Annotated in this window: 51 protein-coding genes and 9 pseudogenes (2 of these 60 cut by a window edge); 28 read left to right on the forward strand and 32 right to left on the reverse strand. The window is 64.9% G+C overall.

Annotated features, from left to right (window positions below):
- The 3 genes in view from ACI7BZ_RS21220 to ACI7BZ_RS21230 are tightly spaced (at most 36 nt apart) and all read left to right on the forward strand, a layout consistent with a single transcriptional unit that may run on beyond the window.
- Window positions 1-846, forward strand: partial view of an SLAC1 anion channel family protein gene (locus ACI7BZ_RS21220; RefSeq protein WP_414119260.1) — the 3' portion only. It extends 174 nt beyond the left edge of the window; the window shows 846 of its 1,020 coding nt (coding positions 175-1,020); its start codon lies beyond the left edge, outside the window; its stop codon occupies window positions 844-846.
- Window positions 847-882: 36 nt separating this feature from the next.
- Window positions 883-2,688: a tetrathionate reductase family octaheme c-type cytochrome gene (locus ACI7BZ_RS21225; protein ID WP_414119261.1), complete on the forward strand. Its 1,806-nt coding sequence runs from the start codon at window positions 883-885 to the stop codon at window positions 2,686-2,688.
- The gene (locus tag ACI7BZ_RS21230) at window positions 2,681-3,334 is read left to right on the forward strand and encodes a cytochrome b/b6 domain-containing protein (protein WP_414119262.1); all 654 of its coding nucleotides are present in this window, start codon (window positions 2,681-2,683) and stop codon (window positions 3,332-3,334) included. Before ACI7BZ_RS21225 ends, ACI7BZ_RS21230 begins: the two co-directional genes overlap by 8 nt.
- A gap of 199 nt (window positions 3,335-3,533) precedes the next feature.
- On the opposite strand, the pseudogene ACI7BZ_RS21235 reads toward ACI7BZ_RS21230, so the two are convergent.
- Window positions 3,534-4,061: pseudogene (locus tag ACI7BZ_RS21235) on the reverse strand (type IIL restriction-modification enzyme MmeI); the annotation flags it as partial.
- Window positions 4,062-4,080: 19 nt separating this feature from the next.
- Window positions 4,081-4,275, reverse strand: coding sequence for a helix-turn-helix domain-containing protein (locus ACI7BZ_RS21240; protein WP_175095440.1), 195 nt, complete (start codon window positions 4,273-4,275; stop codon window positions 4,081-4,083).
- Between the two features lie 155 nt (window positions 4,276-4,430).
- On the opposite strand from ACI7BZ_RS21240, the gene ACI7BZ_RS21245 reads away from it, so the two are divergent.
- Both ACI7BZ_RS21245 and ACI7BZ_RS21250 read left to right on the forward strand, forming a co-directional pair.
- Complete coding sequence (locus ACI7BZ_RS21245) at window positions 4,431-5,267, forward strand: type IV toxin-antitoxin system AbiEi family antitoxin (protein WP_414119263.1); 837 nt, start codon at window positions 4,431-4,433, stop codon at window positions 5,265-5,267.
- Window positions 5,268-5,359: 92 nt separating this feature from the next.
- Complete coding sequence (locus ACI7BZ_RS21250) at window positions 5,360-6,124, forward strand: nucleotidyl transferase AbiEii/AbiGii toxin family protein (protein ID WP_414119264.1); 765 nt, start codon at window positions 5,360-5,362, stop codon at window positions 6,122-6,124.
- Here the strand turns inward: ACI7BZ_RS21250 and ACI7BZ_RS21255 are convergent.
- Both ACI7BZ_RS21255 and ACI7BZ_RS21260 read right to left on the reverse strand, forming a co-directional pair.
- A pseudogene (locus ACI7BZ_RS21255) lies at window positions 6,121-6,335 on the reverse strand (conjugal transfer protein TraD). The gene ACI7BZ_RS21250 and the pseudogene ACI7BZ_RS21255 overlap by 4 nt on opposite strands.
- Window position 6,336: 1 nt before the next feature.
- Window positions 6,337-6,663, reverse strand: coding sequence for a conjugal transfer protein TraD (locus ACI7BZ_RS21260; RefSeq protein ID WP_282640790.1), 327 nt, complete (start codon window positions 6,661-6,663; stop codon window positions 6,337-6,339).
- Between the two features lie 638 nt (window positions 6,664-7,301).
- On the opposite strand from ACI7BZ_RS21260, the gene ltrA reads away from it, so the two are divergent.
- The 3 genes from ltrA (at window position 7,302) to ACI7BZ_RS21275 (ending at window position 12,423) form a co-directional block, all read left to right on the forward strand.
- Entirely contained in the window at window positions 7,302-8,828 is a 1,527-nt protein-coding gene (gene ltrA, locus ACI7BZ_RS21265; protein WP_414119265.1) for a group II intron reverse transcriptase/maturase, read from the forward strand.
- 303 nt (window positions 8,829-9,131) lie between these two features.
- Entirely contained in the window at window positions 9,132-12,062 is a 2,931-nt protein-coding gene (traA, locus tag ACI7BZ_RS21270; protein ID WP_414119266.1) for a Ti-type conjugative transfer relaxase TraA, read from the forward strand.
- A 130-nt stretch (window positions 12,063-12,192) separates the two neighbouring features.
- Window positions 12,193-12,423, forward strand: a complete 231-nt coding sequence (locus ACI7BZ_RS21275; protein WP_282640787.1) for a helix-turn-helix transcriptional regulator — start codon at window positions 12,193-12,195, stop codon at window positions 12,421-12,423.
- Window position 12,424: 1 nt separating this feature from the next.
- On the opposite strand, the gene ACI7BZ_RS21280 is transcribed toward ACI7BZ_RS21275, so the two are convergent.
- Complete coding sequence (locus ACI7BZ_RS21280) at window positions 12,425-13,774, reverse strand: tyrosine-type recombinase/integrase (RefSeq protein WP_282640786.1); 1,350 nt, start codon at window positions 13,772-13,774, stop codon at window positions 12,425-12,427.
- A gap of 134 nt (window positions 13,775-13,908) precedes the next feature.
- On the opposite strand from ACI7BZ_RS21280, the gene ACI7BZ_RS21285 reads away from it, so the two are divergent.
- From ACI7BZ_RS21285 to ACI7BZ_RS21295, 3 genes are all read left to right on the forward strand, one after another.
- Complete coding sequence (locus ACI7BZ_RS21285; protein ID WP_414119319.1) at window positions 13,909-14,046, forward strand: multicopper oxidase domain-containing protein; 138 nt, start codon at window positions 13,909-13,911, stop codon at window positions 14,044-14,046.
- Between the two features lie 74 nt (window positions 14,047-14,120).
- Window positions 14,121-14,207 carry a hypothetical protein gene (locus ACI7BZ_RS21290; protein WP_414119320.1) on the forward strand — a complete coding sequence of 29 codons (87 nt, stop codon included), beginning with the start codon at window positions 14,121-14,123 and terminating at the stop codon, window positions 14,205-14,207.
- A gap of 61 nt (window positions 14,208-14,268) precedes the next feature.
- The gene (locus tag ACI7BZ_RS21295; RefSeq protein ID WP_414119321.1) at window positions 14,269-15,543 is read left to right on the forward strand and encodes an MFS transporter; all 1,275 of its coding nucleotides are present in this window, start codon (window positions 14,269-14,271) and stop codon (window positions 15,541-15,543) included.
- On the opposite strand, the gene ACI7BZ_RS21300 is transcribed toward ACI7BZ_RS21295, so the two are convergent.
- The 12 genes and pseudogenes from ACI7BZ_RS21300 to ACI7BZ_RS21355 form a co-directional block, all read right to left on the reverse strand.
- The gene (locus ACI7BZ_RS21300; protein WP_414119267.1) at window positions 15,540-16,589 is read right to left on the reverse strand and encodes a DMT family transporter; all 1,050 of its coding nucleotides are present in this window, start codon (window positions 16,587-16,589) and stop codon (window positions 15,540-15,542) included. The genes ACI7BZ_RS21295 and ACI7BZ_RS21300 overlap by 4 nt on opposite strands.
- Window positions 16,590-16,698: 109 nt before the next feature.
- On the reverse strand, window positions 16,699-16,821 hold the full coding sequence (locus ACI7BZ_RS21305; protein WP_414119268.1) for a hypothetical protein: 123 nt from the start codon (window positions 16,819-16,821) through the stop codon (window positions 16,699-16,701).
- Between the two features lie 7 nt (window positions 16,822-16,828).
- Window positions 16,829-19,207 carry a heavy metal translocating P-type ATPase gene (locus tag ACI7BZ_RS21310; RefSeq protein ID WP_282640784.1) on the reverse strand — a complete coding sequence of 793 codons (2,379 nt, stop codon included), beginning with the start codon at window positions 19,205-19,207 and terminating at the stop codon, window positions 16,829-16,831.
- Window positions 19,200-19,876, reverse strand: a pseudogene (locus ACI7BZ_RS21315) (methyltransferase family protein). The gene ACI7BZ_RS21310 and the pseudogene ACI7BZ_RS21315 overlap by 8 nt, the downstream one beginning before the upstream one ends.
- The gene (locus ACI7BZ_RS21320; RefSeq protein ID WP_282640782.1) at window positions 19,873-20,184 is read right to left on the reverse strand and encodes a DUF2933 domain-containing protein; all 312 of its coding nucleotides are present in this window, start codon (window positions 20,182-20,184) and stop codon (window positions 19,873-19,875) included. The pseudogene ACI7BZ_RS21315 and the gene ACI7BZ_RS21320 overlap by 4 nt, the downstream one beginning before the upstream one ends.
- A 122-nt stretch (window positions 20,185-20,306) precedes the next feature.
- The gene (locus tag ACI7BZ_RS21325; RefSeq protein WP_282889823.1) at window positions 20,307-20,855 is read right to left on the reverse strand and encodes a Spy/CpxP family protein refolding chaperone; all 549 of its coding nucleotides are present in this window, start codon (window positions 20,853-20,855) and stop codon (window positions 20,307-20,309) included.
- Window positions 20,856-21,232: 377 nt separating this feature from the next.
- The gene (locus ACI7BZ_RS21330) at window positions 21,233-21,589 is read right to left on the reverse strand and encodes a hypothetical protein (protein ID WP_414119270.1); all 357 of its coding nucleotides are present in this window, start codon (window positions 21,587-21,589) and stop codon (window positions 21,233-21,235) included.
- Between the two features lie 311 nt (window positions 21,590-21,900).
- Window positions 21,901-22,119 (reverse strand): GDCCVxC domain-containing (seleno)protein, encoded by a 219-nt coding sequence (locus ACI7BZ_RS21335; RefSeq protein WP_282640779.1) that lies wholly within the window; start codon window positions 22,117-22,119, stop codon window positions 21,901-21,903.
- 324 nt (window positions 22,120-22,443) lie between these two features.
- On the reverse strand, window positions 22,444-25,608 hold the full coding sequence (locus tag ACI7BZ_RS21340; RefSeq protein WP_282640778.1) for an efflux RND transporter permease subunit: 3,165 nt from the start codon (window positions 25,606-25,608) through the stop codon (window positions 22,444-22,446).
- The gene (locus ACI7BZ_RS21345; protein ID WP_349239421.1) at window positions 25,605-26,096 is read right to left on the reverse strand and encodes an efflux RND transporter periplasmic adaptor subunit; all 492 of its coding nucleotides are present in this window, start codon (window positions 26,094-26,096) and stop codon (window positions 25,605-25,607) included. Before ACI7BZ_RS21345 ends, ACI7BZ_RS21340 begins: the two co-directional genes overlap by 4 nt.
- 80 nt (window positions 26,097-26,176) lie before the next feature.
- On the reverse strand, window positions 26,177-27,037 hold the full coding sequence (locus ACI7BZ_RS21350; protein ID WP_282640777.1) for a tetratricopeptide repeat protein: 861 nt from the start codon (window positions 27,035-27,037) through the stop codon (window positions 26,177-26,179).
- Between the two features lie 214 nt (window positions 27,038-27,251).
- A protein-coding gene (locus ACI7BZ_RS21355) for an IS3 family transposase (protein ID WP_282889827.1) occupies window positions 27,252-28,423 on the reverse strand; the annotation gives its coding sequence in 2 pieces (ribosomal slippage) (window positions 27,252-28,159 and window positions 28,159-28,423; 1,173 coding nt in all).
- Between the two features lie 73 nt (window positions 28,424-28,496).
- On the opposite strand from ACI7BZ_RS21355, the gene ACI7BZ_RS21360 reads away from it, so the two are divergent.
- Window positions 28,497-28,700, forward strand: coding sequence for a hypothetical protein (locus tag ACI7BZ_RS21360; protein WP_282889828.1), 204 nt, complete (start codon window positions 28,497-28,499; stop codon window positions 28,698-28,700).
- 47 nt (window positions 28,701-28,747) lie between these two features.
- On the opposite strand, the gene istB is transcribed toward ACI7BZ_RS21360, so the two are convergent.
- From istB to ACI7BZ_RS21390, 6 genes and pseudogenes are all read right to left on the reverse strand, one after another.
- Window positions 28,748-29,542 (reverse strand): IS21-like element helper ATPase IstB, encoded by a 795-nt coding sequence (gene istB, locus ACI7BZ_RS21365; protein ID WP_282643066.1) that lies wholly within the window; start codon window positions 29,540-29,542, stop codon window positions 28,748-28,750.
- On the reverse strand, window positions 29,532-31,061 hold the full coding sequence (gene istA / locus ACI7BZ_RS21370; protein ID WP_414119322.1) for an IS21 family transposase: 1,530 nt from the start codon (window positions 31,059-31,061) through the stop codon (window positions 29,532-29,534). Before istA ends, istB begins: the two co-directional genes overlap by 11 nt.
- Before the next feature lie 589 nt (window positions 31,062-31,650).
- Window positions 31,651-31,932: pseudogene (locus tag ACI7BZ_RS21375) on the reverse strand (site-specific integrase); the annotation flags it as partial.
- Window positions 31,933-32,142: 210 nt separating this feature from the next.
- Window positions 32,143-32,424: a helix-turn-helix domain-containing protein gene (locus ACI7BZ_RS21380; RefSeq protein WP_282639180.1), complete on the reverse strand. Its 282-nt coding sequence runs from the start codon at window positions 32,422-32,424 to the stop codon at window positions 32,143-32,145.
- Between the two features lie 11 nt (window positions 32,425-32,435).
- Window positions 32,436-32,774: a type II toxin-antitoxin system RelE/ParE family toxin gene (locus tag ACI7BZ_RS21385; RefSeq protein ID WP_282639173.1), complete on the reverse strand. Its 339-nt coding sequence runs from the start codon at window positions 32,772-32,774 to the stop codon at window positions 32,436-32,438.
- Window positions 32,775-33,134: 360 nt separating this feature from the next.
- Complete coding sequence (locus tag ACI7BZ_RS21390; RefSeq protein ID WP_282639172.1) at window positions 33,135-33,512, reverse strand: ABC transporter permease subunit; 378 nt, start codon at window positions 33,510-33,512, stop codon at window positions 33,135-33,137.
- Here ACI7BZ_RS21390 and ACI7BZ_RS21395 point away from each other — a divergent pair.
- The 6 genes and pseudogenes from ACI7BZ_RS21395 to ACI7BZ_RS21420 all read left to right on the forward strand — a co-directional run.
- Window positions 33,495-34,241 (forward strand): annotated as a pseudogene (locus ACI7BZ_RS21395) (IS256 family transposase); the annotation flags it as partial. The gene ACI7BZ_RS21390 and the pseudogene ACI7BZ_RS21395 overlap by 18 nt on opposite strands.
- Before the next feature lie 372 nt (window positions 34,242-34,613).
- Entirely contained in the window at window positions 34,614-37,367 is a 2,754-nt protein-coding gene (locus tag ACI7BZ_RS21400; protein WP_414119271.1) for a cation-transporting P-type ATPase, read from the forward strand.
- A gap of 159 nt (window positions 37,368-37,526) precedes the next feature.
- Window positions 37,527-38,360, forward strand: coding sequence for a universal stress protein (locus ACI7BZ_RS21405; RefSeq protein WP_282639169.1), 834 nt, complete (start codon window positions 37,527-37,529; stop codon window positions 38,358-38,360).
- A 137-nt stretch (window positions 38,361-38,497) separates the two neighbouring features.
- Window positions 38,498-41,292 (forward strand): annotated as a pseudogene (locus ACI7BZ_RS21410) (monovalent cation/H+ antiporter subunit A).
- 3 nt (window positions 41,293-41,295) lie between these two features.
- Window positions 41,296-41,649 (forward strand): Na+/H+ antiporter subunit C, encoded by a 354-nt coding sequence (locus ACI7BZ_RS21415; RefSeq protein ID WP_282639168.1) that lies wholly within the window; start codon window positions 41,296-41,298, stop codon window positions 41,647-41,649.
- Window positions 41,646-42,560, forward strand: a pseudogene (locus ACI7BZ_RS21420) (proton-conducting transporter transmembrane domain-containing protein); the annotation flags it as partial. The gene ACI7BZ_RS21415 and the pseudogene ACI7BZ_RS21420, both read left to right, overlap by 4 nt.
- Here ACI7BZ_RS21420 and ACI7BZ_RS21425 read toward each other — a convergent pair.
- Together ACI7BZ_RS21425 and ACI7BZ_RS21430 are read right to left on the reverse strand one after the other, a co-directional pair.
- Window positions 42,547-42,930, reverse strand: a pseudogene (locus ACI7BZ_RS21425) (IS5 family transposase); the annotation flags it as partial. The pseudogenes ACI7BZ_RS21420 and ACI7BZ_RS21425 sit on opposite strands and share 14 nt — an antisense overlap.
- Window positions 42,931-43,044: 114 nt before the next feature.
- Window positions 43,045-43,209: pseudogene (locus ACI7BZ_RS21430) on the reverse strand (transposase); the annotation flags it as partial.
- 8 nt (window positions 43,210-43,217) lie between these two features.
- Between ACI7BZ_RS21430 and ACI7BZ_RS21435 the strand changes: the two are divergent.
- Both ACI7BZ_RS21435 and ACI7BZ_RS21440 read left to right on the forward strand, forming a co-directional pair.
- Complete coding sequence (locus ACI7BZ_RS21435; protein WP_282639167.1) at window positions 43,218-43,664, forward strand: hypothetical protein; 447 nt, start codon at window positions 43,218-43,220, stop codon at window positions 43,662-43,664.
- Between the two features lie 3 nt (window positions 43,665-43,667).
- Window positions 43,668-43,946 carry a hypothetical protein gene (locus tag ACI7BZ_RS21440; protein WP_414119272.1) on the forward strand — a complete coding sequence of 93 codons (279 nt, stop codon included), beginning with the start codon at window positions 43,668-43,670 and terminating at the stop codon, window positions 43,944-43,946.
- A 2-nt stretch (window positions 43,947-43,948) separates the two neighbouring features.
- Here the strand turns inward: ACI7BZ_RS21440 and ACI7BZ_RS21445 are convergent, their stop codons facing one another.
- Genes ACI7BZ_RS21445 through ACI7BZ_RS21455 form a run of 3 tightly spaced genes read right to left on the reverse strand, consistent with a single transcriptional unit; the run spans window position 43,949 to window position 46,387 of the window.
- Complete coding sequence (locus ACI7BZ_RS21445; protein WP_282639166.1) at window positions 43,949-44,743, reverse strand: hypothetical protein; 795 nt, start codon at window positions 44,741-44,743, stop codon at window positions 43,949-43,951.
- A gap of 7 nt (window positions 44,744-44,750) precedes the next feature.
- Complete coding sequence (scpB, locus tag ACI7BZ_RS21450; RefSeq protein WP_282639165.1) at window positions 44,751-45,434, reverse strand: SMC-Scp complex subunit ScpB; 684 nt, start codon at window positions 45,432-45,434, stop codon at window positions 44,751-44,753.
- Between the two features lie 2 nt (window positions 45,435-45,436).
- On the reverse strand, window positions 45,437-46,387 hold the full coding sequence (locus ACI7BZ_RS21455; RefSeq protein WP_282639164.1) for a DUF1403 family protein: 951 nt from the start codon (window positions 46,385-46,387) through the stop codon (window positions 45,437-45,439).
- A gap of 539 nt (window positions 46,388-46,926) precedes the next feature.
- Here ACI7BZ_RS21455 and ACI7BZ_RS21460 point away from each other — a divergent pair.
- Together ACI7BZ_RS21460 and ACI7BZ_RS21465 are read left to right on the forward strand one after the other, a co-directional pair.
- Window positions 46,927-47,859, forward strand: coding sequence for a recombinase family protein (locus tag ACI7BZ_RS21460; protein WP_282889838.1), 933 nt, complete (start codon window positions 46,927-46,929; stop codon window positions 47,857-47,859).
- A gap of 301 nt (window positions 47,860-48,160) precedes the next feature.
- A complete protein-coding gene (locus tag ACI7BZ_RS21465) occupies window positions 48,161-49,015 on the forward strand; it encodes an AcrVA2 family anti-CRISPR protein (RefSeq protein ID WP_414119273.1) in 855 nt (284 codons plus the stop codon).
- 356 nt (window positions 49,016-49,371) lie between these two features.
- On the opposite strand, the gene ACI7BZ_RS21470 is transcribed toward ACI7BZ_RS21465, so the two are convergent.
- Both ACI7BZ_RS21470 and ACI7BZ_RS21475 read right to left on the reverse strand, forming a co-directional pair.
- Entirely contained in the window at window positions 49,372-49,854 is a 483-nt protein-coding gene (locus tag ACI7BZ_RS21470) for an RES family NAD+ phosphorylase (protein WP_282889840.1), read from the reverse strand.
- The gene (locus tag ACI7BZ_RS21475) at window positions 49,851-50,282 is read right to left on the reverse strand and encodes an antitoxin Xre-like helix-turn-helix domain-containing protein (RefSeq protein ID WP_414119323.1); all 432 of its coding nucleotides are present in this window, start codon (window positions 50,280-50,282) and stop codon (window positions 49,851-49,853) included. Before ACI7BZ_RS21475 ends, ACI7BZ_RS21470 begins: the two co-directional genes overlap by 4 nt.
- Before the next feature lie 616 nt (window positions 50,283-50,898).
- On the opposite strand from ACI7BZ_RS21475, the gene ACI7BZ_RS21480 reads away from it, so the two are divergent.
- From ACI7BZ_RS21480 to ACI7BZ_RS21505, 6 genes are all read left to right on the forward strand, one after another.
- A complete protein-coding gene (locus tag ACI7BZ_RS21480; protein WP_282639163.1) occupies window positions 50,899-51,156 on the forward strand; it encodes a type II toxin-antitoxin system VapB family antitoxin in 258 nt (85 codons plus the stop codon).
- The gene (locus tag ACI7BZ_RS21485) at window positions 51,156-51,545 is read left to right on the forward strand and encodes a type II toxin-antitoxin system VapC family toxin (RefSeq protein WP_282639161.1); all 390 of its coding nucleotides are present in this window, start codon (window positions 51,156-51,158) and stop codon (window positions 51,543-51,545) included. The genes ACI7BZ_RS21480 and ACI7BZ_RS21485 overlap by 1 nt, the downstream gene beginning before the upstream one ends.
- Window positions 51,546-51,631: 86 nt before the next feature.
- Complete coding sequence (locus tag ACI7BZ_RS21490; protein WP_282639179.1) at window positions 51,632-51,829, forward strand: type II toxin-antitoxin system VapB family antitoxin; 198 nt, start codon at window positions 51,632-51,634, stop codon at window positions 51,827-51,829.
- Between the two features lie 168 nt (window positions 51,830-51,997).
- Window positions 51,998-52,252 carry a type II toxin-antitoxin system Phd/YefM family antitoxin gene (locus tag ACI7BZ_RS21495; RefSeq protein WP_282639160.1) on the forward strand — a complete coding sequence of 85 codons (255 nt, stop codon included), beginning with the start codon at window positions 51,998-52,000 and terminating at the stop codon, window positions 52,250-52,252.
- Window positions 52,252-52,656, forward strand: coding sequence for a type II toxin-antitoxin system VapC family toxin (locus ACI7BZ_RS21500; RefSeq protein WP_414119274.1), 405 nt, complete (start codon window positions 52,252-52,254; stop codon window positions 52,654-52,656). The genes ACI7BZ_RS21495 and ACI7BZ_RS21500 overlap by 1 nt, the downstream gene beginning before the upstream one ends.
- Window positions 52,656-53,741: a site-specific integrase gene (locus ACI7BZ_RS21505; RefSeq protein ID WP_282639157.1), complete on the forward strand. Its 1,086-nt coding sequence runs from the start codon at window positions 52,656-52,658 to the stop codon at window positions 53,739-53,741. The genes ACI7BZ_RS21500 and ACI7BZ_RS21505 overlap by 1 nt, the downstream gene beginning before the upstream one ends.
- 59 nt (window positions 53,742-53,800) lie before the next feature.
- Here the strand turns inward: ACI7BZ_RS21505 and repC are convergent, their stop codons facing one another.
- Together repC and repB are read right to left on the reverse strand one after the other, a co-directional pair.
- Entirely contained in the window at window positions 53,801-55,066 is a 1,266-nt protein-coding gene (gene repC / locus ACI7BZ_RS21510) for a plasmid replication protein RepC (protein WP_282639156.1), read from the reverse strand.
- 181 nt (window positions 55,067-55,247) lie between these two features.
- A protein-coding gene (gene repB, locus ACI7BZ_RS21515; RefSeq protein WP_282639155.1) for a plasmid partitioning protein RepB crosses the window boundary here: on the reverse strand, window positions 55,248-55,355 show its end. 900 nt of this gene lie beyond the right edge of the window; the window shows 108 of its 1,008 coding nt (coding positions 901-1,008); its start codon lies beyond the right edge, outside the window; it ends in the stop codon at window positions 55,248-55,250.

Genomic DNA, 55,355 nt, shown 5'->3' on the forward strand with positions numbered 1-55,355 from the left:
GCGCTGGTGTTCCTCACCCTGCTCGGCCTTTATGGGGCGAAGGTCGCGCTTCACCCCTCGCACGTGGTTGGTGAATACCGTCATCCGGTCAAGCTGCACTTCTTCCCGGCGGTTTCCATCAGCCTTCTGCTGCTGAGCATTCTCGCGCTCAACATGTGGCCGGCAATGGCGATGCCGCTGTTCGCCGTGGGTGCCAGCTTGCACTTGGTCCTGATGCTGCTGGTGCTGAACAGCTGGTTCAATCACGACCATTTCCAGACCGTCCATTTGAACCCCGCATGGTTCATCCCTGCGGTGGGCAACGTGCTGGTGCCATTGTCCGGCTTGGCGCTCGGCTATGTCGAGCTGTCCTGGTTCTTCTTCGCGATCGGGATCATGTTCTGGATCGTGCTGTTCACGATCATCATCAACCGGGTGCTTTTCCACAATCCTCTGCCCGAGCGCCTGGCGCCGACGCTTTTCATCCTGATCGCGCCGCCGGCTGTCGGCTTCCTCTCCTATGTGAGACTTGCCGGCAACGTCGATGCGGCGGCGCACATCCTCTATTATTTCGCCCTGTTCATGACGCTGTTTCTGATTACTCAAGTGCCGCGCCTGATGCGTGCCGCCTTTTTCTTGTCCTGGTGGGCTTATTCCTTCCCGCTTGCGGCGGTCACCATCGCCAGCCTCACCATGTACGAGAAGTTCGGCGGAACCGCGTTCTTCGTCATTTCGGCTGTCCTGCTTGGCATCGTCACCACCGTTGTGACTGCTCTTGTCGTCCGGACGCTGGTCGCCATTGGCCGGGGGAGATCTGCGTGCCCGAATAGGCCCGCCCGGGATCCTGGGCGGCTTGAAACACAATGAGCACCGCTCTCTTCAGGCGGGCAAGGGAGGAATAAGATGCACAAGGCAAGCATCTGCTTGTCACGGCTGATGGCGCTCGCGGCAGGTTTCGCCATGATCGCCGTCGGTCCGGTTTGGGCTGAGACGCCAGATCCAAAACCTCAGGCCCCGGTCACCGGGCAGGCACTCGCTGCCGAACAGGGCCCTGCCGCAGACAAGGCCGCCACCGCCGAAACGGCTGCTGCCGTCGGAGCGAATGCGCGCACGCGCGCCGGGGGCACCGCGGACCATTCCAAGTTCAAGATCCTTCAGCAGGATTTCAAGTCCGGCCCCGAGGTGACTGCGGCCTGTCTCACGTGCCACACCGAAGCTTCCAAGCAGGTGATGAGCTCGATCCATTGGACCTGGCGCTTCGACAATCCGAAGACCGGCCAGACGCTGGGCAAGAGCGAGGTGCTCAACTCCTTCTGCGGGAATGTCGCTGCCAACGAGCCGCGCTGCACGAGCTGCCACGCGGGCTATGGCTGGGAGAAGCTTTCCGATGGGCCGCCCAAGCAGGAAACGGCCGTGGATTGCCTTGCCTGCCACGCCATGCCTGGAACCTACGTCAAACTCGACAACAAGGCAGGTCATCCGCCGCTGGCCCCGCTGCCGCCCAAGGCCATGACCATCACCGGCGCCAATGCGACGCCCGTCGATCTGTCGAAGGCCGCCATGAGCGTCGCAATGCCCGGCCGCGAGAATTGCGGGCAATGCCACTTCTATGGCGGCGGCGGCGATAATGTGAAGCACGGCGACCTGTCCTCCGCGCTGGTCGCGCCGGACCGGTCGGTGGACGTTCACATGGCCAAGGACGGGCTCAACTTCACCTGCTCCGACTGCCACGTCTCCAAGGCGCACAACTGGCACGGCAGCCGCTTCGACGTGACCGCTGCCGACACGACCGGAACGGGCAAGCCCGGCGAGCGCCGCGACGTCGCCACCTGCCAGTCGTGTCACGGGACGCGCCCACACAAAGGCGCGACACTCGAGGCACTTAAGCTTAATGACCATACCGACCGCGTCGCCTGCCAGACCTGCCATATTCCAAGCTTCGCCAGAGGGGGTGTTGCCACCAAGACGAAGTGGGATTGGTCGACCGCCGGAAAGCTCAAGGATGGCAAGCCCTTCCATGAAGACGGCTTCGTCCAGAGCGACGGCAAGCACCTGCATACCTATCTTTCCACCAAAGGCGACTTCGCCTGGGGTGAGAATGTGACGCCGCAATATGCGTGGTTCGACGGTCAGGTGCGCTACACGAAGAGCGGGGATCAGATCGACCCCACCAAGCCGGTCGAGATCAACCGCATTTCCGGTGGCCCGGATGATCCCGATGCGCGCATCTGGCCATTCAAGGTCATGACCGGGCGCCAAGCCTATGACACCGAGCTTATGAAGCTGCTGCACAACCACGTCTATGGACCCGGCACGACGACGGCGCTCTGGACCAATTTCGACTGGGGAAAATCGCTCAAGGCGGCCATGGACTATGTGGGCGAGCCGTATTCGGGCAAGTTCGACTTCGTCGACACGCGCATGTACTGGCCGATAACCCATATGGTGGCGCCGAAGGATCAGGCCCTTGGGTGCGCCGATTGCCACCGCGAGAACGGGCGCCTCGCAGCGCTTGCCTCCACGGTCTACATGCCGGGCACGAATCCCAACAACCTCGTGGACTGGCTCGGCGCGGCCATGCTCGCAGCGGTGCTCCTGGGCATCGTCGGTCATGCGGGCCTGCGCGCCGTCACCGCCAGCGGTCGCCATGGTGACGGCCACGGCAACCCCTCGAACCCGAACGGCCAGGGAGGTAGCAGCCATGAGTGAGCGCCTGGTTCTGATCTATCCCCTGTTCGAGCGCTTCTGGCACTGGTCGCAGGCCGCTCTGATCTTCCTTCTCTTGTTCACGGGCTTTGCCATCCGTGGCCTGCACCATTTGATCGGCTTCCAGCAGGCGGTGACGCTGCACACCTTCGGCGCGCTCGCGCTGGTGGTGCTGTGGGTGTTCGCCATCTTCTGGCACCTCACCACCGGCACTTGGGTGCATTACGTGCCGACGACCGATGGGCTCTTCAAGGTCGCGCGCTTTTATGCCTGGGGCATCTTCAAGGGCGAGCATCACCCTTATCGCAAAGCCTATTGGCGCAAGCACAATCCCCTGCAGGCATTGTCCTATCTCGGGCTCAAGCTGGCGCTGTTTCCAGCCATCTGGATCTCGGGGATCGTCTACCTCACCTACGATCTATGGTCCTCGCGGCCCGGCGCGGCAACCGCACTGGAGGTGGTGGCGGGGCTGCATGTGCTGTCAGCCTTCGCCATCCTCGCTTTCATCGTGATCCATCTTTACCTGCTCACCGTCGGACATTCCTTCCGCGAGCATGTGACGCCGATGATTACGGGATACGACACGGTTGATCTGACCAAGGTCGAGGAGGATTATTTGGCCGCCGACGAGCCGAACCGGCTCCGGTAGATCTTCCAATCCAAATCCACTCGAATGAGGTCGCGTCACGCGGGGTCCTTCGAGCGGGGCGTGTGCGCGCCTTGCCGCGCACACGCCTTCCGACACACCCAAAAATAGGTCAAACAACGCGCTCCGCGCCGTTGATAATTTTCAATGAAGACGTAAGGGGCCGGAGATATTTTTAAAAAGGGTTATTTCTCGTCGAGCCGAAGTGGTTCATGTCGGGGCGGCGGCCGGCCGTGCCCCAGTCAGGGTTGTCCTTCAACAATTCCACGTAGAGCCTGTTCAGGCGCCCGGTCGCCCGAATGTCGAACGAGCTTTCACGGATTTGCTTGACCGTGGTGATGCCGGCCAGGGGCAGGAAGAAGCCGAAATGATTGGGGAAGTCGGCATAGGCGCAGGCGACCGTCTCGCCGGACTCCAACTCCTCGGTCTCGAAGCTGTCGCCATCGGTGGCGAGGATGAACCTCGCCTTGGCCTTCGCCGTGGCAGGGCTGGCCCGGAGCGCGGCAAGGGTCTGCGTCACCGAGCCGGGTGCGGCGACGGCGATGTGGATGTTTTTCCGTTGGAGAACGCCGCCGGGCAGATCGGATGCGTTGGTCGATCCGGCGCGCAGCCGCTTGATCGTGGTGTCCTTGTTCCCGAAGGCTTGCAGGAAGGCGAACGGGAACTCGCCGCCGTCGAACGGCAGCTCGGCAAGCGCCGATATGGCTTCCTCGATCTCGACGGCGTTCATACGTCCCCTGCACCGGCCTTCATGCCGGTCGTCCTTTCTGTTGCTCCTCGACCTTGCGCTTGATCCAGCTTGCGATTGCCTGCCGCTCGAAGCGCCACGACCCGCCGACCTTGAAGCCGGGAATCTCGCCCGCGAGGGCGAGCTTGTAGGCGGTCTTCTCATTGAGCTTGAGAAGCTCGGCCACCTCCCGGATCGTCAGTATTTCGTCGGCCATGCGCCCGCCGTGAGTCGCGCTCCATGAAGCATATAGAGGATCAGAGAAAATTCGAGAAGATAGTGGTGTCGCGATCCTCTCGGCAAATTACGGCTGGAACCGAAGCCGTCGCAGTATCATATTGAAAATTCCGCGCTAAGAGCGGATAATGAGATATGAACCGAGTCGAGCGATCAGCCTTATCCACCTACGCTTCCGGCCTGCTTGCTGCGGGCCGGGGAGTCTTTTCTGCGGATGAAGCGCAGAAGGACATCGGCATCAGCCGGGGCGCATTCCTCGACGCCGCCGAGCGATTGCAGCGACGCGGCCAGCTCATCCGGCCCCGGCGCGGCTTCTACGTGGTCGTACCGCCACAGCACGCCACGACGGGAGCGCCGCCGCCCGAGTGGTACATCGACGCCCTGATGCGCCACGAAAACCGGCCCTACTATGTGGGACTGCTGGCCGCGGCGGCGGCCCACGGCGCTTCCCATCAGGCCGTCATGGAGTTTCAGGTCGTCACGGACAAACTCCTGCCCGACATTGAGGCCGGACGGACGCGGATCGTCTTTTCCTACCGCAAGGACATGGCGGCGGTGGCGGCGGTGGCGGCGGGGATCGAGGATCGCAAGACGCAATCGGGCTATATGAAGCTGTCCTCGCCGGAACTCACGGCGCTCGATCTGGTGCGCTACCCGCAATCCGGCGCGGGCCTGGACAACATTGCGACGGTGCTTTCCGAGCTTGCCGAACGGCTGCAACCGGAAAAGCTCGCCTCCCTGTCGGCCGCTTTCGAGAAAGCAGTCGTGCAGCGCCTTGGGCATCTGCTCGGAAGGCTGGGGCACCCGCAGATAGCGGAAGCGATGTTCGCGGCGTTGTCGGCGCGCGGCCCGCTTCCGTGGGTCGAACTCGATCCCAAACAGGTGGGCGATCCCGATTTGTCGCCGTCGCCATCCGAACGCGATGAACGCTGGCGCGTGATCGTTCGCCGACCGCCGGAGATCGACGAATGATCCCACAGGATTACATCACCGCCTGGAGCCGCGTCGCGCCGTAGGCAAGCCAGCGGCAAGTCGAGCAAGACCTCATCATCAGCCGCGCGCTGGTGGCCATCTTCTCCGATCCGTTCCTGCGCGGCGAACTGCGCTTCCGTGGCGGCACGGCGCTCAACAAGCTGCATTTCCCGGCGCCGCTGCGCTATTCGGAAGATATAGACCTCGTGCGGACGACCGCCGGCCCGATTGGGCCAGTCCTCGACGGCGTTCGCGCCATGCTGGAACCGTGGCTTGGCGAGGCGAAGTCCGATGCAAGTCCCGTCGCTCCCAAACTTCGCTTTCGTGTCAATGCGGAAGGCGAGTCCGCCGATGTGCGGATCAGCCTCAAGATCGAAATCAACACGCGCGAGCGGGAAGCCTACGATCCGCCCATCGAGATACCGTTCGGCGTCGAAAATCCGTGGTTCACCGGCGAGGCCGAAATCCCGACTTTCTCGCGGGAGGAAATGCTGGCGACCAAGCTGCGGGCCTTGCTTCAACGCAACAAGGGCCGCGATCTGTTCGACCTTGATCACGCGCTCACCGTGTTCGATAGGCTGAACACGGCCCGGATCGTCGAATGTTTCCTGCTCTACCTTGAAAAGGCCGAGCTAACGATTTCGAGGGCCGAGGCGCAGCAGCGCATGTTCCAGAAACTCGTCAATCCGGCCTTCTTCATCGACATGCGTCCGCTGCTTTCGACAGATCGCGCCAGGGCGCTGAGCGACGAAACGCTCAAAGCCACCTTCGTCAAGGTGATGAAGGAACTGATCGACCGGATACCGGGCGACGAATGGGCAAAGGCCAAGGAAATGCGGGAACGGTTCGGAGTCTAGCCATCGTCGAATGCCTGCTTCCCCTTCGCGGCCCAGAGCCCCCGTGCATGTTCACCCTGATCACTTCGAAGCTTGTCGGCCATCCAAAGCAGCGCGCCGTAGATCGTGGCGCGGTCGTCGCCAGGTCCAGGATTCCGGCCTTGACGACGAGGCCGCCGAGTTCGATCAGATGCCGCGTGCGCTTGCGACGTTCGACCTGCCAAGTGCTCATGTCATGACGTGCTTGCGCCGCTTGATACCGATTGCGCGTCGCCCGATTGCGTCGCAACGCCGCCAGCGTCGCGATCAGACGCCGATGCAGTTCGCCGTGACCGCCCCCGAAAGAACGCGGCCCCGCGTTTCGCCCATGCCTCCCTCTTTCCGGCATCTTTGGTTTCGGCCAGCACGATCAGCGCGCCAGCCAGTTCGTCGGCGCTGAGGGCGTCGGCGCCGGTCGAGATGACCAGCTCGCCAAGCTGCTGCACCTTGCGGGATTTCAGGTCTCGCGCCTTGTCTTCGAGCGACTTCAGTTCCGCATCGAAGTCCCGTGGCTTGCGCATGTGCGTTAGGTCCCTATCAAAGAGAGGAGTGCTTTGATTTTACAGTCGTTTCTGATCTCGCGGGGTGAGAGACCCCGCACGCCGTATGACGCAACATGCGGCGGTGAGCAGATGGGTGAGGCAAACCGGGTGCTTCCGGGGAGCCATAAATCAGCAGAACTCATCAAAGTCGGACGGACGGGGACTTCCGATCCCGTAGCCGGTCCGGCCAGCGAGCTTGCCATGGCGAGGGAAACCGAACCGATGGTGGACGCCCCGGTAGAACCGCGAACTCGCCAACTCGGAAGTGGGCGGGTCGATCCATGGTGCGAACCACGGATCGGTGAAGTGTTGGTCCGTCTTATGCGTACATGGACCGGGGGCACGCAGCATGCTGCGCGCCAGCCTCGATATGGGTTTGCGTGGTATCGAGGCCAGATTTCACACGGGGTAGAGTCGGCGCCTAAAGCAGGCGAGAGATCAGTTACGGAACCTAAGAACCTTGTCGTTGCTTCCGGCAGTTTCCGACACCGGATGGCTGAAGTGACCAGCGATCGTGACGATAATGGACGGAGCCTTCGTAGTAGTCCGAGGACGGGAAAGCCGTCCACATGGCGAAGGGAGGCAGTGGATACAGCAAGCAGGCAGGAGGTGGACGCATGTCCGGCGAGGTGAATATCTCGTTTGTCCTCGACATGCAGCGCAAGCTGTATCGGTGGAGCAACGAAGACCCCGATAAGGTCTTTGTTGATCTGTTCAATCTCGTATGTGACCACAGAACCCTGAACGAGGCTTGGCGAAGGCTCTCCCGCAACAGCGGCAGTCGGACACCGGGCACGGATGGGATGACGCGGCTCACGGTCGAACGGCGTCCCGGTGGCGCAGCGGCGTTCCTCGAAGAAATCCGAGAGGCGCTCCGCGACGGAACATATTGCCCGGAGCCTGTCAGGCAACTGCTCATCCCGAAGCCCGGCAAGCCGGGGCAGTTCCGGCCACTCGGCATTCCCACGCTGATCGACCGCCTGGTACAGATGGCTTTGAAGCTGATCCTGGAGCCCATCTTCGAGGCGGACTTCTATCCGACCTCTTACGGGTTCCGCAAAGGACGGAGCACCCACGATGCTCTGGTGAGAATCCAGAAAGTCCTTCATCCGACAAGGCGCGGACCCTCGGTCTATCGATACGTCATAGAAGGCGACATCAAGGGCTGCTTCGACGCCATTGATCACCACGTCATGATGGAGGGCGTGCGACGACGCATCAGTGACCGCAAGGTGTTGAGGCTGATCTTCGCATTCCTGAAGGCAGGCGTGATGATCGAGGGGACCGTTCGTCACCCCGTAACAGGCTCGCCGCAAGGCGGGATCATCTCGCCGATGCTGTCGAATATCTACCTGACAGCTATCGACGAACGTTACGGACGATGGTCCATGCGCCCTCGAGAACCAAGTATAAATGCTGCTGCCCGAAGGGCGAGAGACCGCAAACAGGGCAAGACGGCGTTCTACATGGTGCGCTACGCGGACGACTTCGTTGTTCTCGTTGACGGCACGAGAGAGCAAGCGGAAGCGGAAAAGCTCGCGCTGGCGGAGTTCCTGAAAACGGAACTTCGCATGGAGTTGTCGATGGAAAAGACTCGGGTCACCGACATCAGGGAAGGCTTCGACTTCCTTGGCTATCGGGTAGTGCAGGCAAAAGCGCTCCACACGGGGCATTGGGTCGGCAAGCTCTTCATACCGAAGGGCAAGCTGAACGACCTGCGTCACAAGATCAAAGTCATGGTGAAAGGCATCCCCACCGGATGCTCTCTCGCCGAAGTCGTCAGCAACCTCAATCCGGTCATCGTGGGATGGAGGAACTACTACCGATACGCCATAAGAGCATATCGGGAGTTCAACCACCTCGATCGCTGGATATGGCAGCGCGTGGGACGCTGGCTGAGAAGAAAGCACGGAAAAGCGACGTGGCCGATGCTGCGCCGCCGCTATCATCTCAGCGCCCCGGGACAACGACGGCAATGGACCGAAGGGACCAAACGCCTGCGGTTTCTCTGTGACGGAGGGACCATGCGTTACCCGGACCAGAGTATTGCGAAACCGAACGGATGGACCACAGACGGGGAGCACCAGCAACGCGAAAGCGTGCGCGGCTTCTGGAATGCGTTCCAACGTCTCAGACATATCTGAGGCCCACCCATAGGCGCGCGAGCGCCCATGCATAGAGAGCCGGATGCTTGGAAACCTGCACGTCCGGTTCGGGAAGAGGGATGGAGAAACTTGTCTCCGCAAGGAGATGGAGCGCTTCATCTCTACTTTCACCATATCCTCCATAAGCTGTCGATGGAGCGATGATAGTTGAGCGCCTGCTGCAATGCTGTAAGATTGCCGGGACGGGCTGAAACGGCGCGAGCAGTCCCGAGAAATTAGTTTCGAGGGCGCGCTTATACGTCGTTCCGACGTGCGCTTCGCCGTGGTGATGTTCGGATCGCGATGGCGATCTATCATCTTCACGTCAAGGTCATCGGCCGCAAGGCCGGCTCCAGCGCGGTGGCCTCCGCCGCCTACCGCTCGGCCTCGCGACTGCGCGACGACCGGCTTGAGCGCAGCCACGACTTCTCCAACAAGCGCGGCGTCCTCCACTCCGAGGTTATGCTGCCGGAGGATGCGCCCGAACAATGGAGCGACCGCGAACGGCTCTGGAACGATGTCGAGGCGTTCGAGGTCAGGAAGGACGCACAGCTCGCCCGCGAGGTCGAGTTCGCCCTTCCGCGCGAGATGACGCAAGCCCAGGGCATCGAACTCGCCCGCGACTTCGTGCAGGCGGAGTTTGTCGATCAGGGCATGATCGCCGACCTCAATGTGCATTGGGACATGGCCGAGGACGGGACGCCCAAGCCCCACGCCCATGTCATGCTGACCATGCGATCCGTGGACGAAAACGGCTTCGGCCCGAAGGTGCGGGACTGGAACCGCACGGAGATGGTCGAACGCTGGCGGGAACGCTGGGCCGAGCATGTCAACGAGCGGCTGGCCGAACTCGACATCGACGCGCGCATCGACCATCGCAGCCTCGAAGCGCAGGGCATCGCGCTGGAGCCACAAAGCCAGATCGGCGCAACCGCGCAGCGGATCGAGGGCGAAGGGATCGAGGCCGCCGACCGCGCAGACATGCACCGCGAGATCGCGCGCAACAACGGCGCACGGATCATCGCCGATCCTTCGGTGGCGTTCGACGCGATCACCCACCAGCAATCGACCTTCACGCGGTGCGACATGGCGATGTTCGCGCACCGGCACAGCGACGGAATCGAGCAGTTCAACGCAGTCATGGGCGCAATGCGGAGCGCGCCCGAGCTGGTCGAACTCGGCGCGGACGGACGCGGCGAGGACCGCTTCACCACCCGCGACATGATCGAGGCCGAACAGCGCCTCCATCGTGCCGCCGAACTCATGGCCGAACGGGAACGCCATGAGGTCAATGACAGGGATAAACTCGACTCCCTTGCGCGTGCGGAAGCGCGCGGTCTTGTCCTTTCGGGAGAGCAGGCCGATGCACTGGCGCATGTCACGGACGGGCGCGATCTGGGCGTCGTGGTCGGTTATGCCGGGACGGGGAAAAGCGCGATGCTGGGCGTGGCGCGCGAAGCCTGGGAAGCGGCGGGCTACGAGGTCCGGGGCGTGGCGCTTTCCGGCATCGCGGCCGAGAATCTGGAAAGCGGATCGGGCATCGCGTCGCGCACCATCGCCAGCATGGAACATAGTTGGGGACAGGGCCGCGACAGGCTCACCGCGCGCAATGTTCTGGTGATCGACGAGGCGGGCATGGTCGGCACGCGCCAGTTGGAGCGCGTGCTCTCCCATGCCGCCGATGTCGGTGCAAAGATCGTGCTGGTCGGCGATCCGCAACAGTTGCAAGCAATAGAGGCCGGCGCGGCGTTCCGCGCGATTCACGAACGCCACGGCGGCGCGGAGATCGGCGAGGTGCGCCGCCAGCGGGAGGATTGGCAACGCGACGCCACACGCGATCTGGCGACCGGCCGCACCGGCGACGCGATCCATGCCTATGACAGTCACGGCATGGTCCATGCCGCCCCGACACGGGAACAGGCGCGCCACGATCTGATCGACCGCTGGGACCGCGAGCGGCAGGCGTCGCCCGACAAGAGCCGCATCATCCTCACCCATACCAATGACCAGGTGCGGGAACTCAACGAGGCGGCGCGCGAGCGGATGCGGGAAGCCGGCGATTTGGGCGATGACGTGCGCCTGACGGTCGAACGCGGCGCGCGCAGCTTCGCCAACGGGGATCGCGTCATGTTCCTGCAAAACGAGCGCGGCCTTGGCGTGAAGAACGGCACGCTCGGGACCGTCGAACAGGTCAACGAACGATCCATGTCCGTGCGTACCGACGACGGGCGCAGCATCTCGTTTGACCTTAAGGATTACGACCGCATCGACCACGGCTATGCCGCGACCATCCACAAGGCGCAGGGCATGACAGTGGACCGCACCCATGTCCTGGCGACGCCGGGCCTGGACGCCCACGGCAGCTATGTCGCCCTATCGCGCCACCGCGATGGCATGGACCTGCACTATGGCCGCGATGACTTCGCTGACGAGAATAGGCTTGTCCGCGCCCTGTCGCGCGACCGCGCCAAGGACATGGCGTCGGATTACGAGCCGGCACAGAGCTACGCCGAGCGGCGCGGCATCACCTTCCACGAGCGGGTGGAGCGGGTGGTCGAGATCGTCAAGCAGGTTCCCGAGAAGGTGCGCGGCATGTTCGACGGCCTGCGCCTGCCCGCCGATGGCGGGCAGGCGCAGGAACGGGCGGCGCCGGAAAGGGAGAAGGCGGCAGACCCGGAGGAGGCTTTGCGCCGCGCCCGGACCAAGGCGCTCGTTCGCCATGCCCGCGCCGTGGATGCGATCTTCGAGGCGCAGGAGCGAGGCGGCAGGGCCAGCCCGGAGCAGGTGACGGAATTGCAGGACGCCCGCAAAGCCTTCGAGGAGGTGCGGCCCTACGGCCCGCACGACGCCGAAGCCGCCTACAAGAAGAACCCGGAGCTTGCCTCGGAAACGGCCACGGGCCAGGTCAATCGCACCGTGCGCGCCCTCCAGCTCGAAACCGAGCTGCGCACCGATCCGCAGATTCGTGCGGATCGCTTCGTGGAGCGTTGGCGGAGCCTCGACCGCGCCAGCCAGCACCAGTACCAGGCGGGCGAAATGTCGGGCTACAAATCCACGCGGTCGGCGATGGGCGACATGGCGAAAAGCCTCGAACGCGATCCGCAGCTTGAGTCCATCCTCGAAGGCCGCAAGCAAGACCTCGGCATCGGGATCGACTCGGGCCGCAGCCTTGGTCGGGAACTCGCGTTCAGCCACGGCATCGACCTCGGCAGAGGCCGGGGTATCGGACTGTAGAACTATCCTATTTTCCGCCGCCTCCACGCCACACTACTACGACCACTAAATATCTATTGCACAACAGCAAATCATCGCTCTGTCTGGTCTCTGCAATCGTCAGGAACACCCGGCAGGAGGCAGCGCAGCCATGCTCGTAGCAGACCGTATCGTCCGCATGAAAACCGTTCTCGCCCGCACCGGCCTGTCCCGGTCCACCATCTACCGCAAGATCGCCGAGGGCACGTTCCCGCCTCGGATCAAGATCAGCATCAACGGCGCAGGATGGAAGGAGTCCGACATCGACCGCTGGATCGCCGATCCCGCCGGCTGGCGGCCACCAATGACGACGACTGACAGAATGGACACGAGCCGCATGTAGTTCAGAGATCGTCGTCCAGTTCGTCGTCGTGGACCTCGGCGGCGCGCTGTTTCGCGTCGGCGATCAGCTCCTTGGCGGATTCGCCCTTCCTCCAAGCGTCGAGCATGTCAGCCCAGCATTGAAGCATAATCTTCCGCTCGGCGAGGTAGCGGTTCACGTTGTAGACGGCCGCGATCCGGTTCCGGGGCGCGTGGGCCAAGCTCATCTCGATCCAGCGGTCATCGAACTTCGCGCGGTTCAGGCCGGTCGAAAACGTGCGGCGCAGGTCGTGAACGCCGAAGCTCTGAAAGTCCGGATCATCCTCGCGGATACGCTCCACGACCGTGTCGATCACGCGGTTGAGCGTGGCGTTGCTGATGGGCGTATCGCCGTCGTACCGGCCGGGGTGCAGGTATCGGCTGGCGCCGAACATGGTGCGGAACGCCGTCAGAATGTCGAGCGCTTGATCGCTCAGCGGGACGACATGCGCCTTGCCGGCCTTCATGCGCTCGGCCGGAATCGTCCAGCGCGCGGCGGCGAAGTCGATTTCCGTCCACGTGGCGTCGATGAACTCCGACTTACGGACGCCGGTCAGCAGGACAAACTTCACCGCCGAGCGCAATGTGGGCGCCGCCGTCACATGATCCAAGGCCGCCAGGACTGCGCGGACCTCGGACGGCGACAGGGCGCGCTCGCGCGGCTCGAAGGTGGCGATGGCGCTGGTGCGGATCGACTCGGCCGGGTTGCTCACGTCCAGCCCGCTTCCCTGGGCATGGCGGAACACCAGCAGCACGACCTCGCGGACATGCACGGCGACGGCCGGCCCACGCTTCTCCTTAACCTCGTCGCACAGACGTTTGAGACGCTGCGGCGTCACCTCCCCCAGCTTGAGCTTCGACAACTCTCCCGCAATGGCGCGATCATAGACGGATCGGCGCATCGCCAGCGTGCTGTCAGCCAGTTTTTCGGCCCCCGACTTGGGATCGGCTTTGTGCTTGAAGTAGGCTTCCGCCCAACCGCCGAACGTCAACGCCTCGGCTGACGCGGTGCGCTTCTCCACCTTGGCTTTCGACGGCGACTCGCCCCGCTCGACCTGACGCCGGGCGCGCGCCAGCAGCGCCCTGGCCTCCGCAAGCGACACCTCCATTCCGTATTCCAGCGCGTCTGGCGCCCGCGTCAGCTTGCGCGCCGCCTCGGCGCTATACCGGCCGATGGTCAAAACCTCCTGCCGCCCGTTCACCCTGTACTGATACCGGAACGATATGACCCCGGTCGGCGTGACGGCCGCGTGCATCCCGTCGCGGTCCGTCACCTTGTAGAGCTTGGCCCTCGGCTTCAGATTTTTCAGTTCTTTATCAGTGAGATCGCCCATAAATCCGCATCCGGTCGGGGGACGAACGGATACCAACAAGAGGGTTGTTGGTAGCGAAAGCCCGTTTCTCGACCATCCTGCGCCATACCAACATCGCTACCAACAAAGTGGCCGGATTGGGGTGACATGCAGCGATACGGTGTGGGAAAAATAATCCTTGTCAGTCAAAGAGATCGCGCGATTTTTGGCACGGAGCGAGATGGTCTGAAACGACCTTAGATCACTCCCACTCCATGATGCACCCGATGCACCTGCACGGGCATCATTTCTAGGTGGTGGGCATCGGCGGACAGCGCTTTTCCGGGCCGGTGGGCGATATACGGTGATCGTCCCCGCCCATGCGCCGGTGACCATCGGCTTCGATGCGGGCCAGAAAAGGCCGTGGTTCCTCCACTGCCACCTCTGCCATATGACGCTGGTGCGCGCAGCGTAACGGGGCGAGGGCGCATGAGCCCTTGTGGGCGCCGGTCGGGTTCGTCAAGTTGAGAGCCATGATGCATGCTCGTGCTCAAGACAGCGATAAGCGCCCGTCGATTCCGAGAACCGTCTGGGCGCTCGGGTTCGTGAGCCTGTTCATGGATATCTCCTCGGAGATGATCCACGCGCTGCTGCCCCTCTTTCTCACCGCGACCCTCGGGGCCAGCGTGGCCGTGGTGGGCCTCATCGAGGGGGTGGGCGAATCCACCTCCGCCATCGTGAAGGTCTTTTCCGGCTACCTGTCCGACCGCATCGGCCGGCGCAAGCCGCTGATCCTCATCGGCTATGGATTGGGCGCCGCGTCGAAGCCGTTCTTCGCCCTCGCCGGCGCACCGGCCATGGTGTTCGCCGCGCGCTTCGCCGACCGCATCGGCAAGGGGATCCGCGCCGCGCCGCGGGACGCGCTGGTGGCGGATGTCACGCCGCCTTCCATCCGCGGGCGCGCCTACGGGGTGCGCCAGGCGCTCGATACGGTCGGGGGGTTCCTCGGCCCGCTCCTCGCCATCGCGCTGATGGCGCTGTTCGCCGACGACATGCGAACGGTGTTCTGGTTCGCCCTCATCCCCGGCGCGCTCGCGGTGGCGTGCGTCATCCTGGGGGTCGAGGATCGCGCCATCGGCGAGGAGGGCGCCACCGGCCGTCCGCCGCCGGTGCGCCTCGCCGATCTCCGGCAGTTCGACGGCGCGTTCTGGGGCGTCGTCGCCATCGGCGTGGTGTTCACCCTTGCGCGGTTCAGCGAAGCCTTCCTCGTGCTGAAGGCGCACGACGAGGGCATGCCGCTGGCCCTCGCGCCGCTTGTTCTCGTGGCCATGAACGTCGTCTATTCGCTCGGCGCCTATCCCGCCGGCGCCTGGTCCGACCAGGCCTCGCCCACGCGCCTGCTGCTGGTGGGGCTGGCGGTCCTCATCGGCGCGGACCTGATGCTGGCCTTCGCGCCGGGGCTGTGGGGCGCCTTTCTCGGCATCGCCTTGTGGGGCGCGCACATGGCGCTCACGCAGGGCCTGCTCGCCAAGCTGGTTGCCCAGCACGCGCCCGCGACGCTGCGGGGCTCCGCCTTCGGCCTGTTCAATCTCGCCACTGGCGTCGCCATGCTGGTGGCGAGCGTCGTCGCGGGGGTGCTGTGGGAGCGGATCGGCTCCGCGGCGACCTTTGCCGCAGGGGCCGGTTTCGCGGTCCTCGCAGCCCTGCTGGTGACGGTGTCCGCCCTGACGCGCCGGGCGGGGCGCGACGACCCTTCTCCCGGGAGCCGCCGCGATGGTGAACCGCCCTCGCGAAGGCACGGACGGCTTTAGGTCCCGTGCCCGTGGCGATGATGAAGATCGGGATAATGCGGGTGCCGATGCGCCAGCGGCGCATGCCGGTGCCAGTGGGTGTGCGGCTCACCGGGCTGCACACCCGGTTCGTGCTCATGGCGGTGGTGTTCGTCGTGGCCGTGCCGATGCTCGTGCTCCATCGCCTCATGGGCATGGGGGTGCTCGTGCCGCTCGGACAGATGCAGCCAGAGGCCGACCGCCATCAGGCACCCGGCGACCACCAACTGCACCGAAATCGCCTCGCCGAGCATGACGACCGCCAGCACCGCTCCCACGAACGGCGCGAGTGAGAAATAAGCCCCAGTCCGCGCCGCACCGAGATGGCGCAGGGCGAGGACGAACAGAGCAAGGCTGACTCCGTAGCCCAGGAAGCCGATGACGCCCGCCGCGAGGAGAGTGACGGCCGAGGGAAGGACGGCGCCGCTGGCGAGAGCGATGAGCAGGTTGATGGCGCCCGCGACCAGCCCCTTCAACATGGCGATCTGGACCGGATCGGCGGATGAGAGCTTGCGCGTCAGGTTGTTGTCGATCCCCCAGCACAGGCAGGCGCCAGCGATCAGCAGGGCGCCCCATTGCAAGGACATGCGCCCCTCCCACGACAGGAGGACAGCACCTGCGAGGATGGCGCAGGCACCGAGCAGGAGCCGCCGGTCTACGTTCTCGCGGAACACCAGCCAGGCGATGCCCATGGTGGCGAGGCCTTCCAGATTGAGCAGCAGCGAGGCCGACGCCGCGTCGGTGAGGGACAGGCCGAACATCAGCAGCAGAGGAGCAAGGAGGCCTCCGGCGACGATGACCAAGGCAAGCCAGGGCATGTCCGCCCGCCGCAGCGGCGCCTCGACGGCTGGCAGCCGCAAGGCGGTTCGGGACAGATGTACCGCGGCGAGGCCGAGGCCGGCTCCCAGATAGAGCAGGCCGGCCATCATCCAGGGATCGACGGAGCCCAGAAGGAGTTTGGCGAACGGCGTGCTTGCGCCGAACAGGCCCGCCGCGGCCAAGGCGAGGAGGATAGCTGTTTGCATCATTCCGACAGTCTCACCGATACCAACCGACTTGGCCTGGGGGCGTCAGGACGGCTGATGCCCCCAGCCGGGAACAGCCTGTCTTTCACAGGATGGCCATGCAACCGCAGAGCTAACGCCACAGGTATTTGATGAGCGCGGCGATCCCGAGCACGACAAGGACGAGGATCAGGAGCCCGACCAGCCCCATCCCCCACATGCCGCCTTCCATCATGCCATCGTAGTTCATCATCATGTCCTCCTCATCCGAGTGATGCGCGGCGTAGGCGCAGGGCGTTGGCGATGACGCTCACCGAGGAGAGCGCCATGGCGGCGGCGGCGATGATCGGCGACAGCAGGAGGCCGAACGCCGGATAGAGCACACCGGCGGCGATCGGCACGCCGGCCGCATTGTAGATGAAAGCGAAGAAGAGATTCTGGCGGATATTGCTCATGGTCGCGTGACTGAGCTGGCGCGCCCGCACGATCCCCTGGAGATCGCCTTTCAGCAGGGTCACGCCGGCGCTCTCGATCGCGACGTCCGTGCCCGTTCCCATGGCGACGCCCACATCGGCCGCCGCAAGCGCGGGCGCATCGTTCACGCCGTCGCCGGCCATGGCGACGATCCGCCCTTCCTGGCGCAGCCGGGCCACCACCTTCGCCTTGTCCTGGGGCAGGATCTCGGCCTCCACCTCGTCGATGCCGAGCCGGCGGGCCACCGCCTGAGCGGTGGTCTTGTTGTCGCCGGTCAGCATGACGACCCGGACGCCCACCGCCTTGAGCGCCTGAACCGCGGCGGGGGTTGTGGCCTTAATCGGGTCGGCGATGGCGATGAGGCCGCCGAGGCGCCCGTCGACGGCGACGAAGATGACGGTCGCGCCATCCCCGCGCAGCGCTTCGGCCTCCGCCGAGAGGGCGGAGAGGTCCACGCCTTCCTCCGCCATGATGCGGTGGCTGCCGATCACGAGCTTGTGCCCGTCGACGGTTCCGGTGACGCCCTTGCCCACCGGGCTGTCGAAGTCCCGCGCCTCGCCGAGCGGCGCGGCCCGCTCCGCAGCGGCGTTGACGATGGCGGCGGCAAGCGGATGCTCGCTCGCCCGCTCCAGGGTCGCGGCGAGCCGCAACAGCTCGGTCTCACTCAGGCCGTTCACGGCCTTCAGGGCGGTGACCTTCGGCTTGCCCTCGGTGAGGGTGCCGGTCTTGTCCACCACCAGCGTGTCGACCTTCTCGAACCGCTCCAGCGCCTCGGCATTCTTGATCAGCACGCCGAGGGAGGCCCCGCGGCCGACGCCCACCATGATGGACATGGGGGTTGCGAGGCCCAGAGCGCACGGGCAGGCGATGATGAGCACCGCGACGGCGGCGATCAGGCCGTGCGCGAAGCGCGGCTCTGGACCCCAGATACCCCAGGCGGCGAAGGCGAGGACGGCGATGGCGATCACCACGGGCACGAACCATCCGGAGACCTCGTCGGCGAGACGCTGGATCGGCGCGCGCGAGCGCTGCGCCTCGGCGACCATGTGGACGATCTGCGCCAGCATGGTGTCGCGGCCGATCTTGCCGGCCCGCATGATGAAGCCGCCGCTCTGGTTGAGCGTGCCGCCGATGACCTTCGCGCCGACGTCCTTGGTGACCGGCATGGACTCGCCGGTGATCAGGGATTCGTCGACCGAGGAGCGCCCCTCGATCAGTTCGCCGTCCACCGGCACCTTCTCGCCGGGGCGCACCCGCAGGCGGTCGCCCACCACGATCGCCTCCAGCGCCACGTCCTCGTCGCTGCCGTCGTTGCGCACGCGCCGGGCGCTCTTGGGGGCGAGGTCGAGCAGGGCGCGGATGGCACCGCCGGTCTGCTCGCGGGCGCGCAGCTCCAGCACCTGCCCCAGCAGCACCAGCACCGTGATGACGGCGGCGGCCTCGAAATAGATGGCCACCGAGCCGTCGGCGGCGCGGAAGGTGGCGGGGAAGATCTGCGGCGCGAAGGTCGCCAACACGCTGTAGGCCCACGCTACGCCCGTACCCATGGCGATCAGCGTGAACATGTTGAGATGCCGCGTGACCAGAGACTGCCACGCCCGGGTGAAGAACGGCCATCCCGCCCAGAGTACCACCGGTGTTGCCAGCAGGAGCTGGATCCAGTTTGAGGCCTGTGCGCCGAGCAGCATGTGGAGATTGGTGAGGTGCCCGCCCATCTCCAGAGCCAGGACCGGCACGGCGAGGATAAGGCCGACCCAGAACCGCCGCGTCATATCGAGAAGCTCGGCGCTGGGGCCGGTCTCGCCCGTCGTCATCTCCGGTTCGAGCGTCATGCCGCAGATCGGGCAGTTGCCCGGGCCGATTTGCCGGATCTGCGGATGCATGGGGCAGGTATAGATCACGCCCTGGGGCTGCTCCCTGGCCGGAGCCGGGGCATCCGCCTCGGTGACCAAATAGGCCGAGGGGTTAACCTCGAATTTTGCGTGGCATTCGGCGGAGCAGAAGAAATAGGTCTTCCCGCGATGATCGGCGCGGTGCTGTGCCGTCGTCGGGCTCACCTGCATGCCGCAGACCGGGTCCATCTGCGCCGATGCGGGGCCCGCTTCCCTGTGCCGATGGCCGGCAGGGTCATGCGGGTGATGACCCGCGTGGGGGTCTTGCTCAGTCATGGGAATTCTCTCCGGAACGGGAAACCTTCGGGCCGGACGACAGGCCGAGCCGGGGCAGAAAGGCAGGGACGGTGCGAGCGTAATTGTCCCATGCGGCGCCGAACGCGGCGTGCGAAGCCGCATCCTCGCGCCAGGCGAGCCGTACGTAGACCCACACCAGGATCGGGAACATGGCGAGCGTCACCAGGGTCGGCCACTGCAGAAGGAAGCCGAACATGATGACGACGAAGGCGACATATTGCGGATGGCGGACATAGGCATAGGGTCCGCTGGTTGCGAGCCTCTGGTCGCGCTGGGCGGCGTAAAGCACGTGCCAGCTTGCGGCGAGCAGCCAGAAGCCGCCGAAGATCAGAACGGTGCTGAAAATGTGAAACGGCCCGAAATGCGGGTTCACGCGCCAGCCGAACATGGTTTCGAGCAGGTGTCCGGCATCGTGCGAAAAGAAATCCACACCGGGAAACTGCCGCCCGAGCCAGCCGGACAAAAGATAGATGGTGAGCGGAAATCCATACATCTCGGCGAAAAGCGCGACGATGAAGGCCGAGAAGGCGCCGAGCGATCGCCAATCGCGCGTAGTGCGCAGCCGGGTGAGCTCGCCGCGAACAGGATGAACACCGCGGAATTGATGATGACGAGACCTAAGAGTCCATAGGCGGGAGTATCGGTCATCGGACCTCTCCTTCCCGACGTAGGGGAGGCGCATCCGCTCCGGGACGTGGCGCAGCGCCATTCCCTCCATGATGGCCATGCCCGTGGTGCATGAAGAGGTGCATCAAGGGGCAGGCGAGCAGGAGCAGGAATGGCAGGTAGCCGAGCACGTGGGCGCGATGTTCCGAGAACAGCAGGAACGCCACGGCAAGGAAGAACCCGATGGCCACGAGGCTCCCGCGTGAGCGCCAGAAGCTCGGCGACCGCCCGTCCGCGTGGTGCCCGTTCCCGGTGCCGGGCACAGAATCGGCATTGCGATGCATCGACATGACATCATCCTCCCTGGCCCCTGGGGCGGGTGCATGCTGCGCCCGCCCCAGACTGCTCCTGATCCCCGTCGCAGCAGGGGTTCCGCGCCTGCGGCATCACACCATGCCGATCTGCTCTGCGCTCACATGGCGCCCATCGGCCCCATCAGGAGCAGCTGGTCGGCCGTCCGCTTCTGTGTGTCGTCGAGCGCGGCATAGAGCGGGAGCAGCGCGCCCTTCAGCCGACGCAAGGCTTCGAGACGCTCGGTGAGCAGGCGCTCATGGGCCTCGATCCGCTGCGGCAGAGCCGCAGGGCCTTGTGCCGACATCATCATGTCCTGCCTATCGCCCATCATGCCCGCCATGGCGCGGGCATTGGCGCGGAGCGCGTCGGCGAACGCGTTCCACACTGGCTGCTGCGCATCGGTGATCTTGAGTTCCGTCTTCAGGAACGCGAGCCGGCCCTCGATGCGCCCCGGGGCCATCATCTGGCCCATCATGCCCATGGAGCCTCCTCCCATCATCCCCATCATGCCCGCCCCCATCATGCCCTGCTGCGCGTCGGACGCCGGAGAAGCGGCCGGCGGAGTGGTCGGCTGCGCGCCGGTCGGGTGGTGCGCGTCTTCGGCAAGGGCCGGTGCGGCCAAAATCAACACCGCACTTGCCACCATCAGTTTGCGAAACGTCGTCATGGTCGGCTTTCTCCTGTTGTCGCGAAGCGGCACATGCCGCTTCGCTGCGTCTCGAACTCGTCCGCGAGCATCACGATGGCATGCCAGCGTCCGTCCTGCCGCTTCCCGGGGGTGTTCCTGGAAGGGGTCCATGGAAGGCGGGAAACACGGGTTTCGCGCCGTAGACCTGTTCGAACTCCCGTTCGTAGAAGTCATCGCGCAGCCTGCGCGCCACCAAGCGCAGCACTGCCGGCCATCAGCTGACCGAGAAAGTCCCGACGATTCATGGTGATGTGCTCGTATTCCTGTCGGAGCGAAGCCGACATGGCCTGAACGCGCCTCTCGGCGCATGCCATGATCTAGCGGCCTCCCCAGACGGAAAGGCGGCTCAGATGTAATCAGGCACGGAAACGAGGGGGCTCAAGGCCGGGGGAAACCGCCAACCCGCGGGCGACTTGACTGGTCCGGTCGAAGTGCCGCCGGATGAAGGGGAGATCAAGGACGCTTTCGCCCATGCTGTCGACAGCGATGGCATGGGCGCCGCAGGCGAAGTCACAGCATTTCTCTTGGTCGATGCCCTGCGATGACGCGTCGGGGTGGGCGACATGACCGGAGGCGACGACATGCTGCGCGGCATCCGAAACTGTCGCATGCGCCGCGAGCGCGGGACCGTCATCATCGTGGCATTGCAAAGGTATGGCGGTGGTTAAGGGCGCGACCAGCATCACTACTGCGACCAAGAAGGTCGACAGCAACTTTGCCTGTCTCATCGCGCGCCACGCTCTGATCATAGGTCAGCTCGAGTCCCTCTTTTACGAATTATATCACGATACTCTTTCCCAAAAAGCTCGCCTTGATCACGATCAATGGACCGATTTCCTGATGAGAAGACGTTTTCATCATCACAGTGAGCCAGCAACCCGGGACGGCATTGAAAATTCGATCATGGACCCTTTGCGCTGAAAAATCGGCAGCACGCTGTATCAATGCCGCTACCGCGTGACCAAAAGTGTCGGATCAGCGAGGTGCATTCGTCGATGGCGGTCGACATGTGCCTGGATGAATCTCAGGGTTTGGACCTGCAGCAATCGGATCGATCGTCCTGAACCGGCGGGCATGGCACGTCCGCATAGGAGCAGAAGACGCAGCAATCTCCGGGCTTCGGCTTCAGCACAGCGCGGCACGCCCGACACGTGTAGAAATACTGGCAGGCATCCGTCGGCATCGTTTCTTTGAATGCCGTGCGGCAGTGCGGGCAGGTGATGGTGGTCTCCAAAATCGTCATGGGCCGCGCTCCACTGGTGGTTCGAGATCAGATCCCCTGCGCTCCGCGGCAGGCTACGCCCCACGATAGCGCACGAACACGCACTGCCCGCCGGGCGCAAAGAGAACCACTGTGTAGGTCTCGGGCGGCCGGAAAAGCTTTTCCCCACGTTATACCATGCGATTCGGCGTGGATACCCGGCACAAGGTCGAGCATGACGAAAGTAATCGCGGAGATCGCCCTTCTGAATTTCCAAACAAGCTCCGAGGCATTCTCTCGTCACGAGAACTCGTCCCTTCGCGAGGCCCTTGGACTGGGGCCGCCGATTCTGCTCCGGTGCACGTCTCATTCGGCCGCGAGTTGGCCGGCAACAGACTCCGACCTGACCGCTGCAGCGTTCGAGGTCAGCCCCCATCCCTTGACCAGTCCGTAGATGGCCGGAATCACGATCAGCGTCAGCAGGGTCGAGGAGACCATGCCGCCGATCATCGGGACGGCGATCCGCTGCATGATTTCCGAACCTGCTCCGGTGCTCCACAGGATCGGGATCAGGCCCGCCATGATGGCCACCACGGTCATCATCTTGGGTCGCACACGCTCAACGGCGCCCTCCATGATCGCGTGATGGAGGTCGGCGCGCGTCAAGCTCCGGCCTGTTGCCGCGACCTTGGTGCCGACCTCGCTCCAGGCGTGGTCGAGATAGATTAGCATGATCACACCGGTTTCCGCCGCCACGCCGGCGAGCGCGATGAAGCCGACCGCGACCGCGACCGACATGTTGAAGCCAAGCCACCACATCAGCCACAGGCCGCCGACCAGCGCGAACGGCAGCGACAGCATCACGATCACCGTCTCGGTGATCCGGCGGAAGTTCAGATAGAGCAGCAGGAAGATGATCAGCAGCGTGACCGGCACGACGATCTTAAGTCGCGTCTCCGCCCGCTCCAGATATTCGAACTGGCCGCTCCAGGAGACATAGGTCCCGGCCGGGAACGCGACCTGGCCTGCGACCGCGCGCTGCGCCTCGGCGACATATCCGCCAAGATCGCGGCCGAGGATGTCGACATAGATGTAGATGGCGAGCTGGCCGTTCTCCGTGCGGATCGAGGTGGCGCCCCGGGTGAGTTCGACCTTGGCGACCTCGCCGAGCGGCACGGTCCCTCCGTTCGGCAACGGCACCAGCACGTTGCCGGCGATCGAGGACGGATCGCTGCGGAAGTCGCGCGGATAGCGGATGTTGACGCTATAGCGCTCGCGCCCCTCGACCGCCGTGGTGACGGCATCACCGCCGAGCGCCGTCGCGATCACGTCCTGTACGTCGCCGATCATGAGCCCGTAGCGCGCGAGCGCGCTGCGATCCGGGACGATATCGAGATAGTAGCCGCCGATTACCCGCTCGGCATAGGCGCTCGACGTGCCGGGAACGGTCTTGACCACGGTCTCGATCTGGCGGGCCGCAGCTTCCATCTGTGTCAGGTCGGTGCCGAACACCTTGATGCCGACGGGGGTGCGAATCCCTGTGGAGAGCATGTCGATGCGGGCCCGGATCGGCATGGTCCAGGCATTGGAGACACCGGGGAACTGGAGCGCGGCGTCCATCTCGGCCTTCAGGCTGTCGATGGTGACGCCCGGCCGCCATTGATCCTTCGGCTTCAGGTTGATGATGGCCTCGAACATCTCGGTCGGCGCCGGATCGGTCGCCGTCAGTGCGCGTCCGGCCTTGCCATAGACCGTTTCGACCTCGGGGAAGGACTTGATGATGCGGTCCTGCGTCTGAAGAAGGTCCGCGGCCTTGGTGACCGAGATGCCCGGCAATGTCGTGGGCATGTACATCAGCGTGCCCTCGTTCAGATTGGGCATGAACTCCGAGCCGAGTTGCATGGCGGGCCACCAGGAGGCGCCGAGCGCCGCGAGCGCGACGAGGATCGTCAGCGTCTTGGCCTTGAGCACGCCGCGGATGACCGGCCGGTAGACAAAGATCAGGAAGCGGTTGATCGGATTCTTGTGCTCCGGGACGATCCGCCCCCGGACGAAGATCACCATCAACGCCGGCACGAGCGTCAATGAGAGCAGCGCGGCCGCCGCCATCGAGAAGGTCTTGGTGAAGGCCAGTGGCCCGAACAGCCGGTCCTCCTGCGATTCCAGCGTGAAGATCGGCAGGAACGAGACGGTGATGATCAAAAGGCTGAAAAACAGCGCGGGGCCGACCTCCCTGGCCGCCTCGATCAGAACCTCGACGCGGGGCTTGTCGGGCAGCGCCCGCTCAAGGTGCTTGTGAGCGTTTTCGATCATCACGATGGCGGCGTCGATCATGGCGCCGACGGCGATGGCGATGCCGCCAAGGCTCATGATGTTGGAGCCGAGGCCGAGCAGCTTCATCGCCACGAAGGCCATCAGCACGCCGACCGGCAACATCAGGATCGCCACCAGCGCGCTGCGGACGTGCAGGAGGAACACAATCGACACCAGCGCGACGATGACGCTCTCCTCAATGAGCGTTCCCTTCAGTGTCTCGATCGCGGCGTCGATGAGCTGCGAACGGTCATAGACCGGGACGATCTCCGTGCCTTTGGGCAGGCTCGGCATGATCTCGGCGAGGCGCGCCTTGACGTTCTCGATCACGTCGAGCGCGTTCGCGCCGAAGCGCTGCAGGACGATGCCGCTCGCCACCTCGCCCTCGCCATTGAGCTCGGTGATGCCGCGCCGCTCGTCGGGGCCGAGCTCGATATGGGCGACGTCGCGCAGCAGCACCGGCGTCCCGCCATCGCTCTTGAGCACGATCTGCTCGAGATCGCCGATACCTCTCAGATAGCCGCGGCCGCGGACCATGAACTCGAACTCGGAGAGCTCCACGGAACGGCCGCCTGTGTCCATGTTGCTCGCCCGGACGGCCTCGCGGATCTTCTGAAGCGGGATGCCGAAGGCGCGCAGTCGCTGCGGGTCGACCACGATATTGTATTGCTTGACGAAGCCGCCGACGCTGGCGACCTCGGCGACACCTTCCGCCTTGGCGAGGCCGTAGCGGATGGTCCAGTCCTGAAGCGAGCGCAACTCCGCCAGCGTGCGATCCTTGGCGAGGACGGCGTATTGGTAGACCCAGCCGACGCCTGTCGCATCGGGGCCGAGGCTGGGCGTCACGCCCTGCGGCAGGCGTTGTGCCGCAGCATTCAAGAATTCCAGGACGCGGCTGCGCGCCCAATAGGGATCGGTGCCGTCCTGGAAGATCACATAGACGAAGGAGACGCCAAAGAAGGAGAAGCCGCGCACCACCTTCGATTTCGGGACCGTCAGCATCGCCGTCGTCAGCGGATAGGTGACCTGGTCCTCCACGACCTGCGGCCCTTGGCCAGGATACTCGGTATAGACGATGACCTGCACGTCCGAGAGGTCTGGGATGGCGTCGAGCGGCGAGGTCCTGATGGCGTAGACGCCGGCCGCAACGGCAAAGACCGCACCGATCAGGACAAGCATCACATTGCGCGCGGACCAGGCGATGAGGCGACCGATCATTTGGAATCCCCGCCGTTGAGGCCGCTCAGTGCCGCCTTGAGGTTGCTTTCGGCATCGATGAGGAAGTTCGCCGCGACGACGACCTTGTCGCCCGCCGCGACGCCGTCCCGGATCTCGACGTAGTCCGTGTCCCGGCGGCCGAGCTTGACCGGACGAGACTCGAAGCGGCCCTCGCCCTTGTCGACGATCACGACCTGTCGCGTGCCGCTGTCGATCACGGCGCTCGCTGGCACGGTGACGACCGAGGCAGCGGCCCCGGTGGCGATGTCGGCATCGACATACATGTCGGGGCGCAGGATCCCGTCGGGATTGGCGAGTTCGACACGCACGCGGGTGGTGCGCGTCTCCTTGTTGACCTGCGGATAGATCATCGCGACCTTGCCGGCGAATATGCGCGCGCGCTGGTTGTCGACCAACGCGGTCACCACGCAAGGTGGGGATTGGCGGGACATCGATTTTCTGCTGCGCCAGATCGATCTGATCAACACCGAGCCACGCCTGCTGCCGTCACCAGACGATCACGTTCACTGAGCGGGCAGGGCTGGCGGCTGCGTGATGGCGGCGGCCGTCAGCGTGTTTTCAGGTCCTCAATGGCCGGTGCATAGCCCGTCGCCGCGCTCTTGTGCAGCCAGGCATCGGCAGCGGCCGGATCTTTGGTTTGACCGGCCCCGGTGGCGTACATCACGGCCAGCGCATACATCGCCTCGCCATCGCCCGCCGTGGCCGCCTTGCTGAACCAGACGGCGGCTTGAGCGAGATCGCGCTCGACGCCGCGTCCGGCTTCATAGGCCCAACCCAGGCGGGTCTGGGCTCGGCGATTGCCTTGTTGCGCCGCCGCCTTGAGTAAGCCGATCGCCTCGGCCGCTTGACCTTGGGCCAGCGCGCGATCCACGCCAACCAGCGTCTCCGTCGAAGCCGCGTTCAGGTATTGCGCCGCCTCAAGGTCGCCCGCCGCAGCAGCCAGTTCCAAATAGTGTCGTCCCTGCGCTTCATTGCGGGGAATGTCGGCTGTGCCCAGCCAGTAAACAATGCCGAGTCGAAACACCGCCTTTGGACTGCCATTGTCAGCACCGCGGCGATAGTAGGCCAGCGCACGCGGGATGTCTTTGCGGACGCCCAGTCCGTCTTCGTAGAGGACGCCAAGATTGAACGCCGCCTCGCCAAAATCCTTGGCATCCAGCGCCTCCCAGATGCGGCGAGCCTGCGCGTAACGGGCCATTTTGAACTCCGCATATCCGCGGTAATTGCCAATGGTCGGACGGCGCACGATTTCCGTCAGGTCGATCTCGTCAGCGTCGCCATCAGTCGTGGCTGGCAGCGCGCCCGCGCCGGCCGTGACGCAACAGGCGAACAGGAAAACGGCCGCCAGCCTGCAGTTCGATCCGGTCAGGCGCAGAACATGCTGTCCGGTCAATAAAGGTGATGTCATGGTGTTTTCTCGGGTGCTGAGGGGACAACGAAAAGCAAATGCAGGGAGACCATCCGATACTCAGCTGATACGGTTCAAAAGATGCCACATATCGGTTTCTTCGGGTTTTTCCAAGTACTATCGGCTCCCAGCCCAGGGCGATCGCATTTGGAATGAGGTGGTCCCGGCTTCTTGGACAGTTTGGCGGCTAAGTTAAGCTAATCCCGGTTGTCGTTCATGCCGCCTGTTTGATGATCAGATCATGGGGGGCATGCCCCCCATGATCTGCTTGTCCGATCCGCCGATAGGCCTCGGCCGGGGTTCTCCCGGCCAGGCTCGAGTGCGGACGCTGGGTGTTGTAATAGATGATCCACCGGCCAAGGCCAGCCCGCAGTTCCGAGCCGGTCTCGAAGGCGTGGAGGTAGACGCACTCGTACTTCAGGGATCGCCAAAGGCGTTCGATGAAGACGTTGTCCATCCATCTGCCCCGGCCATCCATGCTGATGCGGACCTCGGCGTCGCGCAGCACGCTGGTGAAGGCTTGGGACGTAAATTGGCTGCCCTGGTCGGTGTTGAAGATCTCCCGCTTGCCGAAACGGGCCAGCGCCTCCTCCAGCGCCGCGACGCAGAAGCCAGCGTCCATCGTATTCGACAGCCGCCAGGCCAGCACCTTGCGGGTTGCCCAGTCCATGATCGCCACCAAGTAGAGGAAGCCCCGGCGCATGGGGATATATGTCACGTCGGCACACCACACTTGGTTTGGCCGCTCGATCACCAGCTTGCGCAGCAAATACGGATAGACCCGGTGCTGCGGGTGCGGATCGCTCGTGCGCGGCCGTTGATAGATCGGCGTCAGGCCCATCTTCGCCATCAGTCGCCGCGCCCGGCGCCGACCAACCTCATAACCTGCACGCTGCAGGTGCCGCGCCATCTGGCGGCTACCGTACCACGGGCTCTCCATGAAGGTCTCGTCGATCACCGTCATCAGCGCCAGCGTCTCGTCCGTTTCCGGCACCGGCGCATAGTAATAGGATGAGCGGCTGATCCGTAGCAGGCGGCACTGCGCCGAGATCGACAGACGATGGTGAGCAGGTTCAACCACCGCCCGCCTCCGATCGACGCTCATCGACCGAAGGCTTTCGCTAAAAAATCCCGTTCCACCACCAGTTGCCCGATCTTGGCGTGCAGCTTCTCCAACTCGCTCTCGCTGGCACTCTTGGCCGCATCGCCAGCCCCGGAGAACGTGCCCGCCATCCCGTCGATGGCCTGCCGCTTCCAGGACGCGATCATTGTGTGGTGCACGCCGTGCTTGGCCGCCAACTCCGCCAGTGTAAGGTCACCCCGGATCGCCTCCAGCGCGACCTTCGCCTTGAAATCCGCGCTGTAGCGCTTCCTCGTCGTCTTCATTCCCGTACCAGTCCTTCAGGTCGGGAGTAGCTTAACACCCTGTCCAGAAAACCGGCCCCATCTCACCCCGTCGATGAAGACGCTGTTGCCGCGCTCGCGCGCCCTGCGTTGCAAGGGCAACGCGATCAGATTTACATCATCGCTGGTGGAAGGGGGGCGGGTACTGTTATCCCAAATGAAACTGCGGTTTTGCGAGAACCCGAACCGCAAGGCCGATCGCGAACCAGGCATCCTGCTCGATCAGGGCTTCGGACTGTTGATTTCCGGCGAGAAGTGACCCTGGATTTCCACTGAGAAGTGACCCGGGGTGATGGTGGTCTTGGGTCAGGTTGCGGTCAAGTTTCGGGGCTTCTCCTTTGAGGGTTTAGGTGGTTTGGCCGAGCTGGCTCTGAAGCGGAAGCTGTCGTTTCCGGTCTCCAGGATATGGCAGTGGTGCGTGAGCCGGTCGAGCAAGGCCGTGGTCATCTTGGCATCGCCGAAGACCGTGGCCCATTCGGAGAAGCTGAGATTGGTGGTGATGATGACGCTGGTGCGCTCATAGAGCTTGCTCAGCAGGTGGAAGAGCAAGGCGCCACCGGAGGCGCTGAACGGCAGATAGCCGAGTTCATCGAGGATGACGAGATCGGTGTGGACGAGGCGGCCGGCGATCTGTCCAGCTTTGCCCTGGGCCTTTTCCTGTTCGAGGGCGTTGACGAGCTCGACGGTGGAGAAGAAGCGGACCCGCTTGTGATGATGCTCGATGGCGTGGACTCCGAGAGCCGTGGCGATGTGGGTTTTGCCGGTACCTGGACCGCCGATCAGGACGACGTTGTGTGCGTCGTCGAGGAACTCGCAGCGATGGAGCTGGCGGACGAGCGCCTCGTTGACCTCGCTACTGGCGAAGTCGAAGCCGGCGAGGTCGCGATAGGCCGGGAAGCGCGCGGTCTTGAGCTGGTAGGTGGTCGATCGCACCTCCCGTTCGGCGGTCTCGGCCTTCAAGAGTTGGGCGAGGATCGGCATGGCGGTCTCGAAGGCCGGTGATCCCTGTTCCGTTAGCTCCGTGATGGCCTGGGCCATGCCATGCATCTTGAGGCTGCGCAGCATGATGACGATGGCTCCACTGGCTGGATTATGACGCATGGCGCGCCTCCCTGGCTCGGCGCAGGGCGTCATAGCGCTCGACGTTGGCCTGAGGCTCAGTGGTCAGCGTGAGGGCGGGGGGAGCCGGGATCGTTGGCGTGCTCAGCGGCGTACCGTCGATCAGCCGGTGCAGCAGGTTGATGATGTGGGTCTTGGTCGGCACGCCGGCCTGAAGGGCGAGCTCTACGGCCGTGAGCACGACCTGCTCATCGTGCTGGAGGACCAAGGACAGAATCTCGACCATCTCGCGGTCACCGCATGGCCGCTTGAGCAAGTGCTGCTGCAGGGATCGAAACGCGGGCGGCATCTCAGCGAACGGCGCGCCGTTGCGCAGGGCACCGGGCTTGCGCTGGACGACGGCCAGATAATGCCGCCAGTCATAGACGGTCCGGCTCAGACGATCATGAGAGCGAGCGAACACCCGGCGATGCTCGCAGATTGCTTGCCCTTCAGCGACGAGGACGATCCGGTCGGGATAGACCCGCAGGCTCACCGGACGGTTTGCGAAGGAGGCCGGCACGCTGTAGCGATTGCGCTCCAGATGAACGAGGCAGGTCGGGGAAACGCGTTTGGCGTGCTCGACGAAGCCGTCGAACGGCCGCGGCACCGCCATCAGGTGCCGGATCTCCTCGCTCCAGACATCGGCGATCGAGCCGGGCTGCGAGCCGTGCCCGGTCTGTGACCACAACTCCCGGCACCGGGTCTCCAACCAGTCGTTCAGAGCTTCCAGGGAGGGGACGTTCGGCAGGGGTTGCCAGAGCCGATGACGGGCATCCTGTACGTTCTTCTCAATCTGCCCTTTCTCCCAGCCGGAAGCGGGGTTGCAGAACTCCGCCTCGAACAGGAAGTGGCTCACCATGGCCGAGAAGCGGATGTTGACCTGGCGTTCCTTGCCGCGGCCGACCTTGTCGACGGCCGTCTTCATGTTGTCGTAGATGCCCCGCCGTGGCACGCCGCCCAACACCCGGAAGGCGTGGTTATGGGCATCAAACAGCATCTCGTGGGTCTGGAGCAGGTAGGCTCGAAGCGTGAAGGCCCGACTGTAGGACAGCTTGACATGGGCGACCTGGAGCTTGGTGCGCTCGCCGGCAATGATCGCCCAATCCTCCGACCAGTCGAACTGGAACGCCTCGCCCGGCACAACGGCCAGCGGCACGAAAGTACCGCGGCCGCTGGTCTGTTGCTCACGCAACCGGGCAGCCTTCCAGTCCCGGGCAAAGGCCGCGACCCGATTGTACGACCCCTCATAGCCGAGGGTCACCAGATCAGCGTGCAGCTGTTTGATCGTACGCTTGTGCTTGCGCGACTTGCCGCTCTCGACCCGCAGCATCGCCGCGAGCTTGTCGGCATAGGGATCGAGTTTGCTCGACCGCTCGGGAAGATGAAACCGGGGTTCGACGCTGTCCGCCCGCAGGTACTTGCGCACGGTGTTCCTCGAAAGGCCGGTGCGGCGGGAGATATCCCGGATCGAGAGGTGATCCCGATAATGCCAGCGTCGGATGACGCTCAATAACTCCATGTCGATCACTCCGCTGTCCCCCGCGATGCCGCGTGAGACGTGGTGAAAACATGGGTCACTTCTCGATGGAAAAATCCGTGCCTACCGGGTCAACTCTCAGTGGAAATCAACAGAGTTACAGGATTTTGCGTTCTCGCAGCGCGCCGTTGTTGAAGATGACTGAGATCGCAGTGTATCAGTCGACAGGAACCGCGGCAGGCTTGTCGGAGCGCCGTTCGGTTTGCCCTGGCCCACATCATCCCGACGATGGCGACTGGTATCGCCCGGCACCACACGTTAAGGTTCCAGGTCTGCTCCGAGCCCTGATGGGAGCAGGCACGGCGGGGTGGTAGGCGAACCTTACCATCCCGCCTCCAGCCCATCGTGGTTCAGGGGCTCGCACTGTTCAGGACCGTGATGCAGACGTTGGGCTGCCTAAATTCCGTAATGGGCCGGGCGGTTTGGTCCGGCTTCGAGCGCAGGATTTGTTCCGGCTGTGATCGTGCCGGAGGTCGCGGCGGCGACCGGCCCGCTGATGGCGGACGGCAGCGGCCGGATCGAGATCGTGATGGCGAACGGGCGGCGGGTGCTTGTAGATCGCGATGTCGACGTCCGGGATCTCCGCCCGGTCCAGCGTCACGCCGTAGAAGAAACGCAACGCACAGACCGTCTGGCTCAGCGTCGGCCAGGAAATGCCCTGCGACACCGGATAAACCTGGAACGCACGGACGTCCTCCAGCCCCATCCGATCCGGCGACCAGCCGAAATAACGGCTGAACTTCGCCACCGCATGCAGATAGGATCGTTGCGTCGCGGGCGACAGGTTGCGCAAGCTCATGTCGTCGATCATGCGACGGCGCAGCGGGCTTACCGCTGCCGTGGCTTCAGCCATGGGATGGTCTCCTGGTCAGGGGTTGGTCTCAGCAAACAAACCTTCCCATCAGGAAGCCATTCAAGCCAATGCACGCGCCACTCCCGCGTCAGCGGGTTTGTTCAATCCTTCTCAAACGCCCTCTGAGATAGGTCTGGGCGATGAAATGATCGTAGGCCATCGCTTATAACGATGACTCGGCTTTGCATTGCCGGCGAGGGGGATGCTTTCTCAAGCAGCGTCCTCGAGCTGGATATGCAGTTTGAAGCCCGCCGCCGTCGCCACGTTGACCAGGGCGTCCAGCGAGAACTTGTCGAGCTTTCCGCGCAGGAGATCGTTCAGCCGGGGCCGCGTCAGGCCGAGGCGCTTCGCAGCCTGATCCTGCGGCACGTTCCACGACTTGACCCGCTCGCGGATGCCCAGCAGCAGGTCAGCGCGCGCCGTCAGATTCGCCGCCTCTGCCGGCGTATCGGCCAGCGCGTCAAAGACGCTATCGAAGACTTCAACATTCACAATTTCGGCGTTCATTGTTCCGCCTTCCAAGTTTTCAGCCGTTTCGCGGCTAGATCAATGTCCTTTTGTGCAGTCTGTTGCGTCTTTTTCTGGAATGCATGAAGCACAAGCACCCGATCCGGCAACGTCGCCAAATAGATCACGCGAAACGCGCCTGATGCCTCTCTGATCCTTATTTCCCTAACGCCCGCCCCGACCGTCTTCATGGGTTTCCAGTCGGACGGTTCGAGGCCCGTTTGCACCGCCCGGAGTTCAACGCCCGCGCTACAGCGTGCGTCGTCTGGGAAGTTTCGTAGAACCTCGCGGCTGTCACCAAGAAAATGAATCGGCTTTGAGGTCGCAGGCTCCATTTAGGTAAGTGTATCAAAACAGAGACAGTCGCGCAATGTGCAAAAGGCTGGCGCTCGCTTCATGGGACATGCCTCGATCGAACTCCTGTCAGGACGGGAAAATCGCGAGTCGCAGAAATCAACATTATTGAATAAAATCAAATAGATAGTGTCGTCAGGCTATCCCGGAGACCGCCGTTTGTCACCATCTTCCGGTCTCGGTGAGGCCTGGTATGAATAAGCATCGAAGCAGCGCCCCAACTCATATAGCCGTAACACTTTGATTTGGCCGACGATTTCATTCCGATGGGGGTCCCGATCGGCGCCGATCGGGACCCCCATTATCTGCTAAGTTAACGAACCAGATCAACGGGTTGTCCCTTATCCCACCCGGGGTCCACTTCGGCGCGTTTTCACAGCCGCCCCCAAAAAGCAGCCGATGATGGAGCCGAGCCCGCCGATGATGACGATGAACAGCAGCTGGAACGAGCGGTCGATGGAGAAAGCGTAGGGCTCCCACGAGCGCAGGTTGACGAACGCCCACAGCGCCCCGGCGAGCCCCAGGATGAAGGAGGAGATGGCGAACGCGGTCAGCTTCGACTGCATGGGGCGGATGCCGATGATCTCGGCCGCGATGTCCATGTCGCGGATCGCCATCCATTGCCGGCCGAGATTGCCCCGCACCAGGTTCGCGGCGCCGAGCGCCACGAGGACGGCGATGGCGAGGACGAGCAGACAGCGTTCCACCGGCGAGTCCACGTGCCAGCCGGCGATGACGAGGGGCGGCGCAGTGACCGAGCCGGGGTGACCAAATCGGCGGTGTCGCGTCGCTTCGTGGCGCTGTCGGCCGAAAAAATGAAGGCGTGGATGGCCGCCGACCTTTCCCCGTTGGATCTGCTGGTTATCCAGATCGACGGTATTCATATCGATCAGGACCTGATCCTGCTGGCCGCGGTCGGCGTCGACGGCAACGGCGACAAGCACCCGCTCGGGGTCATGGAAGGGGCGAGCGAGAACGCCGCCGTCTGCCAGGCCCTGCCCAACAACATGGTCGGCCGCGGCCTCGATCCCTCCGTCTGTCGCCTGTTCATCATTGATGGCTCACGCGCCCTGTCGAACGCGATCCGCAACAGCTTCGGGCGAAGGGCGCCGATCCAGCGCTGTCAGGTCCACAAGGCCCGCAACATCACCGAACGGCTGCCGAAATCCCTGCATGCCTCGGTGCGCAGGGCTCTTCGCCAAGCCTGGGAACTCGATGACGCCGACAAGGCCGAAAAGCTGATCCGCAATCTCGCCCGTGGCCTCGAGCGCGAGGCCCCGGGCGTGTCGGCCAGCATCCTGGAGGGCCTCGACGAGATCCTCATCGTCACCCGCCTCGACCTGCCGACCGAGTTGCGTCGATCGCTCGCCTGCACCAACATTATCGAGAACATGAACGGTACCATCCGTCGGATTTGCCGCAACGTGAAGAGATGGCGTGACGCGGCGACGATCCGTCCTTCACGACCCCGTGCCTACGCCTCCCTCGTCCAGCGCGACAAGGGCGAGCACAAACTCATCTGGTCGCGATGGCCGGCCACGGGCGCTCCGCTTCCCGCAAGGCGCCCGCCGCCTACACCCATCGACAGTCAAATCGGCGGCACAGGGAGCGCGACCCCGCAGAAAGCCAGGCGCATCGCAGGCAGCGTCAGCCCACAAAGCGATCGGCTCCTCGGAGGCCGTCGCCGAGTGTTGTCGGTTCGCGTGATATGGAAGACGCTGAAGTGACCGGTCAGCCGTCGCAATCGCGACGTCCCACCGACGCTTCTCAAGTGAGGGACGGTGATCGCGTCACCGATCGTCCTGACGGAGCGAGACGGCATGCACAAAACGAGTGAAGTGCTTGATGTGAATAGACCACCGGCCTCACCCGACGTCGCACCCGACTCAGCCTGGCACGCCCTCGCGCCCGATGCGGTTCTCGACGCGCTTCGCACGACCATCGATGGCCTCTCCGAGCGCGAAGCAACGGGTCGCCTTGAGGCCTATGGTCCCACTCGCCTGCCTCAGGGGACCTCGCGCAGTCCTCTCGCGCGCTTTCTGCTGCAATTTCACAATCTCCTCATCTATGTCCTGCTGGCCGCAGCGGGGCTGGCCGCGGCGATGGGACATGGCACGGACGCCCTCGTGATCCTTGCCGTCACACTTATCAACGCGATCATCGGCTTTGTTCAGGAAGGTCGCGCCGAGAAGGCTCTTGATGCCATCCGCGCGATGATCGACCCGCACGCCTCGGTCATCCGCGACGGCCGCCGTGTCACGGTTGGAGCGGACGCGGTCGTTCCTGGCGACATCCTGATGCTCGAGGCCGGCGACCGGGTGCCGGCGGACCTGCGGCTCCTCAGGGCGCGCAGCCTGAGGGTGGACGAGGCGACCCTCACTGGAGAATCCGTTCCCGTCGACAAATCGGTTCAATCCGTCGATGCCGGCGCCGCACTTGGCGACCGGTTGTCGATGGCCTTCTCCGGCACCTTCGTGACCGGCGGACAGGGAATCGGCGTCGTCGTGGCAACCGGCGCCGCCACCGAGCTCGGGCGGATCAGCACCATGATCGGTGCGGTGACGCAGCTGACCACGCCCCTCATCCGGCAGATGGACCGGTTCGCCCGCCAGATCACCATTGCCGTGCTCGGCATCTCCGCTCTCGTGTTCGCTTATGCCACGCTCGCCCGAGCCTACGACCTGGACGAAGCGTTCATGGTTGTGGTCGGCCTTGCGGTCGCGGCCATCCCCGAGGGCCTGCCCGCGGTGATGACGGTCACGCTCGCCGTCGGCGTCCAGCGCATGGCGCGCCGCAACGCCATCGTCAGGCGCCTGCCCGCCGTCGAGACGCTGGGCTCCGTCTCGGTGATCTGCTCCGACAAGACCGGCACGCTGACCCGCAACGAGATGACCGTGAGCATGGTGGTCACCGCCGACCGAGAGATCGAGGTCGAGGGCGCTGGCTATGCGCCCACGGGCGGCTTCCGGATCAAGGCAGGCGCCCCGCTCGATCCCGCCAGTGATCCGGTTTTGGTGGATCTGTCGCTTGCTGCCCTCCTTTGCAACGATGCTCACCTGCGCCAACGCGGCGAGGACTGGCTGGTCGACGGCGATCCCATGGAAGGGGCACTGCTCTCGCTGGCGATCAAGGCCGGGCACGAACCGACGGCCGTCCGGACCAGCTTCCCCCGCCTGGATGAGATCCCCTTCGATTCCCGGCATCGCTACATGGCGACGCTCCATGCCGGCAACGCGCAGCCGCCGGTGGTCGCCTACGTGAAGGGCGCGCCCGAACGCATCTTCGCCATGTGCAGCCATGTGGCGGCGCTCGACGGCGAGCGGCCGCTCGATCACCGCCTCTGGCACAACCGGATCGATGCCCTCGCCGAAAGTGGCCAGCGGGTCATCGCGATCGCACGGCGCCCCCTGGAGGCGGGCACACAGGAGATTTCGCCGGCCGAGGTCGCTCAAAATCTCACGCTGCTCGGTCTGGTGGGGCTCATCGATCCGCCGCGCCAGGAGGCGGTGGCGGCGATCGCCGAATGCAAGGCGGCGGGCATCAGCGTCAAGATGATCACCGGCGATCACGCCGCGACGGCACGCGCCATCGCGCGCCAACTCGGCCTTGGCGACGATCCGAAGAGCGTGACCGGCCAGGAACTCGATGGGATGGACGATGCCTCGTTCCGCAGGCACGCCCTGGAGGCGACCGTCTTCGCCCGCACCAGTCCCGAGCATAAGCTCCGCCTTGTCGAGGCGCTCCAGCTGGACGGCTCGATCATCGCCATGACGGGCGACGGGGTCAATGACGCGCCAGCGCTGAAGCGTGCGGATGTCGGCGTGGCCATGGGCGGAAAGGGCACCGAGGCCGCCAAGGAAGCCAGCGAGATGGTGCTCGCCGACGACAATTTCGCCTCGATCGTCGCCGCCGTGCGCGAAGGGCGCACCGTCTACGACAACCTCTCCAAGGTGATCGCCTGGACGCTGCCCACCAACGGCGGCGAGGCCGCCACCATCATCCTGGCGATCCTGTTCGGCCTCACGCTTCCCATCACGCCGGTGCAGATCCTCTGGGTCAACATGATCACGGCTGTCACGCTTGGCCTGACCCTCGCCTTCGAACCGACGGAACCGGGGGCGATGCGGCGTCCCGTGCGCCCCGCCCGCCAGGCGCTGCTCTCGGGCCGCCTCCTGTGGCGCATCCTGTTCGTGTCCGCCCTCATGGTCGCCGGGACGTTCGGCATCTATACTTGGGCCACGTCCCGTGGACTGTCGGTCGAGACGGCGCGCACCATGGTGGTCAACACGCTCGTCGTGCTGGAGATCTTCTATTTGTTCAGTGTCCGCTACGTGCATGGCACTTCGCTAACCTGGCAAGGGCTTCTCGGCACGCGGGCCGTGCTGGCCGGTGTCGCCACCGTGGTCGGGGCACAGCTCGCCTTCACCTATCTGCCTCCGATGCAGGCGGTCTTCGGCAGCCGTCCCGTGTCGCTTGGCGATGGCATGGCCATCGTTGCGGTCGGCGTTGCGCTGCTGGTCATCGTGGAGGCGGAGAAGCGGCTTGCTGCCGCGTGGCGCGCGCGGCACGCATGAAAGGGAGGGACCCTTGCGCGAGGATGGCATCTCGCGCGCCGTGACACACCCCGGGCTCTGCGTGACGCTGCGTCTCGTGGTAGAAGGCTGAAAGCGTAGCTTTCGGAGAGATGGCTGACAGTCTATCCAGGGGACGACGATCCGCGGAGGAAACCTTCGATGCTGAAAAACGTGCTGGTCCTGCTCGGCGAGAGCACCTCCAGTGCCGTGGCGAGCGCATATGCCCGGCGGCTCGTCAAGGCGCAGGACGCCCAGATCACATCAGTGTCAGGAGTTGATCTGTCATTCATCGAAGCTCCCATGCCCGGCACCATCGGCGGTGCGGCGTATCACGCGCAGATGGAAACGGGCCTCAAGGCTCAGGCCAAGAAGGCGCGCCGGCGTGTCGCGGAAACCTTTGAGAGAGAGTGTGCCAACGACGGAATCGTACCAAAAGGCATCAGCTTCGACGGCGATCCCTTTGAACAGGTGACGGCCGCAAGCGCGACGTCCGATCTTGTTGTCACCGGTCACGATGTCACTTTTCGCGGCACACAGCGCGAGCGGAACTCCGACACCTTGAATCAGCTGCTTTTCACGACCCCGCGTCCGGTTCTCGTCTGCCCGGATCAGCTTCCCTCCGTAGGCTCCGTCCTCATCGCCTATGACGGAAGCCTGCCGGCCATGCGCGCGCTCCAGCTCTTCGTGCTGATCGGCGCTTGGAAGGGCCGTCGCGTGCAAGTTTCCTCCGTCGATTCGAACCTCCAGACCGCGGAGCGGCTGGCTGGCGAAGCCTCGGCCTACCTCCATCTCCATGGATACGAGGCCGATCCGCGCCCTATCGGCTCCGCGGAGCCCCCCGCGGAGATCATCGGCGTGCAGGCCGCCCATGGCCAGGCCGAGCTTCTGGTCATGGGCGCCTACGGCCATCGCGGTCTCAAGGAATTCCTCTTCGGATCGACGACGCAGAGCCTCATTGGCGCGCCGAAATCCTGCATCTTCCTGTACCATTAGCGCGGCAGCCGGGCCATCGGCCCGCGCCCCTTGAACCATATCGGGAGCGCTTCGGCCAAACAGGGCCGCCACATTCCACCGGGGCTCGCAGAGCCTCATCCACCTGACCAAAGCCAGGCGTGACGAGGCATCCGACGGTGACACTGCTTCTCGTAATCCTCATTCCCTTCCTCGGCGCCCTGATCCCGCCGCTGGTGATCCGCTCCGGGCGCAACACCTGCGCGGCGGCGACGGGCGCCGTGACGCTGCTCGCCCTCGCTCTGCTCCTCTCCCACGCGCCGGCGGTGTTCTCCGGCGCGGTCCCCATGGCGGGCGTGGCCTGGGTTCCGTCCAGGGGCCTTTCCTTGTCCGTGTTCGCGGACGGGCTCGGCTTCTTCTTTGCGGCCATGATCCTCGCCATCGGCCTGCTGGTGATCGTCTACGCGCGCTTCTATCTGTCGCGCGAGGATCCCATGGGCCGCTTCTTCGCCTACCTGCTCCTGTTCCAGGGGGCCATGGTGGGCGTGGTCCTGTCCGACAACGTCATCGCGCTGCTGGTCTTCTGGGAGCTGACGAGCCTCACCTCATTCCTGCTCATCGGCTTCTGGACCAAGCGCGCGGAGGCCCGGCAGGGCGCCCGCATGGCGCTGGTCATCACCGGCGGCGGCGGGCTGGCGCTCATCGCCGGCCTGCTGCTGGTGGCGCAGGCGGCGGGTTCCTACCAGCTCACGGACATCCTCGCCCGCGGCGAGATGGTGCGCGCCTCGCCGCTCTATCTGCCGGCGCTGGCGCTGGTGCTGACGGGCGCCTTCACCAAGTCCGCCCAGTTCCCGTTCCATTTCTGGCTGCCCCACGCCATGGCGGCGCCGACGCCGGTCTCGGCCTATCTCCATTCGGCCACCATGGTGAAGGCGGGCGTGTTCCTGCTGGCGCGACTGTGGCCGGTGCTGGCGGGCACCGACGCCTGGTTCCTCATCGTCGCGCCGGTGGGGCTCGCCACCATGCTCCTCGGCGCCGCCATCGCCCTGTTCAGGAACGACCTGAAGGGCCTACTGGCCTATTCCACGGTGAGCCACCTCGGTCTCATGACCATGCTGCTCGGCCTCGGCACGCCCATGGCGGCGGTGGCGGCCGTGTTCCACGTCATCAACCACGCCACCTTCAAGGCGGCCTTGTTCATGAGCGCGGGCATCGTCGATCACGAGGCGGGCACCCGCGACATCCGCCGCCTCCATGGCCGGCGTGCCCCTGTTCAACGGCTTCCTCTCCAAGGAGATGATGCTGGAGGAGGCGGCGCACACCTCCTATCTGGGGCTCGATTTCCTCTTCCCCGTGCTGGCGACGGTGGCGGCCGTCTTCTCGGTGGCCTATGCGGCACGCTTCGCCATCGGCACCTTCCTCGGCCCCGCGCGGCACGTTTATCCGCACCATCCCCACGATCCGCCGCTCGGTGTGTGGCTGCCCGTGGCGGTGCTGGTGGTGCCGGTGATCGCCATCGGCCTGTTTCCCGCTCCCGTGGCCGGGCCGCTGGTGGCGCTGACGGCCGGGGCGGTGATCGGCGGGCCGCTGTCGGATTATCACCTCGCTTTGTGGCACGGCATCACGCCGGCCCTCCTCATGAGCCTTCTGGCCTTCGCCGGCGGCGCGGCGCTGGTCCTCGCCTTCCGCCGGGCCGATGGCGTGCGCGCGCCTGCCGCGCCTCGACGCCAAGACCATGTTCGAGCTGGCCACCGGCGCCCTGGTGGTGGCGTGCCGGCGCAGCCTCGGCGCCCTGCATGACGGGGCACTCACCCGCTACATGGGCGTGACGGTGGCCACGCTGGTCGCGGTCGGCGGCTACGGCTTCTGGAGCGCCACCCACGGCGCCGGCACCCGCCCTCTCCTGCCCGTGACCGCGCCCGCCGTGACCACCTTTCTCGCCCTCGTCCTGGCCAGCGGTGCGGTATTGCTGTTCCATGGCGAACGGCTGACGGCGCTGATCCTCACCGGCGTGGTGGGCGTGGTGGTGGCCCTCGCCTTCCTGCAATTCTCCGCCCCGGACCTCGCCCTGACGCAGATCTCGGTGGACGTGGTCACCACCATCCTCATGCTGCTCGCCCTCAACCTCCTGCCGAAGGCAACGCCAAGGGAGGAGAGCCGGGCGGTGCGCTGGCGCGACGGCACCGTCGCCGGCCTCGCCGGGCTGGGCGTGGCGGGCCTCGCCTATGCGGTCCTGACGCGCGACGGCACATCCATCTCCGATTATTACCTCGCCCAGTCCAAGCCCGGCGGTGGCGGCACCAATGTGGTGAACGTGATCCTGGTGGACTTCCGCGGCTACGACACCTTCGCCGAGATCATCGTGCTCGGCATCGCCGCGCTCGCCATCTACGCCCTGCTCGATCCGGCGCTGAAGGGCGCGGCGGTGCGGCGGATCAAGGCGATGCTGCCCCGGACCGAATCCCGGGATGCCCATCCCCTCCTGCTCGTGGTTTCAACCCGCGTCCTCCTGCCCTTGTCGCTGGTGGTGGGCGCCTACATCTTCCTGCGCGGGCACAACGAACCCGGCGGCGGCTTCATCGCCGGCCTCGGGGTGGCCATCGCCCTCATCATGCAATACATCGCCTCCGGCTACGGCTGGGCGGCGGAGCGCATGAAGGTGGATGCCCAGTCCATGATCGGCGCGGGCGTGGCCATCGCCGGCCTCACCGGCATCGCCGCCTTCGCCTTCGGCCGGCCGTTCCTGACCTCGACGTTCGGCTATCTGCACTGGCCCGTGGTGGGCACGTTCGAGGTGGCCTCGGCCATGGCCTTCGACCTCGGCGTGTTCCTCACCGTGGTGGGGGTGATGGTGCTGTCGCTGGCACAGCTGTCCCGCGTCGCCCGCCGCATCGATCCGGCGCCCGAGGGCAAGGACGCCATGGACGTGCCGCTGGAACGCGCCGCCTCCGGCGCTACCGGCAGGGAGGGCTGAGCCATGGAGCTTCTCGTCGCCGCCGCCATCGGCATCCTCACCACGGTGGGCATCTACCTGATCCTGCGCGCCCATACCTTCCCGGTGATCCTCGGCCTGACCTTCCTGTCCTATGCGGTGAACGTGTTCCTGTTCGCCATGGGCCGGCTCACCATCGACCGCCCGCCGGTGATCTCGCCGGACGCTCCGGGCTACACCGATCCCCTGCCCCAGGCGCTGGTGCTCACCGCCATCGTCATTTCCTTCGGCATGACCGCGCTCATCGTGGTGCTGGCGCTGCGCGGCTATCTGGAGACCGGCTCCGACCACAGCACCCTCGACGCCCCGCGCCGGACCGACGCGGGAGTCGGGGCATGACCGCGCCGCTGGACCACATGACGATCCTGCCGGTGATCCTGCCGGCCATGGCGGCGGCCTTCCTGGTCCTCGCCCTGCGCCATCATCTCGCCGGCCAGCGCATCGCCTCCATCGGCGTCACGCTTCTCCTGGTGGGGATCGCGGCGTTCCTCCTCGCCCAGGCATCGGACGGCACGGTCCGCGCCTACCGGCTCGGCGACTGGCCGGCACCCTACGGCATCACGCTGGTGCTCGACCGGCTGTCGGCCACCCTGCTGCTGCTCACCGCCGTGCTCGCTTTGTGCGTGGCGATCTATGCCGCCGGCGGCGTGGACGGACGGGGCCGGCACTTCCATCCCTTGTTCCAGTTCCAGCTCATGGGCATCAACGGCGCCTTCCTCACCGGCGACGTGTTCAACCTGTTCGTGTTCTTCGAGGTGATGCTGATCGCCTCCTACGGGCTCATGCTGCATGGCGGCGGCCCGGGCCGGCTGAAGGCAGGTTTCCAGTACGTGGCCATCAACCTGCTCGCCTCGGTCGTCTTCCTTGTGGGGGTGGGGCTGATCTACGCCGTCACCGGCACCCTCAACATGGCCGACCTCGCCGTGAAGGTGCCGCAGGTGGCGGAGGCCGACACCGCGCTGCTGAAGGTGGGCGCGCTGCTGCTGTTCCTCGTCTTCGCCACCAAGGCGGCGCTGGTGCCCCTGCACTGGTGGCTTCCGGCCACCTATGCCGGCACCTCCGCGCCCGCCGCCGCCCTGTTCATGATCATGACCAAGGTGGGCGCCTATGCCATCATCCGGGTCTATGGCCTCGTCTTCGGCGCCGATGCGGGACCGCTGGCGCTGGCGGCGGCGCCGTTCGTCATTCCGGCGGCTCTGGTGACGCTGGGGGTGGGCGCCATCGGGCTGGTGGGAACCCCCCTTTTTCGGCGCTCTTCACGCTCTGGCTGTCGATGATGGCGGCGGTGGGCGACGCCTCGCGTTCCGCTCTTTCGCGGCATTCGACATAGAGGGCGTGATGGATGCGGTCGAGCGTGCCGTCCCAGCTCCACAGATCGAAGTAATCATACAGCGTCGAGCGCGGCGGCAGGTCCTTGGGGATCGCCCGCCACTGGCAGCCGGTGCTCAGGATGTACATCAGCCCGTTGACCACCTCGCGCAGGTTCACCGTGCGCTTGTTGCCGCCGCGCTTGGCCGGCGGAATGCGCAGGGCGATCAGCGTCCATTCCTCGTCGGTGAGGTCGGACGGATAGCGCAGGCGGCTGCGGTCATAGCGGGCGCGGTTTTCGGCTGTCCACATCGGCGGCGGCTCCCTCAGAATCAGGCCGCCTCTCTTGAATCACAAATGATTCATCCGATTCAATATGTTCGCGGACAGACACTTAGAGCCGATCCGGGAAGTTTTGATTCCTGATCATTGGCTTAAGGCCAGGCGCCTGAGCATGAGGCGGATCATGGCGAGGCGGATGAAGGCTGCGGCTTTCCGGGTGTGGCGTTCATAGTCCCTGGCGAGGCGGCGGCAGCGGCTGATCCAGGCCAGCGTTCGCTCGACGATCCAGCGCTTGGGAAGGACGACGAAGCGGTGGCGTGACGCGATCCTCAACCACATGTTTCCGCACGCACCACAGCCAGCGGAGCTTTTTCACTACACCCGCCGATTCGCTGAAGGGTATTGCCAAGACGGGGCACCTGCGCCTCCATTGGGTCCGCAAGCGCATTGATCAGGGTGAGCTCGAACCCTTCGCCATCAAGCATCGGCTGAAAGGTTACCTCGATTCAGCGGATAGTGAGCCGTACTTCAAGACCTTGTCCAAGGACCTCTTCTACATTTCGCTGACATGTCCGGGTGGCGGTGACGAATTCGAACTATGGCGCGCCTTTGCGCTGGGCGGCACCGGAGTGCGATTGAAGCTCTCGGTGAACCCCTCGCGCGCCGAGCTGCGGAAGATTCAGTATGAACCACCCGCAGGCACGCTCCTGACGGAACTGAACAGCACGCTTGCAGCCGAGGGTGAGCCACCCTTTGTGCCGTAGACGGTGTCGAAGATCGGCGCCTTCTATCTGCCGGCCACGCTTCATCGGGAAAATGAGGTGCGGCTGCTCATAATGAGATACTCAGGAGGCCGAGGCGAGACCGAATTTGACGGCCAGAATCGATACTGGCCGCTGCCAATTGGCCAACACAACGATTTCTGCGACATCCAGCTTCTCGAGATCCAGTGCGGTCCCGCTGCGCAGAGGAGCGACGTGCTGTCCGCCATTGCGGGCACGCCGTTCGAGACTACTGTGCCGGTCACCTGCGCGCCTCAGCCGTAACCCTAGCCAGGCGGGAGCGAGGACAGCCGCCCTTGCTGCAGGCGCCGAAGAAAGGTCCGCCCGGTCACCAGCACGACATGGAGGCGGAACGTGCAGTGATCCTTGTCGGACAGGCCGGGGTGCGATCCATCGGTGTGGAGCATCTTGAAGAGGCCTTCGATGGAGGTGTCCGCCAGCATCTGCCGCATGTTGGCGCCCTCCTGCAGCCGGGCCGCTCTGGATGGGTTGATAGAGCGGGCGATGTCGTTGAACAGCCCCTCGAGGAACGTCCGCAACTGCGCGTTCGCGGCCTCCCAGTCGCCGCGCGTGTGCGCCTCGATGGCCTGATCCAGATGTCGGAGCGTCACCGTGAAACCGAACTGCTTCAGCAATCCCCGGACCTCGTCATCAGCCGCCGGCAGATCCACCTCTTCGGGCAAGGCGGCCCGCAGATCGGGCGCCTCGCGCCATCCGCCCCAGACCACGACATAGCCGTCGCGTGCCAGCCCGCGCAACAGATTCCTCTGGCGGGCGCTCGAGGATGATTGCTCGGCCAAGCTTACCGCCTCGCGGACAAAGGCCTCGGCCAGCGAGAACCTCCCATCGAGGGTTTCCACCGGCACGGACACGCGATCGAGTATGGTCCGACCGAGCCGATCACACTTCTTTTCGATTCCAAGCGAGGTGTCGTCCGGGATCTCCGTCTCCAGGCCCAGGCGGAGCACGATCTTGTTGATCTGTGTGTGCGTCCGGATGGACTCGGCGAGGAACTCGTTGGCCGCGACAATCGTCGGCCTGGTGAATGGCTGCGTTCTCATGGCGCCTTCAATCTCCCTCCTCGTCTTCCCCATTCTCGGGCCCGAGATCGTCCTCATCGTCGCCCGGCAGGGGGAACCCGCCGGCGCGCAGTTGCACCGTGTCGAGCAGCCCGGCGTCCTCGAGCGCCTCGATGTCGGGCAGGTCGCGCAGGGTGTCGAGCCCGAAGTGGGACAGGAAACCCGCCGTCGTCACGTAGGTGTAAGGCGCGCCCGGCTGCGGGCTGCGGGGCCCGGGACCGATGAAATCCCCCGCCCGCAGCGCGGCGATGACATCGCGGCTCACCGCCTTGCCGATCATCTCGCCGAGAGCGCTGCGGGTCACCGGCTGGTGGTAGGCGATTGAGGCCAGCACCAGCATCTCGGTCTCGGACAGCTGAACGGGTGCGGGTTCTGAGCCGAATGCGGCGTGGATGGCCTCGGCATGGCGCGGCCGGGTACGCAGCTGCCAGCCGCCGGCGACCGCCACCAGCTCGTAGGGGCGCTCGCGCAAGGCCTCGCGGATGTCCTCGATGACGAGCTCGATGCTGCAGCTCCGACCGACCACGCGGGCCAGCAGCTCCCGGTCGACGGGCCCGGGCGCGGCGAACAGCACCGCCTCGACCCGGGCCATCCATTCGCGCCAGCGTAGCTCCGCTGGCAGCTCGGCGAGCTCGGTGTCGAGACCCGTGGTGGCGCGGCGCCGGCGGGCCATGGTCAGAGCCCGTAAAGCCGGAAGGTAGGCCGGCCCGAAAGCTCGCGCACCGCATCGAGCGTCGCGAGCCGCTCGAACAGCCGGCGCGATGCCCAGCGCGACAGCGAGGGTGTCGTCAGGGAGCCCGACACCGCATCGTCGTCGAGCAGCAGCCGGACCGCCTCCCCCGCCCCCTTGGCGCGCAGCTTCGGCGCCACCACAGCGAGGCGATCGGCGCGGCGGCCGATCTCGGCGGCAAGGCGGCAGGCCTCCGCCGCGCCGGCGGCCGCGGCGAGGCACAGGGCCAGCTCGCCCCCCTCCCCTCCCGGCCGATGCCGGCGACCGCCCGGACCGCCGCGCAGCACTGGCGCGTGGACCTGGGTGGCAAGCACCGGCACCGGGATCGGCCAGCGCAGGCGCGCAGCCAAAACGAGGTCCGCGAGCCACCAGGCGAGCGCCTCGGCCGCGGGTCCAAGGGCGGGAACCGCGCCGGCGACCGCAGCGGCGGCGAGCGGCGCCGGCCGGCCGGAAGCCGCGGCCGCCCCAATCGCTTCCGGCAGGCGCTCGAACGCCGGCGCCCAGGCGAGGCCCAGCAGATTGGCGAGGGAGCGCACGCCGTCGACGTCAATGATCGGGGAGCGGGAGGCCAGGCGCCGCCAGGCGGCCAGCAGGTTCCCGGCGGGGCCCGGATCGGCGCCGGGCGGGCGCAGGTGCCAGGCATCGCGCAGCGCCGCCGCATCCTCGTGGTGGCCGAGCAGGCGGGCGACGCTCGCGGCCGCGCTGAGGGCCACCCGCTGGCGCCAGGCGCCAGCCCAGGGCGGCTCTGCTCGCACCAGATTGTCGAGGGAATTCAACGCTGCGCCAGCCAGGAAGGCAGCCTCGACCGGGTCGGCGACCGGCGCGCGCGGCACGGCCCAGCCGGGTACGGCCGGCGGCATGACGGTGGGAGCGGGCGTCGAATCGGGCCTTCTCATGGGCGGCAGGGTACAGCGAGCGTGCGGTTATTGCCACGATTTTCACATTTAACCGCACGCCCTGTCGTCGAATAAAAACATCCGATAATATTGCATTATCGGTCGTTATTCACCTTTATATAGAAATGGCCATTGTCGCTCGGCCGAGACGGCTGGAACGGCCCGGAAACCCGTCGTTTTTTGCCCCCGCTCGCCTTGGATGAACGGATTCCTCATTCTCATTGAGCGGACCGGGCGGCCGGGATCGATGGATTGCCAGTGCCGCCGCAGGCCTCCCGACGCCCCTCAGACCGGAAAATCAGCCCCTTCCGGCCCGGCCGACACCCACGCGGGTCTCCAAACACCCTGAAATCGCCTATTTCCCGCACAGAAGGCCGTAGGCGGCCGTTCTGGGCTCCGGATGACCCTCGGCCCATCTCGAGTGGCTGACCGGTCTTCACGGCCATCTCACGCAGTCGATAAAACACGCCTGCAAAGGACCGTTTCCTCCAATCTGTCTTGATTGTACAAAGGGGGTGGAATCGCCCTCCGGAGCCGCCATGGCCAGCCCCTATCTCTCCCCTTCCCGGCCGACGCGGCGGCTGATCGGCTATGCCCGGGTCTCCACCGAGGAGCAGGCAACCGACGCCCAGGTCGACGAGCTGCGCGCCGCCGGCTGCCAGATCATCCATCAGGAGCACGGCTCCGGCGCCTCGCGCGCCCGGCCAGTGCTGGCCAAGCTGATGCGCGACATCGGCGCCGGCGACGTCCTGGTCGTGGTGCGGCTCGATCGCCTCGCCCGCTCGGTCAGCCACCTGCTGGCGGTGATCGAGGACCTGGAGACGCGCCAGGCGCATTTCCGCTCGCTGCGCGACCCGATCGACACCTCGACGCCGCAGGGCATGTTCTCGCTGCAGGTGCTCGGCGCGGTCGCCCAGCTCGAGCGCGCCCTGATCGCCGAGCGCACCAAGGCTGGCATGAAGGCCGCCAAGGCGCGCGGCAATCTGGCCGGCAATCCCGGCCTGCGCGCGCGGCGGCCGGAGGCGATCCGCGCCGCCTCAGAAGCGCGCCAGCAGGTCTATGTCGGCGACCTGATCGCCTCGGCGTCGGCGTGGCTGCCGATCGTGCGCCGCATGCGGCCGCAGCATAGCTGGGACGACGTGGTGCGGGTGCTGAACCATCGTGGCCAAAACTGGACCATCGAGAAGCTGCGGCGCGCCGTCCACCGTCTGGTGCAGGAACGGCTGGCGGAGGCGGAGCTGCTCCGGCGCGCGCCGCGGCGGCCGCCGGAGGATCGGCTGATGACCCTGGTCGCCGGCATCGCCATCGCCGACCCGGATCTCAGCTTGCGCGACATCGCCGCCCAGCTCGAGCGGATGCGCGAGCGCACGCCGCGCGGCGGGCGGCAGTGGGCTGCTTCTTCCGTGAGATCGCTGCTGGACCAGGCGCGCCGGCTGGGACTCGTCGTGCCTCAGCCACAGAACGATGTCTGAGATTGTAGCGGCTCGAGCACAATGAGCGCGCAAACGAGCAACCCCGAAACGGTCAGGCCGCGGCATTTACGGCGACGCGGCCAGTGTCCATGTCGATGGCGATAGGGCCTGACCTGATGAACCGCCCACAGAACTTGGTGACATTCGTCGGGATACCGAGCCGGTTGCGGAGCGAATGCAGGCGGCGGCCCGGGTGCTGGAGTTCCTAAAACTCCACGGATGCCTAGAGCATCTGCACGATGTCAGGCCGCGCGGCTATCGGGCATCATCTCGGCGCACACCCTCTGGAAAGACGACCCAAATGGCCTTCGACGCCGACGATCTGCACCCGATGCGCTTCCTGCGCCAATTGCCCGCAGCGCGTGCGATCATCCGGCGGGAGGTCCACCACTGCCGCAACGGGTTGCTGAGTTCCGACGCCTTCCAGCGCATCGCCGACGCCGGCATGACCGCCTACAATCAAGCGCTGGGCAAACTCCCCTTTGAGAAGCGACCGGAGAGCACGGACGCGGCCGTCGATACGGTGAGCACCCTCGCCCATCTCGTGTCCTTCGCCGCCGGGGGACGCAATTCCTTCTGGCTCCCGCCTCAGTTGGTAGCACTGCTCGGGCAAACCGATCTGGGCGATATCCGGCTCGCCGAAGGTGTCGATGACGTCCGCAAGGACGGATTTCCAATCAGCAGCCCGCACCTCTCCGGTTACGAGCGCGCGGCCTTGTTCAATCAGGCCGCACTCCCCACCGCCAGCAACGTACTCGCCTTGCTTTGTAACGCTCTCTGCCTGCTATCGACGGAACCTGCGCTCGGCGCGCCCGAATGGCCGAAGCAAGCCCCCTCCACTCTTGTCGACGCGATTGCCAACGCCACCACGCCCAAGCGCCTTAGAACCGCGGTTGGCCGTCTCGCGGACGACGGCTATTTCTCGGTCCGCAGGCTCAATTTTCACACCGGTGCGGTCGAAATCCCTGCCGATGGCGCGCCGGACTCCAGCTTGCCGGGGCGCGAGGTCGCAGCGCATTGGCGGCGCAGCCATTGGCGGCGCCAGCCGCACGGTCCCGGCCTCAGCGAGCGTCGCCTTATCTGGATCCGTTCCGCACTGGTGCGCCAGGATCGCGGCGAGCCGGCCGTTGGCCACCTCTACGCGGTGACGGAGTAAGGTTGAGGGACGAAGAGGACCCGCTTCCGAATTCGGCGGTGATGAACAATCCAGTCCCTACGGAGCCTCTCCCCTCCTCCGCCGATGCATCTCGAACGACTTGCGAACCGCGCTCGCGACTACATCGTGGCCTCGAGCTCGGCGAACACGCGGCGGACTTACGCATCACACTGGAGACACTTCTCCGGCCGGTGCTGGCCGGAAAAGCCTCGACCTGCAGACGCTCCTGCGGGAGCATGGCTCACCCCTTGGCGCGATCTCGATCTGAACCTGTTTGCAAACACCTCCATTTTAGAAGGTAATAGCAATCGCAGGCCATGTGGAGGATCTCAACCGCAGGGAATAGCTCCCCCTTCTTACGACCCGAACAAACGTCGGTCCCAAAAGACCGGTTGATGCAGGCTCGCCTCGATCATTTTGAACTCGGAGTGCGCCGGATTAATGAGAATGTTGCTGTCAAGCTGCGCAACAACACTCGGCACCAGCAGGATCGCGCTGCGCTTCTCCAGGCACCAGCGTTCCCCGAACACTTTGCTGACCGTCGCGGGCATGCTGTCCCAGCCCGGAAGCGCCGGCAGCGAGAAAACTTCGTAGGACAGGCCTCTTGGCAAGGTGATTTCGACATAGTGTTGGTTCGGTGGCAACCGCCCGCTGCCATGCGCCAGCTTCTCCAGCAAGGCTGTCGAATAGTGCTGGCTGGTATAGATCAACGGACTGCTGGGTGTGTTCCACCGCCCCGGCGCAATGGTCGAGCCGGTCGCGTCGAAGATTGAATAGGAACCGTTCGGATCACCGATCCTGAAGCTCGACAACGTTCGGTCGAGGATCTGCACCGTCACGCAGCGCTGCCATACTTCAGGCGGCCGAGGGTATCGAGGACCAGTTCGGCCCCGATCTCGCTTTGGATGACGACATCGATCGGGCGCTTGTCCTCGAGCATTGGATGCGGCCTGAAGAGGAAAGCGCGCGCTTCCGCCTCGCTTTGCCAGACCTCCAAGGCGAGGCTCCACACTCGTGCCAGACGCGCGAGACGCGTGCCTTCATCCGAAGATAGGCGATGCGATGCCTTGCGCCGCTCATAGGTCGCCTTGGGGACGAGCCTGTACTTGAATTGGGCATCGCCTGGCGCCAGAAGCTGAGACACACGTTCGAGCGCTCCGAGCGGCAAGCCATCTTCGATGCGCGCGATCAGTCCGAACGGCGAACGAGCCGCCGCTTCCTTCGCGGGAAGCCCTAGCACGTCGGCGACATCCGTGAACGCAAGCATCATGGCCTCCATTTCAAGTGAGACCATACATAGCCTCACATGAGGTTGAGCGCAAGCATTTGCTCCATCTATGTCGCGCTCGCCTCTCGCTCCCAACCGATCGGTTATCCGTATCCTAGGCAATTGGAAATCCACCAATCGACAGCCTCTCAGGCACTCCACTGGCCGGCGACCGGAAAATCGAGCTTCTCGACGGGCCTCTCGGCCGGCTAATTGGTTATGTGCGTGTTTCCGCGGACGAACGGGCCGCGGAAGCGCAGGAAGTCGAACTTCCCTCGGCCGGCTGCGACCTCAGCATCTAAGAGCACAGTTCCGGCGCGGCCTGAGCCCACCCCGCCCTTGCGCAACTGCTGCAAGAGATCGCAGCCGCCGACGACACTGCGGCTCGACGGCCTAGCGCACTCCGTCAGCCATCCGCTCGAGGTGATCGAGAACACGCATTATCGGTCGTTATTCACCTTTATATAGAAATGGCCATTTTCACGGCCTTGACGCCCGCGAATGGCCAACGGCCGGGTCCAGGATCGCGAGATTCCGCGTCTGCAGGTGTCGTGCATTTCATCACGGAATCGGCTATTAGGTAGAATATAGCCAATCAGGAACCTGGGCATTAACAATGGCTCTGAGCATCAAGGATCCCGAGACGGAGCGCTTGGCGCGCGACCTCGCCGCGCGCACCGGCGAGACGATCACCGTCGCCACCCGCCGGGCGCTTGAGGAGCGCCTTCGCCGGGTGGGATCCAACGCCCGCAAGGCGGCGGCCCTACTGGAGGACCTGGCGGCAATCCAGCGGCGCTGGAACGCCCTACCCGTCCTCGACCCCCGCAGCCCCGACGAGATCATCGGCTACGACGAGAACGGGGTCCCCTCCTGATGGTTATCGACACCTCCGTGCTAGCCGCGATCGCCTTCAACGAGCCGGAGGCGGCTCGCTTCCGCGCGCAGATCGCCGATGATCCAATACGGCTGATCTCGGCAGCCACACTCCTCGAGGCGGCGATGGTGATCGAGACCCGTCTTGGCGAGGCTGCCGGCGCCGATCTTGACCTGTTCCTGCACAAGGCCGAGGCCGAGATCGTTGCGGTGAGCGCTGAGCACGCCGATCAGGCCCGCCGGGCCTGGCGCCGCTATGGGAAGGGTCGCCATCCGGCCAGCCTCAACTTCGGCGACTGCTTCTCCTATGCCCTCGCCGCGCTCAGCGGCGAACCGCTGCTGTTCAAGGGCGATGATTTTTCAAAGACTGACATTCAGGCGTATGGATAATTTGATCCATACGTCATGACATAGATGTCCATACGAAGGAGGCGCTGATCCGAACGCTGCAGATCCGTGATGAACGCGCCCGCGCCCTGGCCGAGCAGCTCGCGGCACGCCGCAAGGTTACGATGACCGAGGCCGTGACCCAAGCGCTGGAGGGCGAGCTGAAGCGCGAGAAGGAGCCGCTGGCCAGCCGACTGAAGCAGATCGCCACCACCCTTGCGGCCGATGCCAAGCCTGGGGACAAGGTGATGACCAAGGACGAGATAGACGAAATGTGGGGCCACTGATGTTCGTCGACACCTCGGTTCTGGTCGCGATCCTAGCCGACGAGCCAGACGCCTCCGGTTTTGCCGCGAAACCGGAGTGCGCCCCTCCCGGGGCACGGAAGATCGGCGCATTGACGTGTCGGAGTCGGATCTTATATAGCTAGACAGTCTAGCTAGAAAGGTGCGCGCATGGATTGGCCGCTGCAGGATGCCAAGAACCAGTTCTCCAAGGTCGTGCAGAAAGCCCGCGCCGAGGGCCCGCAGGTCGTCACCCTGCGCGGCGAGCGCGCGGCCGTCGTGCTCTCGGCCGCCGACTATGACGCGCTGCGGGCCGGCCGGCCGACGCTGGTCGACGATCTGCTGTCAGGACCGGCGTGGAACGATGCGCTCGCCGAGACGGTGACACAGCGGGCCACGCGCCCCAGCCGTGACGTGCCCTTCTGATGTACCTCGTGGACACCAACGTGGTCTCTGAGGCCCGGCGCGGCACGCCGGCGGCGGTCTTGTGGCTGCGCGCAGTCGATCCGCTCAGCGTCCACCTCAGCGCCCTTACCCTCGGCGAGATCATGCGCGGCATCGCGCTGAAGCAGAAATCCGACCCGAAGGCCGCTGGCCGCCTCGCCGAATGGCTGCGCAAGCTGCGCCATGACCATGCCGATCGGATCCTGCCGGTCACCGACCAGATCGCCGTCGAGTGGGGACGGATCGCCACGCTCAGACCGCGTTGCGACATCGACGGGCTGATCGCAGCGACGGCCATCGTCCACGACCTCATCGTCGTCACCCGCAACGTCGTGAATTTCGAGGACACCGGCGCGTCGGTGATCAATCCGCAGGATCTCGAATAATGACGGTCGAAGCCGATCCGGAGCTGCGAGAGGGAGACCCGATCAATCCCCCCTCCCCTGCCCTCCCCGAACCGGTGAATCCGGCATCATCTGCTGTGCCGGCACACCTCGAGCGCCTCACCGAACGGGCGCGGGATTATGTCAAGGCGGCGAGCTCGGCGAACACCCGAAGGGCTTATGCTTCCGACTGGAAGCATTTTTCCGCCTGGTGCCGGCGGCAGTCACTGGAGGTCCTCCCTCCCTCCCCCGAAGTCGTAGGGCTCTACATCACCGCCTGCGCGTCCGGTGCCGTCACTCCGGGCGACAAGCCACATGCAGTCTCGACCATCGAGCGCCGGCTGTCGGCCATCTCCTGGAACTACACCCAGCGCGGCACGCCGCTCGATCGCAGCGACCGCCACATCGCCACCGTGCTCGCCGGCATCCGCAACACCCATGCTTCCCCTCCCCGGCAGAAGGAGGCCGTCCTACCTGAGGATGTCATCGCCATGCTGGAGACGCTCGACCGCCGCACGCTGCGTGGCCTCCGCGACCGGGCCATGCTTCTGCTCGGCTTCGCTGGCGGTCTGCGGCGCTCCGAGATTGTCGGCCTCGATGTCGGCCGGGACCAGACCGAGGACGGCCGTGGCTGGGTCGAGGTCCTGGACAAGGGGCTTCTCGTCACGCTCCGCGGCAAGACTGGTTGGCGCGAAATCGAAGTTGGCCGCGGGTCCTCCGACGCCACCTGCCCCATTGTGACGCTCCAGACCTGGCTGAGGCTGGCGAAAATCGGCCATGGCCCGCTGTTCCGTCGGGTGACCGGCCACGGCAAGGATGTGGGCCCAGAGCGGCTCAATGACCGGGAGGTGGCTCGCCTGGTGAAGCGCACGGCGCTCGCCGCGGGTGTCCGAGGCGATCTTACCGAGGGCCAACGGCAGGAAAAATTCTCCGGCCACTCCCTGCGCGCCGGCCTTGCCTCCTCGGCCGAGGTCGACGAGCGCCACGTGCAGAAGCAGCTGGGGCACGCCTCGGCCGAGATGACCCGCCGCTATCAGCGTCGGCGCGATCGCTTCCGCGTCAATCTTACCCGCGCCGCCGGCTTGTAACCTCACGCTGACTGTCGAAGGGGATTCCCTTCTTGTCCGACGTTCCGCCTCTCCGCCTCTCATGGCCTCTTCGCCGGCCTGGGCCCATCAGCCGGCGAAGAGCGGATACGCCCTGCCCCGTCGCGCTGTTGGTCGAGCTTCGCCCGCAGAAGCGCCATCACCATCGGCCAGGTCGAGAATTTGCCCTCCTGCGCCCGTTTCGTCAGGCTGCGCAAATAGCCCCCGGGGCTCGAAATTTGCTCCGTCCGCTGCAGGATCGCAGCGATGACCGTGGCCGCTTGCCCTTCTCCCATTGCGGCGCAGGCGTCCTGGTAGGCGCTGGGGCTGATACCGAGATAAGCCCGGGCCAGCTGCGCGGTCGCGAGCAGATCGCGCCACGTTCGAATTTCGCCTCCCGCTGCAAGGCCCCGGATTTCAGGACAAGCGTCAACGATGATGTTCAGGGGAAGGTCCCGTTGCGGGAGCATGCGGACGTTATCAGAACCACAGGCTTCGCCTTCCTTTTCAGTTGAGTGGCTATATTCAGATTCATTTTTAGAGTCTGGTTTTGAATTCTGTTTGTGGCGCTCATTATGAGACTCATTGGCGCTTGAATTTTGAGATTTTATGAAATCCTCCAGCGCCTTATGCACAAGCGCGCGAAGCACGCTGAGTTCGGCTAGGATAATCTCCACCATTGCCTTCGATGCTGACCGCGGGAGCCGCTCCATAAGGCCCTCATAGGCCATGCGATATCCTCGCCAGTCGCCAGGGACCCCTTCTTCGATGCCGGCGGCGATCATCTTCACAACGTCCCGCCGTGCGATCGTCAGCCGCTCGCGCAGGATGCGGAAGGCCTTCTTCTCCGCCTGGGTGGTCTCCGCGAGTCTTTTGAACTCATCCGCCCGGGCGACAATGGGCGCCAGGTCGAAGCCGTAAGCCTGCTCGATCTCACCCGACGGTCCTTTGCGCGCGAAGCGCTTGCCGTTCGGACTGTCTCTGCGAATGACCAAGCCGCAGTGCACAAGGATGGCGATATGCCTGCGAAGCGTCGCCGGCGACATGCCGTTCGCTCGATCGCTGAGCTGCGCGTTGGACGGGAAGACGACGAGATCGCCATCTGCGCACATCGTCGTCTCCTGGTGGAACGAAAGTAGTGCGCTGAGGATCGCGAGCGCCCGATCGGTCGCGCCGATCGCTTCCCGCGCCTCCCGGATATGCTGGAAGACCTTCCATTTATGAACCACCACATCGGGCGTGACGGCCTGAGCTGTCACTTGGCTGGCCATCAGGCCAAGCGACATCGACCGCCGCCCAAAGGGCGTCGTGGGCAAGTGGGTATGCATTTCCTTTTACCTGTGTTGAGGCAAAAGAAATCCGCTCGCCGAAACGGCACGTCCCACGATGGGACTCTTGACTGCGATTCGCGGAAGTGCGATTCTCTGCTTGCTTAAGGACTGAGAAGGGCTTCCGGGACGCTGTTTCGGGGGCCTTTTTCTTTTGCTGCCTAAGGGATTGGGCTGCTGCTTAAATTGGCGCCTCCTTTTTCTCTTCGAATTGCCGGTAGAGTTCCGGCAGTTTTGCCGCGATGAACTCTCCAAAATCCCGTGCACCGTCGGCGTCCACGATGATGGT

It is taken from the genome of Xanthobacter sp. AM11 (genome assembly GCF_047444035.1).
In the GTDB taxonomy this organism is placed as follows: Bacteria; Pseudomonadota; Alphaproteobacteria; order Rhizobiales; family Xanthobacteraceae; genus Xanthobacter.

What these genes read in the sequence shown, in the direction of transcription:
- ACI7BZ_RS21225 (WP_414119261.1), top strand. Translation starts at nt 883, where the DNA reads ATGCACAAGGCAAGCATCTGCTTGTCACGGCTGATGGCGCTCGCGGCA.
- ACI7BZ_RS21230 (WP_414119262.1), top strand. Translation starts at nt 2,681, where the DNA reads ATGAGTGAGCGCCTGGTTCTGATCTATCCCCTGTTCGAGCGCTTCTGG.
- ACI7BZ_RS21240 (WP_175095440.1), bottom strand. Translation starts at nt 4,275, where the DNA reads ATGGCCGACGAAATACTGACGATCCGGGAGGTGGCCGAGCTTCTCAAG.
- ACI7BZ_RS21245 (WP_414119263.1), top strand. Translation starts at nt 4,431, where the DNA reads ATGAACCGAGTCGAGCGATCAGCCTTATCCACCTACGCTTCCGGCCTG.
- ACI7BZ_RS21260 (WP_282640790.1), bottom strand. Translation starts at nt 6,663, where the DNA reads ATGCGCAAGCCACGGGACTTCGATGCGGAACTGAAGTCGCTCGAAGAC.
- ltrA (WP_414119265.1), top strand. Translation starts at nt 7,302, where the DNA reads ATGTCCGGCGAGGTGAATATCTCGTTTGTCCTCGACATGCAGCGCAAG.
- traA (WP_414119266.1), top strand. Translation starts at nt 9,132, where the DNA reads ATGGCGATCTATCATCTTCACGTCAAGGTCATCGGCCGCAAGGCCGGC.
- ACI7BZ_RS21275 (WP_282640787.1), top strand. Translation starts at nt 12,193, where the DNA reads ATGCTCGTAGCAGACCGTATCGTCCGCATGAAAACCGTTCTCGCCCGC.
- ACI7BZ_RS21280 (WP_282640786.1), bottom strand. Translation starts at nt 13,774, where the DNA reads ATGGGCGATCTCACTGATAAAGAACTGAAAAATCTGAAGCCGAGGGCC.
- ACI7BZ_RS21295 (WP_414119321.1), top strand. Translation starts at nt 14,269, where the DNA reads ATGCATGCTCGTGCTCAAGACAGCGATAAGCGCCCGTCGATTCCGAGA.
- ACI7BZ_RS21300 (WP_414119267.1), bottom strand. Translation starts at nt 16,589, where the DNA reads ATGATGCAAACAGCTATCCTCCTCGCCTTGGCCGCGGCGGGCCTGTTC.
- ACI7BZ_RS21305 (WP_414119268.1), bottom strand. Translation starts at nt 16,821, where the DNA reads ATGATGATGAACTACGATGGCATGATGGAAGGCGGCATGTGGGGGATG.
- ACI7BZ_RS21310 (WP_282640784.1), bottom strand. Translation starts at nt 19,207, where the DNA reads ATGACTGAGCAAGACCCCCACGCGGGTCATCACCCGCATGACCCTGCC.
- ACI7BZ_RS21320 (WP_282640782.1), bottom strand. Translation starts at nt 20,184, where the DNA reads ATGTCGATGCATCGCAATGCCGATTCTGTGCCCGGCACCGGGAACGGG.
- ACI7BZ_RS21325 (WP_282889823.1), bottom strand. Translation starts at nt 20,855, where the DNA reads ATGACGACGTTTCGCAAACTGATGGTGGCAAGTGCGGTGTTGATTTTG.
- ACI7BZ_RS21335 (WP_282640779.1), bottom strand. Translation starts at nt 22,119, where the DNA reads ATGACGATTTTGGAGACCACCATCACCTGCCCGCACTGCCGCACGGCA.
- ACI7BZ_RS21340 (WP_282640778.1), bottom strand. Translation starts at nt 25,608, where the DNA reads ATGATCGGTCGCCTCATCGCCTGGTCCGCGCGCAATGTGATGCTTGTC.
- ACI7BZ_RS21350 (WP_282640777.1), bottom strand. Translation starts at nt 27,037, where the DNA reads ATGACATCACCTTTATTGACCGGACAGCATGTTCTGCGCCTGACCGGA.
- ACI7BZ_RS21360 (WP_282889828.1), top strand. Translation starts at nt 28,497, where the DNA reads ATGAAGACGCTGTTGCCGCGCTCGCGCGCCCTGCGTTGCAAGGGCAAC.
- istB (WP_282643066.1), bottom strand. Translation starts at nt 29,542, where the DNA reads ATGCGTCATAATCCAGCCAGTGGAGCCATCGTCATCATGCTGCGCAGC.
- istA (WP_414119322.1), bottom strand. Translation starts at nt 31,061, where the DNA reads ATGGAGTTATTGAGCGTCATCCGACGCTGGCATTATCGGGATCACCTC.
- ACI7BZ_RS21385 (WP_282639173.1), bottom strand. Translation starts at nt 32,774, where the DNA reads ATGGAGCCTGCGACCTCAAAGCCGATTCATTTTCTTGGTGACAGCCGC.
- ACI7BZ_RS21400 (WP_414119271.1), top strand. Translation starts at nt 34,614, where the DNA reads ATGCACAAAACGAGTGAAGTGCTTGATGTGAATAGACCACCGGCCTCA.
- ACI7BZ_RS21405 (WP_282639169.1), top strand. Translation starts at nt 37,527, where the DNA reads ATGCTGAAAAACGTGCTGGTCCTGCTCGGCGAGAGCACCTCCAGTGCC.
- ACI7BZ_RS21415 (WP_282639168.1), top strand. Translation starts at nt 41,296, where the DNA reads ATGGAGCTTCTCGTCGCCGCCGCCATCGGCATCCTCACCACGGTGGGC.
- ACI7BZ_RS21445 (WP_282639166.1), bottom strand. Translation starts at nt 44,743, where the DNA reads ATGAGAACGCAGCCATTCACCAGGCCGACGATTGTCGCGGCCAACGAG.
- scpB (WP_282639165.1), bottom strand. Translation starts at nt 45,434, where the DNA reads ATGGCCCGCCGGCGCCGCGCCACCACGGGTCTCGACACCGAGCTCGCC.
- ACI7BZ_RS21455 (WP_282639164.1), bottom strand. Translation starts at nt 46,387, where the DNA reads ATGAGAAGGCCCGATTCGACGCCCGCTCCCACCGTCATGCCGCCGGCC.
- ACI7BZ_RS21460 (WP_282889838.1), top strand. Translation starts at nt 46,927, where the DNA reads ATGGCCAGCCCCTATCTCTCCCCTTCCCGGCCGACGCGGCGGCTGATC.
- ACI7BZ_RS21465 (WP_414119273.1), top strand. Translation starts at nt 48,161, where the DNA reads ATGGCCTTCGACGCCGACGATCTGCACCCGATGCGCTTCCTGCGCCAA.
- ACI7BZ_RS21475 (WP_414119323.1), bottom strand. Translation starts at nt 50,282, where the DNA reads ATGCTTGCGTTCACGGATGTCGCCGACGTGCTAGGGCTTCCCGCGAAG.
- ACI7BZ_RS21480 (WP_282639163.1), top strand. Translation starts at nt 50,899, where the DNA reads ATGGCTCTGAGCATCAAGGATCCCGAGACGGAGCGCTTGGCGCGCGAC.
- ACI7BZ_RS21485 (WP_282639161.1), top strand. Translation starts at nt 51,156, where the DNA reads ATGGTTATCGACACCTCCGTGCTAGCCGCGATCGCCTTCAACGAGCCG.
- ACI7BZ_RS21495 (WP_282639160.1), top strand. Translation starts at nt 51,998, where the DNA reads ATGGATTGGCCGCTGCAGGATGCCAAGAACCAGTTCTCCAAGGTCGTG.
- ACI7BZ_RS21500 (WP_414119274.1), top strand. Translation starts at nt 52,252, where the DNA reads ATGTACCTCGTGGACACCAACGTGGTCTCTGAGGCCCGGCGCGGCACG.
- ACI7BZ_RS21505 (WP_282639157.1), top strand. Translation starts at nt 52,656, where the DNA reads ATGACGGTCGAAGCCGATCCGGAGCTGCGAGAGGGAGACCCGATCAAT.
- repC (WP_282639156.1), bottom strand. Translation starts at nt 55,066, where the DNA reads ATGCATACCCACTTGCCCACGACGCCCTTTGGGCGGCGGTCGATGTCG.